Below are 57,671 nucleotides of genomic sequence, written 5' to 3'. Positions count from 1 at the left end.
GGGACGTTCGAACGATCCGGTCGATCGCCGCGGGCCCGCGCGCCGGGGTGCCCCGGCGCCCGGGCGGGCGCGCTGCGGCTGGAACGGCGCGGGCCGGCGGGCTGCGCCCGCCGCCGGAATGGAGTATCCCGCTCCACGGTGCCCGGCGGGGGCTGACTCGCCGAATTCGTACACGCCGTATGCGGGCCGGCGGAGCCCAGACGGCACGTCAGTCGGCCTCCGGTCCCGCGAGGTTCTTGCTGAGCCACTGCAGGGTGTCGGGGATCATCTTCTTGAAGTCGGAGGTGAGGTGCTTTCCGCCGGGCTGCTCGTAGTACTCGACGGTCAGTGGCGGCACCGCCTTCTTGACCCAGGCCTTGACCAGTCCGGTCTCGTACGCGTTGGAGCCGCCGGCGGTGGCGAGCATCCGCACGTCCGCCTTGCCCTGGGCGACCAGCTGGCCGGGGCTGTTGGCCAGGCGGTCCTGCTCGTGGCCCTGCCAGAGCGGCGAGTCGGGGTTGAAGTAGCCGTCGATCGGGACGGCGGCCTTGAACGTCTCGGGGTGCTGCAGGGCGAGCTTGGCGCTGCAGAACGCGCCGGTGGAGGCGCCCATCAGACCCCAGCCGTCGCGGCCCTTGACGGTGCGGAAGTTGGCGCGGACGAAGTCCGGGATGTCCTCGGCCATCCAGGTGCCGATCTTCGGCTGGCCCGGGATGTCGGAGCACTCCAGCGCCTTGGACTCGCTGGAGTTCAGGTTCTGCACCGGCATGATCAGGATGAACGGGTGGGCCTTGCCCGCCTTGGACAGCTCGGCGTCGATCTTCTGGATCGGCAGCTGGTTGTCCGTCCAGGTGTTGTAGCCGGCGCTCTGCCCGCCCGCGTAGAGGGTGAGGACCGGGAAGCCGTGGTGCGCGTACGCCGGGTCGTTGTACTGCGGCGGCAGCCAGACCCAGACCTTGCCGCTGACCCCGGACTTCGGGCCGTTCAGGGTGGTCATCATGATCGGCCCGGCCTCGGTGTCGCGGACCTTCTTCAGGTCGGCGGCCGGCCCGGTCGGCATCAGCACCTTCGTGGGCTTGGGCGGCGGCGTGGGGCTCGCGGGCGCACTGGACGCGGCCGGCTTCGCCCCGTCCTGCGAGTTCGACGGCCCGCCGGAGCTCCCGCAGCCGGTCAGGGCGGCGGCCAGAGCGGCCACGGCGGTGCCCGCGAGCAGGGTACGGGTACGGACGGCCCGGCTGCGGGCGCGGGAGGGCTGGGGCTGCACGTTCGATCTCTCCGACGGTGGGACGCCCCGGGGCGGCCGGACGGCCGCTGCCCCGGGCGGGGCCTGGCCGGGGCGCGGCCGGATGGCCCCGGACACCCCGGAACGGCACGGCCGCCCGAAGGGCGAACGTCCGTGCCGCTCGTGATCCTATGACGCCGGCCTGCGCGGACCTGGTTGCGACAGGGCGGGCAACCGGCCGTCCGGCGGGGGCGTGACCCCGCCGGACGGCGGGGTACGGGAGGTTGCGCCAGCCGGACCCCGCCCGGACGGTCGGCGTGTTGGCGGCTTCGACGAGTGACACCGGCCGGCCGTCGACGCGATCATCAACGGACGCGGGGAGTGCCGCGCGGCCCGATCCGCAGCACGCCCCGGACCGCCGCCGAACCGAGGGAGCACCCGTCGTGCCGCAGCAGATCGCCGTCGTGACCGGGGCGGGCAGCGGGATCGGCCGGGCCGTGGCCCTCGAACTGGCCGCCGCCGGCTGGCTGCCGGTGCTCGCCGGGCGGCGGGCCGAGCCGCTGCGCGAGACCGCGGAGCTGGCCGGCGGCGGCGCGGTGGCCGTGCCGACCGACGTCACCGACCCCGCCGCGGTGGACGCGCTGTTCGCCGAGGCCGCGGAGCGCTTCGGCCGGATCGACCTGCTGTTCAACAACGCCGGCACCTTCGGCGCGCCCACCCCGGTCGAGGACCTGGCGGTGGAGGACTGGCGGGCGGTGGTCGACCTCAACCTGACCGGCGCCTTCCTGTGCGCACAGGCCGCGTTCCGGCGGATGAGGGCACAGCGCCCGCAGGGCGGCCGGATCATCAACAACGGCTCGATCTCCGCCCACGTGCCACGGCCGCACTCGATCGCCTACACCGCCACCAAGCACGCCGTCACCGGCCTCACCAAGTCGCTCTCGCTCGACGGCCGCCCGTACCGGATCGCCTGCGGCCAGATCGACATCGGCAACGCCGCCACCGACATGACCGCCACGATGGCCGCCGGGGTGCGGCAGGCGGACGGGCGGATCGCACCCGAACCGGTCATGGACGCCGCCGACGTCGCCCGCACCGTGCGGCACATGGCGGAGCTGCCGCTGGAGGCGAACGTCCAGTTCGCCACCGTGATGGCCACCACGATGCCGTACATCGGGCGCGGCTAGGCGGTTCGACGGCTCGGGGCACCAGCGGTGGTGACGCCTACATGACATGAGAGCGCTCTCACGCAGAGAGTGGCGCCATGCGAGGGAACTGTCAACCCGTCACGTCGACCCGCGAACGACAAACCCGACTTCCCGGCTGATGTTTCTTCAGTTATTGACACCAATCGCCGGCCGCCGGTACCACTTTCGAGAGCGCTCTCATCAAGTCATCGCACGGTCCCCCTCCGTCCCCCACCCCACGAGAGGCACACCCATGCGGCTCAGACCACGCGTTCGGCACCTGTTCACCGCGGCCGGACTCCTCGGCCTGCTGGCCACCGGCCTGGCGGGCACCATGAACGCCGAGGCGAGCGTGCCACCGGCCCCCTCCGGCTGGACCCAGGTGTTCGCCGACGACTTCAACGGGCCGGCGGGCTCGGGCGTCAACACCACCAACTGGCGCTACACCACCGGCACCTCCTACCCCGGCGGGCCGGCCGGGTTCGGCACCGGCGAGATCGAGACGATGACGTCCAGCACCTCCAACGTCGCGCTCGACGGCAACGGCAACCTGCGGATCACCCCGGTCCGGGACGGCGCGGGCAACTGGACGTCCGGCCGGATCGAGACCAACAGGTCCGACTTCCAGCCGCCGGCCGGCGGCAAGCTGCGGATCGAGTCCCGGCTGCAGATGCCGAACGTCACCGGCGCCGCCGCGAAGGGCTACTGGCCGGCCTTCTGGGCGCTCGGCGAGCCGTTCCGCGGCAACTGGTGGAACTGGCCGGGCATCGGCGAGATCGACATCATGGAGAACGTCCAGGGCCTCAACAACGTGTGGGCCACCCTGCACTGCGGCACCAGCCCGGGCGGGCCGTGCAACGAGACCACCGGCATCGGCGGCCAGCGCGCCTGCACCCCCGCCTGCCAGAGCGGCTTCCACACCTACGCGGTCGAGTGGGACCGTTCGACCAGCCCGCAGCAGCTGCGCTGGTACCTGGACGGCGTGCAGTTCCACACCGTCAACTCCGACCAGGTGGACGCGACGACCTGGAACAACGCCACCAACCACGGCTTCTTCGTCATCCTCAACGTGGCCATGGGCGGCGGCTTCCCCGGGGCCTTCGGCGGCGGACCGGACGGCGGCACCGTCTCCGGCGTGCCGATGGTGGTCGACTACGTGAGCGTGTGGCAGTCCGGCGGCGGCAGCACGCCCACCCCGACCCCCACACCCACACCCACCACGCCGCCCGGCAACCGGGACGCCTACGGCCCGATCCAGGCCGAGTCCTTCGACGGCCAGTCCGGCACCGCCACCGAGACCTGCAGCGAGGGCGGCCAGGACATCGGCTGGCTGGCCAACGGTGACTGGGCCCAGTACAAGGGCGTCAACTTCGGCTCCACCCCGGCCACCCAGTTCCTCGCCCGGGTCGCCTCCGGCGCCGGCGGCGGGGTCAGCGGCCTGGTGGAGGTCCGCCTCGACAGCCGCAGCAACCCACCGATCGGCTCCTTCGCGATCGGCGACACCGGCGGCTGGCAGAACTGGCGCACCGTCCCCGCCAACATCTCCGCGGTGACGGGCACCCACGACGTCTACCTCACGTTCACCAGCGGCCAGCCGGCCGACTACGTCAACGTGAACTGGTTCGACTTCGGGCACTGACGCCATGGCCCCGCGGCCGCGCCGCCGCCCTGTCAGGGGCGCGGCGGCGCGGCCGTGCGGGCGCGCGGATCACTCGTCGTGCGAGTGCCGGTAGCACGGCACCGGGCCGTCGGGGTCGAGCCGGTAGACGCTGGTGGTGGGCCAGTACTGGCCGGCATCGGTGGCGGGGAGGTCGGCGCGCAGGACCATGCGGAGCGAGGGCGGGGGCGCGAAGGCGTGGACGCGCTTCAGATGGCCGTCCCAGCGGCCGCCGCAGAGTTCGAGGTCCAGGATCGCGAAGGTGGTGGGGGTTGTGGTCACCCCGGCGATGCTGGCAGTCGGGGGCGGAGCGGAGCGGCGGGACGGCCCGCACTCCACTCCTTCGGGGGGTTTCGCCGCGGCAACCGTGACGGCCGCCGCACCACGGGGGTGCGGCGGCCGTCCGGGTGGGGCCGGTGTCGGGTCAGGTGTCAGCTGCGGAAGGTGTCGTTCAGGGTGACCGGGCCGCTCGCCGGGACGGTGGCCGTCCGGTTCGCGCCGCTCTCCCAGGTGACGTTCCCGCTCGCGTCCTTGCGGATGTACTTGTACTCGAACGCGGTGCCGGCGGCCATCGCGACGTCCAGCTTCCAGACCGGGTAGCTCGCCGAGGAGAGCAGCAGGGCGGAGCCGGTGTTCCAGTTGCCGAGGGCCGCGTTGTTGCCGACCACGTAGATGTTCTGGCCGACCGTGGTGGTGGCGTTGACGGCGAACGAGGCCCCGGTGGTGCCGGAGGTCGGGGTGCCGGTCGGGGTCGCCGTCGGGGTGCTGGTGGCGCACGGGTCGCCGCTGCCGACGACGCCGTCCTTGACGGTCACGTTGCCGGTGCCGAGCGCGTAGTTGGCGCTGTTGTTGTTGTCCCAGGTGCCGGAGCCGTTGTTGAAGGTGGCGGCGAGGCCTGCCGCGCTGCCCAGGTCGGCGGTGTACTTGACCCAGCCGGTGCAGGCGGCGGTCATCGCGACGCCGGGCACGGTCGTCCAGGTGCCGCCGGTGGGCGCGTAGTGCAGGTAGTAGGCCGACCAGTTCCTGTCGGTGGAGTAGAAGACGGTCGCGCTGTTGCCGCCGGTGGGCGTGGCGGTCGGGGTCGGGGTGGAGGTGGGCTGGCCGCCCGCGCCGACGTAGATCGCGACGGCGTCGCCCGCGCCGATCGTGGCGGTGAACTTCCCGTCCGAGCCGACGGTGTAGCTGGTGCCGGTGCAGCCGCCGGAGACCGGGTCGCCGTGCTGGACGTCGCAGTAGGTGCCGGCGGGCAGCGAGGTCTGGAAGGTCTGGGTGATCGAGGAGGACTCGCGGTTGATCGCGACGAAGCCCTTGCTGCCGCGGCCGAAGGCGATCGCGTTGTTCCCGTTGGACCACCAGTTGGTCATCGCGGTGCCGGAGACGGCGTTGCGGAAGCCGACCATGTTGGCGACCTGGCGCCAGGCGTGGGTGCAGTTCCAGCCGTCGCTGTAGCAGGCGTTGACCGTGCCGCCGTTCGGCGGGCCGTCGTCGTTGGTGGTGAAGGCGTAACCGGAGTAGACGTTCGGCGAGCCGTACGGGTGGGCCAGCATGAAGACGTTGGCCAGCGTGTAGGCGGAGCCGTACTTGTAGTTGAGGGTGGAGCCGTTGCGCTCGGTGTCCCAGTTGTCGACGAAGGTGCGGGCCTGGTTGCTCGCGAGCAGGCCGTTGCCCCAGGAGGACAGGTCGGAGATCCTGCCGCCGTTGAAGGCGCTCTTCAGCCAGGTGCCGGAGCGGAACTCGTCGACGTCGCCGAGGCCGGTGTACTCGGACGGCTGGATCGGCTCGCCGGCGCCGTAGATGACCTCGGTGACCCAGTAGGCGTTCGGGTTGCTCATCCTCGCCTTGATGCCGGACAGGTCGGAGGCGGCCATGTGCTTGGCGGCGTCGATCCGGAAGCCGTCCACGCCGAGGGTGAGCAGGTCGCTCAGGTAGTTGGCGATGGTCTGCTGGACGTAGCCGGAGCCGGTGTCCAGGTCCGCGAGGTTGACCAGCTCGCAGTTCTGCACGTTGGAGCGGTCGCCGTAGTTGCTGATCGCCTGGCGGCAGGTGTGGAAGTCCTGGTCCTGGTAGTAGCCCGGGTAGTTGTACTTGGTGTAATTGGTGCCGCCGGTGCCCGTCCCGGAGCCGGCCGACATGTGGTTGATCACCGAGTCGGCGATCACCTTGACGCCCGCCGCGTGGCAGGTGTTCACCATGGACTGGAAAGCGGTGCGGTCGCCGAGGCGTCCGGCGATCTTGTAGCTGACCGGCTGGTACGAGGTCCACCACTGGGCGCCCTGGATGTGCTCCTGGGGCGGCGAGACCTCGACGAAGCCGTAGCCCTTGGGGCCGAGGGTGTCGGTGCAGGCCTTGGCGACGGAGTCGAACTTCCACTCGAAGAGGGTGGCGGTGACGTCCTTGGTGCTGGGCGGGGTGGCCTCGGCGGTGGGGGCGATCGACAGACCGGCACCGATCGAGAGGGCCAGGGCGGCGGACGCGGTGAGTGCGCCGATCGCGCGGCCTCTGCGGCCCGCGCTGACGGTGGTGACCACGGTGTCTCCTGGGGCTGGGTGGGGGTGAGCCTGGCCGCCCGCGGCGCAGGGGTGTGGCGGGCGGTGGCGCAGGAGTGGTGCGGAGGGTGGGGGCGCGACCGCGATACGCCGTCTGCGCGGAACCCGCCCTGTCGTTTTCTGCAAGACCGTTGAAACTTGCAGGAAACTTGCAACGCACCGAAGGTACGACCGGGGTGAACGGAGCGTCAAGAGAGTGGAAGGCAACGAATCGGACTCACCGGTAACATCCGCGAACTCCCGTGATACCTCACACCTGGCCCGCCGCATCTAAGAGGGGGAAGCCAACAACACCGACACTCGAACGCACCGGGGGACGACGGCATGGAGAGAGCACTCGACTTCGAGGAGTTCGCGAGCTCCCGCACGCGCAGACTCTTCCAGGTCGCGTACCTCATGTGCGGGGACTGGCACCAGGCCCAGGACCTCGTCCAGACGGCGCTGGCCAAGATGTTCGCCGTCTGGCCGCGACTGCGCCGACGGGAGGACGAACCCGGGCTCGACGCCTACGCCCGCACCGTCCTGCTGCGTACCTACCTCTCGCAACGCCGCCTCAAGCGCTCCACCGAGGTCGTGCTCGCCGAGATGCCCGACAACCCTCAGCCGGCCGGCCACGGCAGCGACCTGAAGCTCACCCTCGCCGCCGCACTCGGCCAACTCCCGCCCCGCAACCGGGCGGTGGTCGTCCTGCGGTACCTCGAGGACCACAGCATCGAGGCGGTCGCCGACATGATGGGCATCTCCGCCGGTGCGGTGAAGAGCCTCAACACCCGTTCCCTGGCCCGACTGCGGGAGATCCTCGGCGAGGACCGCGAACTCCTCTTCCGGCTCTGATTCCGGCTCTGATCCCTCCCCGCCCGTTCACAGCTCCCGGAGTGCGCACCATGGACATCGAAGACGACCTCAGCAGGCTGCTCGGCGCAGGCGCCGACCAGATCCACGTTCCCGTTCAGACCATCGTCGCCGAGGCCACGAGCCGCGGCCGCAAGCTGCGCCGCCGCCGGCGGATCACCCGGGCGGCCGGAGCGGTCGCCGCCGTGACCCTGCTCACCGGCGGGGTGGCCGCGTTCGGGCCCGACACCTTCAACCGCTCCCAGGCACCCGCGACGAACGCCCCCAGCGCCTCGGCCCTGTCCGTCCTCGGCCCGACCGACCCCCCGGTGAACGGCAAGGTCGCCATCACCGGGGCGGGCCTGCTCGGCGTCTTCGCCTCGCTGCTGCCCGACTCGACCCGGTTCAGCACCTACGGCGGGCACGCCACACCCAACGTGGCCATGCTGCAGGTCGACGTGGACTTCGGCGACCACCTGCCCAGCACCGTCTTCGTGGAGCTCAGCAAGGAGGGCCCGGTGGGCGACGTCTGCCACCAGCCCCACGCCACGCACAGGCTCGCATGCGTGGACCTTCCGGGCGGGGCGAAGCTGTACGCGGAGACCGCGGGGGGCGACGCACTGCCGGGCAGCTACCGTATGGTGGTCAAGCGACCGGACGGCTCCTCCGTGGAACTCTCCGTGTTCAGCGGCCAGATGCGTGCCGCCAACAGCGCGCAGCCGTTCGTCCACAACCGGCAGCAGCCGCCGAAGGGCCAGGCCTTCTGGGCCGAGGTCGCCAAGTCCCCGCTGTGGGACTTCCGGATCCCGGTCGAGATCGCCAAGGACGGTGCCAACCGGGCGTCAGCCCTCCAGTGAGTGCCGGGCCGGGCGGGGTCAGACCGCGTCCGGCCCGCGCTCGCCGGTGCGGACGCGGACGATCCCGTCCACCGGCACGCACCAGACCTTGCCGTCGCCGATCTTCCCGGTGCGGGCGGCGGCGACGATGGTGTCCATCACGTCCTCGGCGTCCTCGTCCTCGACGACGACCTCGATCCGCACCTTGGGCACCAGGTCGATCCGGTACTCGGCGCCGCGGTACACCTCGGTGTGGCCGTGCTGGCGCCCGTAGCCGCTCGCCTCGGTGACCGTGAGCCCGTGCACCCCGCGCTCCTGCAGCGCGGTCTTGACCTCGTCCAGCTTGAACGGCTTGACGACGGCGGTGATCAGCTTCATGCGGTGGCGGCCTTGTCGGACGGGTGCTGTGCCAGCACGGTGGCGTGGGCCGTCGTGCCGTGACCCAGGACGCCGTGATCGTACGCGCTCTCGGCGTGCACGGCGAGGTCCAGACCGGTCAGTTCGTGTTCGGCCGGGGCCCGGAAGCCCATCAGCCGGTCGATCGCCCTGCCGATGCCGTAGGTGGCGCCGAACGCGTACGCCCCGACCGCCGCCACCGCCAGCAGCTGCTTGCCGATCAGGGTGAAGCCGCCGTGCAGCAGGCCGACCGGGCCGCCGGTCATCACGGCGGAGGCGAAGACGCCGATCAGCACGGTGCCGATGACACCGGCGACCAGGTGGACGCCCACCACGTCCAGCGAGTCGTCGTAGCCGAAGCGGAACTTCCAGCTGACCGCGTAGGAGCAGACCACACCGGCGGCCAGGCCGACCGCCAGGGCGCCGAGCAGGTCGACGCTGCCGCAGGAGGGGGTGATCGCGACCAGGCCGGCCACCGCTCCGGAGGCCGCGCCGAGCGTGGTGGCGTGGCCGTCGCGGCGCTTCTCCACCAGCAGCCAGCCCAGCAGGCCGGTGCAGCCGGCCGCCTGGGTGTTGAGCAGGACGGCTGCGGCGGTGCCGTTGGCGCCGAGCGCGGAGCCGGCGTTGAAGCCGAACCAGCCGAACCAGAGCAGGCCGGCGCCGAGCACCACCAGCGGCAGGTTGTGCGGCCGCATGGCCTCCTTGCGGAAGCCGAGGCGCGGGCCGAGCAGCAGGGCGAGGGCGAGGCCGCTGGCGCCGGAGTTGACCTCGACCACGGTGCCGCCCGCGTAGTCCAGGGCGCCGAGCCTGGACAGCACCCAGCCGTCGGGCGAGAACACCCAGTGCGCGACCGGCACGTAGACCAGCAGGGTCCAGGCGGCGGTGAAGGCCACCCAGGAGCCGAACCGGGCGCGGTCGGCGATCGCTCCGCTGATCAGCGCGGCGGTGACGATGGCGAAGGTGAGCTGGAAGGTCGCGAAGAGCAGCGTCGGCACGTGGCCGGTCAGGCTCGCCGGGGTGATGCCGGCCATACCGAGGTGGTCGAGGGTGCCGATGACGCCCCAGCCGCCGGCGTCCGGGCCGAAGGCGAGCGAGTAGCCGGCGACCAGCCAGACCACGGTGACGACCGCGATCGACACGAAGCTCATCATGATCATGTTGAGCACGCTCTTGGTGCGGACCATGCCGCCGTAGAACAGCGCGAGCCCGGGGGTCATCAGCAGGACGAGCGCGGTGCTGGCGAGCAGCCAGGCGGTGTCGCCGGTGTCGAGGCCGGCCGTGGAGTCAGCGAGCAGCATGCGGAACCTTCCCGTGCGGCGCGCCTGCGGGTGGTGGGGGCGCGCCGGTCGGGAGAGTCTGTCCGGGCCGTATTTCCCGCTGCGGACACCCGTGTTTCCGCGGTGTTTCGTGTTGCGCGGGGGTTTCCGGAGTCTCACAGCGTGGACGACCGGCGGGAAACGCACGAGGGCCCGGCCGCAGGATGCGGCCGGGCCCTCGCGGACTACCGGATCAGAGTCAGCCGGTCTGGATCGAGGTGTCGTCGATCACGAAGCTGGTCTGCAGCGAGGAGTCCTCCACGCCGTTGAACTTCAGGGTGACCGACTGGCCCGCGTAGGCCGACAGGTCGATCGTCTTCTGGCTGTAGCCGGTCGCCTTGTTGAGGTTCGAGTACGAGGCGACGGTGGTGCCGTTGACCGTGACGGTCAGCTTGTCGTACGCGGTGGAGGTGGTGGTCTCCGCCGTGTCGATGTGCAGCCAGTAGCTCAGGGTCGCCTTGCAGCCGGCCGGGATGCTCACCGTCTGGGACAGGCTGTCCGTGTGGCTGGAGCCGTAGCCGTCCAGCCAGGCCTTCCAGGAGCCGCTGTGCGAGGCCTGGGAGGCGGAGTTGTCGATGACGCCGCTGGTGGAGGTCCAGGTGGTGGCGCCGGACTCGAAGCCGGCGTTGCCGAGCAGCTGCGCCGGGGTGCAGGTGCCGCCACCGCCGGAGTTGACCGTCCAGGTGAAGCTGGTGGTGCCGGTCTTGTTCGCGGCGTCCTTGGCGGTCACGGTCACGTTGTAGGTGCCCGCGGTGGTGGCGGTGCCGGTGATCAGGCCGCCGGAGCTGATCGACAGGCCGGTCGGCAGGCCGGTGGCGCTGAAGGTCAGCGGGGCGGTGCCGCCGCTGGCCTGGATCTGCAGGCTGGCGGTGCCGTTGAGGGCGGTGGTCTGGTTGCCCGGGTTGGTGACGGTGACCGTGCCGCTCGGCAGCGAGCCGACGTTGACCGCGGCCCAGGCGGTGGCGACCGCGTTGTACTCGGCGCTGCCGTTGCCGTAGAGGTCGGTGGCGGCGTTCAGCGTCGCGGTGCGGGCGGCCGCGTAGTTGGTGGTCGAGGTCATGTAGACGCTCAGCGCGCGGTACCAGATCTTCGCGGCCTTGTCCCGGGTGATGCCGGTGACGGCGATGTTGTTGACCGTCGGCGAGTTGTAGCTGACGCCGTTGATGACCTTGGCGCCGCTGCCCTCGGACAGCAGGTAGAAGAAGTGGTTGGCGACGCCGGACGAGTAGTGCACGTCCAGGTTGCCGACGCCCGAGTACCAGGAGTCGGCGGAGCTGCCGTCCTTGGAGGGCTTGTCCATGTAGCGCAGCGGCGTGCCGTCGCCGTTGATGTTGATGAGCTCGCCGATGAGGTAGTCGGGGTTGTCCGACGGGATGTTGGCGTAGAACTCGACCATGCTGCCGAAGATGTCGGAGGTGGCCTCGTTGAGGCCGCCGGACTCGCCGGAGTAGTTGAGGTTGGCGGTGTTGGCGGTGACGCCGTGGCTCATCTCGTGGCCGGCGACGTCGAGTTCGGTCAGCGGGGCGTTGTTGCCCGAGCCGTCGCCGTAGGTCATGCAGAAGCAGCCGTCGTCCCAGAACGCGTTCACGTAGTTGTTGCCGTAGTGGACGCGGCTGTAGGCGCCGACGCCGTCGCCCTTGATGCCGTTGCGGCCGTGGACGTTCTTGAAGTAGTCCCAGGTGGTGGCGACGCCGAAGTGGGCGTCGACCGCGGCGGACTCGCCGTTGGAGGCCTGGCCGTTGCCCCAGGTGTCGGTGGACTTGCTGTAGAGGGTGCCGGTGCCGGAGGTGCCGTGGTTCAGGTTGGTGGTGTAGCCGTTGCCGCGGGCGCCGTCCTTCATCTGGTACGTCGAACCGGACAGCGTGGTGCCGATGGTGACGTTGCCGACGAAGACGCCGGTGCCGGTGCCGGTCTTGATGCCCTCGAACTTCTGGATCACGTTGCCGGTGGAGGCGTCGGTGACGACGTGCATCCTGCTCGGGGTGCCGTCCGACTCGGTGCCGGAGACGACGGTCTCCCAGGCGAGGCGCGGGGAGCCGTCGGCGGCCCAGACGACCAGCCGCGGGGCGGTGTCGAGGGCGGAGCCCGACTCGGCGGCCAGCGCGGCGGCCTGGGCCTTCGGCGCGGCCAGCTTGGGCGTGGTGTTCACACCGGTCAGGGCGGCCTGGGTGGCCTTGTCCACGCTCTTGGTCGCACCGGCCGCGGTCTGGTGCACGACCAGGTCGCCGCCGAGCACGGGGAGTCCGGCGTAGGTGCGCTCGTACCGCAGGTGGCGGGTGCCGTCCGCGTCCACGATCGCGTCCTTGACGACGAGCTTCTCCTGGGCGCCGAGGCCGAGCGTCTGGGCGACGGCGGCGCTCGCCTGGCCGGCGTCGGACAGCAGCTGGGCGCGGTTCACGGCCGCCTGCGGGGCCACGGCGGAAGGCGCGGTGGGCGCGGCGTTGGCCACGACGGGGATGCCGGTCACCAGCAGAGCAGTGGTGGCCGCCAGCGCGGCCATACTCACCCGGGCAGGGGTGTAGCGGGACATGCGGACTCCTTTTCCGACCGGTCGCGGGGTCACGAGCGGTGGAGAGAACCTGGGCCGCGGGGTTGCGGCGCAGCGGGGGCCCGAACCGGTGGGTGCGCGGCGCGGGTGCGGTGCAAGTGGGGGCCGTGCAGGTGGTGCGGAGGCGCTTTACATGTCGTTGGTGCGGCCGCACCGGGGGTGGGGGACCAGTCCGTCTGCGGCCGGAGGAATCGTGGCAGCAAACGGCCGATGAATGACAGATGCATGCCACCAGATTGGCCAAGAAACGCCAACGGGCGTTAACGCCTGACGGGAAGTCGCCTCGGGCGGCTCGGCGGACCTCCGCCGCGCCGCGGCGCGGCCCGCCGGCGGCCGGATCGGCCCCCACCGGCCGCATGGCCCTGGCCGGTGGGTGTGCGAACCCGTTGCTGCGTACCTGACATGATGGGCCATCACGCCGCCGGGAGGTGGTTTTCAGCCAAAACGAAGGGGCTCCGCATGGCTGCGGAGCCCCTTCTCGCTACGGACGTTCCGTCAGTGCTGGACGAACACCGCCACCGTGCGGGCCGGCACCGTGAAGGTGCCGGTGGCCGGGTCGAAGGCGGACTGCTTCACCACCGCGTCGGCGCCGCCGGCCTGCACCGCGTGCAGCGCCTGGGCGGTGCCCTTGAGGGCGGCCAGGGTCTGCTGCTGGGCGGTCGGCGTGGGGTTGAAGACCACGGTGATGCCCTTCTCCGCACCGCGCAGGCCGGTGCCGTCCAGGTGCATGGTGATCACACCGGGCGCTTCCCCGGCCGTGCCGGAGAGCGGGAAGGACAGCCGCTTCTGCACCTCTGCGGCGGTGCTCAGCGAGAACAGCGGCGAGGACTGCCGGATCCGCAGGAACTGCTGGTACATCGAGGTCGAGGCCTTGGTCTCGTTGCAGCCGACGGCCAGCTTCGGGTCGGCCAGCAGCGACTTGGCGGTCGACCACATCGACTTGTTGTCGGCGGCCATCGGCAGGCCCCGGCCCCAGCCGTTGCCCTGGGTGCAGTCCCAGTGGATGGCGTTGAACCAGTCGCCGGAGTCGAAGGAGTTGGCGTCCAGCGACTTGGAGCGCAGCACGTCGCTGCCGGCCTGGGCGAAGCCCGGGCCCTGGCTCAGCGCGGTCAGCGAGAGGCCGAGCGCCTGCATCCGGGCCCGGTCGGCCGGCGAGGTGCCGGCCGGCAGCTTGTAGGCGAGGGCGTCGAACAGGTCGGCGTTGTCGTGCGCGTCGAGGTACTCGACGGCCTCGCCGGGCTGGGCGGCGTAGCCGGTGGGGGCGCCGTTGTAGTCGACGGCCTTGCCGGTGACGGTCTTCCCGTTGGTGTCGGTGAAGGAGTAGCCGGCCAGGTTGCCGGTGAGGCCGACCTTGACCTGGTCCATCTGGTGCAGCAGACGGGCCTTCTGCTCGGCCGCGGTGCCGTTGTCCGCCGAGCCGTTGGGGTCGGTGAACAGGCCGGAGGCGAAGCCCTGCTGGGGCGCCGAGGAGAGCATGTAGTTGCCGCCGCGGGCGGCGTCGCGGATCCGGTCGTTAAAGGTGGCGATGCCGGTGCCGGCCATGTTGGTCTGGGTGGCCTGGACGAAGCGGGCGTCGTTGGCGACGACGCCGAAGTTCCAGCCTTCGCCGTACAGGAAGATGTTCTTCCCGTCGACGCCGTCCTTCTGCGGGGTCAGGGCGCGCAGCGCGGACTGCACGTCCAGCATGGTCGACTTCGGGTCGAGGCCCATCAGGTCGAAGCGGAAGCCGTCGACGCGGTACTGCCGGGCCCAGGTGACGACCGAGTCGACGACCAGCTTGTTCATCATGGCGTGCTCGGGCGCGGTGTCGGCGCAGCAGCTGTCCGTGGTGACCTTGCCGGTGTCGCCGAGCCGCTGGTAGTAGCCGGGGACGATCTTGTCGAGCACGGAGTGCTCGGCCTGTCCGGCGGCGGCGGTGTGGTTGTAGACCACGTCGAGGACGACCCGCAGGCCGGCGTCGTGCATGGCCTGCACCATCTGCCGGAACTGCACGGTGCGGGCGGTGCCGTTGGGATCGGTGGCGTAGGAGCCCTCGGGCACGGTGTAGTGCAGCGGGTCGTAGCCCCAGTTGTACGCGTCCTCGGCCTGGACGGCGGCGACGCACTCCTGCTGCTTGTCGCTGTCGGCGGCGAGCGAGGCCAGGTCGCAGGCGGGCAGCTTCTGGTCGGCGCGGTTCTCGCGGATGGTGGCGATGTCGAAGGTCGGCAGCAGGTGGATCGTGGTGACGCCGGCCTTGGCGAGGTCGCGCAGGTGCTGCATGCCGGCCGAGGTGGACCGGGTGAACGCCAGGTAGGTGCCGCGCTCGTCGGCCGGCACGGTGGTGTCCGCGCTGGAGAAGTCCCGGACGTGCAGCTCCTGGATCTGCTGCTTCGCGGCCGGGATCGCCGCCGGGCTGCGGTGCTGGTCCCAGCCCTTGGGCTTGGTTCCCCGGTCCGAGAGGTCGGCGACCAGGCTGCGGGTGGAGTCGGTGGAGAGCGCCACGGCGTACGGGTCGGTCACGGTGTTGGTCACCACCTGCTGGACGCTGGGCGCCCAGACCTTGACCTTGTACGTGTAGTACTTGCCGTCCAGATCGTCGTGGTCGCGGGTGAACGACCAGATGCCGGTGGCGTCGTCCCGCTTGAGCGGCACGTTCTTCGGGGTGCCGCCGGTGGCCTTGTCGTAGAGGTCGACGGAGACTTCGGCGGCGGTCGGCGCCCAGAGCGAGAGGGTGACCTTGCGGGTGTCGTCGCCGAACCAGCCGCTCTCCTTGCGGCCGCCGTAGACCGGGCCGAGCTGGGCCTTGGCGGCCTTGGCGCCGTACAGGTCGTCGAGGACGCCGGGGATCTGCACGCCGGTGGCGGCCAGCGCGGCGCCGTTCGGCAGGTGCTCGGCGAAGACCAGCTGGCTGCGCAGGGCGTCGGTGATCCGGCCGGTGTCGCGGCTGTCGACGGTGAAGGCGCGGTAGCCGGCGAGGTGCGGGAACGCGGCCTTCTGGGCGTCGGTGAGGGTGCCGGGGTTGAGCCGGATCCAGCGGCCGGGCTTGCTGAGCACGCCCTTGTCGACGGTGATGCCGCCGGCCGGGTCGAAGATCAGCTGGGCGCTGGTGCCGCCCTTGAGCGCGGCGTCGCCGGCGCCGTAGTTGGCGGGCACCACGACGGTCTTCGCGTCGATCCACTGGGCGCGCGAGGAGGTGAGGTCGAGCTGCGAGGAGGTGCCGGCGGCCTGCGGCAGCAGGTACCCCTCCTGGCCGCCGACGATCCAGATCTCGCGGCCGCTGGTGGCGAAGTTCAGCGACTGGTCCTGCGGCAGGTCCTTGTCGTTGCCGTTGTGGACGATGTAACTGAGGCTGGTCGCGCCCTCGGCGAGCGGCACCTCGAAGACCGCGCCGAACGCGTCCCTGCGGGTCGGCATCAGCGGGCTGCCCCAGTCGGTGGGGTTGGCCGCGCCCGTCCAGTCGTGCAGGCCCCAGCCGTCGTACTTGCCGTCCGCGCGGTGGTAGTGGATGACCGCGGTGTTCTCCTTCACCGGCACGGCCGGGTCGGGGTCGGCGGTGCGGACGGCCGGGTCGCCCTCCTTGATCCACACCTCGCCGGTGGTGCCGAGGTCGATGTGGCGGTCGGCGTCGACGTCCTTGGTGCCGTTGTTCTCGACGACGAAGCCGACGTCGGAGGCGCCGGACTTCAGCTTGACGTAGGCGAAAGCACCGTAGGCGTCGCGGCCGACGAAGCCGTGCCCGTCGGGCCAGGTGGTGGACTCGCCGTCGGCGAGATCGCCCCAGGCGTAGAGGTTCCAGCCGTCGTAGTCGCCGTTCTTGCGCTGGTAGTGCACGACCGCGTAGGGGCGGGAGGTGGAGCTCGGGGCCTGCTGCGGTACCGGGGAGCCGGTGGTGAAGGAGCCGGTGGTGGAGGCGAGCCGGCCGGCCGAGTCCTGGACGACGGCCTTGTAGCGGACGACGGTGCCGGGGGCGGCCGCCGAGACGTCCTGGGTGACCTTGAAGGCGCCGTTGTCGGCGGTGCCGAGGACCTGCCACGGGCCGTTGCCCACCTGCGCGGCGAAGGTGACCCGGTCGAAGCCGGTGCCGGGCACCTGGGCACCGACGGTGACGGTGCCGGTGGAGCCGTCGGCGGGCGCCTGCAGGGTGATCTGCGGGCCGGCCGCGGGCTTGGCGAGCCTGCCGGACGCCTTGTAGACCACCGAGGACATCGGCGGCACGGTGACGGTGAGCTTGCGGTCGGCGCCGGTGGTGGCCTTGGCGCCGGCGGCCGGGTACACCGACCGGAAGTCCATGCCGGCGGAGTAGGTGTCCAGGGCGACGGTCTTCGGCTCGGCCGCGTTGTTCACCGCGACCAGGTACTCGACCTGCTGCTTGGCGTCGATCCGGGAGAAGGCGTACACGCCGGCGCCGTCGGCGGCGTACCGCTCGATCTGGGCGCCGTCGGCGAGCGCCGGGTGGGCCTCGCGCAGCGAGGCGAGGTCGGAGATGCCCTCGTAGAGCGCGCCGTGCCTGCCGTAGCGGTCGGTGGAGCCCTTGCTGCCGCCGATGACGTTGTCGGCGTTGTAGGAGGGGGTCCTGGAGGCGAACATGTCCTGCCGGGCGTCCTTGTCGCCGCCCGCGCCGGTGAAGCCCTGCTCGTCGCCGTAGTAGACGACCGGCTGGCCGCGGGTGAGGAACTGCAGCTCGTTGGCGAGCAGGTCCTTCTTCAGCAGCAGGTCCTGGCTCGCGCCCGGGTTGTCGCTCTGCAGGAAGCTGCCGAAGCGGCCCATGTCGTGGTTGCCGAGGAAGGTCGGCAGCTCGTACGCGTCGGTGGCGCCGGTGGTGTAGCGGTAGTCCTGCGCGTACAGCTCGGCGAGGGACTTGGCGGAGCCGTTCTGCGAGACGAACCGGCGGGCCGCGTCCTGGAAGGCGAAGTCCAGGGTGGCCTGCAGCTTGCCCTTGGTGACATACGGCGCGGTGACGGACGGGTCGGCGGAGTAGACCTCGCCGAACATGAAGAAGTCCTTGTTGCCGCGCTGGGCGGCGAACTGCTTGAGCGCGGGCGCCCAGTTCTGCCAGAACGCCATGTTGACGTGCTTGACGGTGTCGATCCGGAAGCCGTCGACGCCGGCCTCGGCGACCCAGGTCTGGTAGATCTTCTTCATGCCCTCGACGACCTTGGGGTTCTGGGTGTCGAGGTCGTCCAGGCCGGAGAAGTCGCCCTCGGTGGAGGACTCGCCGACGAAGGTCGAGTTGCCGCGGTTGTGGTAGAGCGAGGGGTCGTTCAGCCAGGACGGGGTCTTGGCGTTCGCGTCGGCCGGGGTGCGCAGCACCGGGCTGTAGGGGAACGAGTCCTTGGTGATCCTCGGCCAGGCGGTGCCGGCGTCGGCGACGGCCGTCTCGTCGACCGGGTTGCCGTCCGCGTCCAGGGTCGGGTAGGCGCCGGCCGAGCGGTAGTCGTAGGTGTGCTCGGCGAAGTCGACGACGTCGGCGGTGTGGTTGGTGATGACGTCGAAGAAGACCTTGATGCCCTTGGCGTGCGCCTTGCGGATCAGCTCCTTGAGCTGGTCGTTGGTGCCGAAGTGCGGGTCGACCTGGGTGAAGTCGGTGATCCAGTAGCCGTGGTAGCCGGCCGAGGCGTCGGCGCCGGTGCCCTGGACGGGCTTGTTCTTGAATATCGGCGCCATCCAGATGGCGGTGGTGCCGAGGTCCTCGATGTAGTCGAGCTTGTCGATCAGGCCCTGCAGGTCGCCGCCGTGGTAGAAGCCCTTGTCGGCGGGGTCGAAGCCGTTGTCGAGGCGGCCGCCGGTGATGCCCCCGGTGTCGTTCGCGGTGTTTCCGTTGGCGAAGCGGTCGGGAAGGACGAAGTAGAACTGCTCCCGCGTGAGGTCGTGCCGGCCTGCGGTGGCGGCGAGCGCGGCGTCGGAGGGCGGGGCGGGCGGGGCCGCGGCGGCGGCCAGCGGAGCCGAACCGAGGGTGGCGGAGATCAGGGACGCGGCCAGCAGGACGGCTGCTCGGCGGGGTCTGCGGTACGGGGTGGTGCTCCGAGAACGGCGGGGCTGAGCATCGGCCACAGCGGGCTCCCTTGGGGCGGCTCGTTCGTCATTGAGTTGAGGTGGCGTGGACGCTAGCGCGCTGCAAGATGTTTCAGCAAGATGCTGAAAATGTTGCAACCAACCTCTTGACCGAACCGTTGCGAAGGCCGCAGAGTCGTACGTGCGCCCGGGAAGTACCGCCGGATGCCGGGCGCGTTTCACGGGGATTGCCGCCCGTCGGGTCCGGACGACCCGGTCCGGTGCCTGACAGCACCCGACGGGCTCCCCCGTGAACCACACCGCCCCCGGACGCCCGGGTCACCCCGGTTCGACCCCTGTGATGCGCACACGCAACAATGGATTGCATGCGTCCCCCCAGGCTCACTCCCCCTCCATCCGCAGGGGGACAGCCGGTGAAGAATCCCCGACCAGAGGATGAGCGGACGGCCACGGGACGTCTGGCAGACTTCTCGTCCATGGGGGAACCGACCGAGATCCACGCAGCCGACGCCGACCGCGCCGGCGCGGCGTCCACCGGCGGTTCCGTCCCGGGCGAGGGCGTGCACCGCAGGACCTCGCTGCCGGACGGAGCCACCAGCGCCGCCCGTACGCGCTCCGCCGCGCTCCGCGCGCGGGTCCGCACCCAGCGCAGCTCCCCCGCCCGGCCCCGGCTCTGGTTCGAGCTCGCGCTGATCGGCATCAGCTACTGGCTGTACTCGCTGGTGCGCAACGCCGTCCCCGAGCAGGCCTCGATCGCCCAGAAGCACGCCGACTGGGTGTGGCGCTTCGAGCGCGCCCTCGGCGTCGGCATAGAGCGGGCGGTCAACCACACCGTCGACCGGGCCGAGTGGTTGATCGTCGGTATGAACTACTACTACGCGACCCTGCACTTCATCGTGACGATCGGGGTGCTGGTCTGGCTGTACCGCAGACATCCCGGCCGCTACGCGGCCACCCGCACGGTCCTCTTCGTGACCACCGGCATCGCCCTGGTCGGCTTCTACTGCTTCCCCCTGGCACCGCCCCGCCTGATGACCGGCGGCGGCTTCATCGACACCGTCGCCGTCCACCACACCTGGGGGTCGATGGCCTCCGGTCCCGCGGCGCACGTCTCCAACCAGTACGCGGCGATGCCCTCGATGCACATCGGCTGGTCGCTCTGGTGCGGTCTGACCATCTTCTTCCTGGCCCACCGCACCTGGGTGCGGGTGCTCGGCCTGCTCTATCCGGCGGTCACCCTGGTCGTGATCGTCTCGACCGCCAACCACTTCTGGATGGACGCCGTCGGCGGCGTGCTCTGCCTCGCGGTCGGCTTCCTGGCCGCCCGGCTGGTCTACCACGTCTGGGCGTACCAGCTGCCGAGGGTGCCGGGCGGGCCGCGCCCTCAGCCGGTCACCGTGCCGGTGCACTGGACGACGCCGGTCGGCGCCGGCCGCAACTGACCGCGGGCCTCACCCGGCCGTGGGCCGACGGCCGCGGCCGTCACGGACCGTAGAACAGCCGCTCCACCACCGCGCGGGCCCGCCGGGTCGTGCGCCGGTAGTCGTCCACCAGCTCACCGGAGTGCCCGGCGCCGTAGCCGAGGTAGCGGGCGACCCCGGCGAGCTCCCGGGCGTCGCCGGGGAAGCTGTCCCCGGGCCGGCCGCGCACCAGCATCACGGCGCTGCGCACCCGGGAGGCCAGCACCCAGGCGGTGTCCAGCACCAGGGCGTCCTCGTGCGCGACCAGCCCGGCCCGGGCGGCCTCCGCGAGCGCGGCCCTCGTCCGGGTGGTGCGCAGCCCCGGCAGCTCGTGGCCGTGCTGGAGCTGGAAGAGCTGCACCACCCACTCGACATCGGCCAGACCGCCCCGGCCGATCTTGGTGTGGGTGGTGGGGTCGGCGCCCCGCGGCAGCCGCTCGGACTCGATCCGGGCCTTGATCCGCCGGATCTCCACCAGGTCGCGGTCCGGCACGCCACCGCCCGGATAGCGCAGCGGGTCGATCAGCGCCCGGAACCGCTCCCCCAGCCCGGCGTCGCCGGCCACCGGCTCGGCCCGCAGCAGCGCCTGGCTCTCCCAGACGTGCGACCACCGCCGGTAGTAGGCGGCGTAGGAGGCGAGGGTGCGCACCAGCGGGCCGTTGCGGCCCTCGGGGCGCAGGTCGGCGTCGACCAGCAGCGGCGGTTCGGTGGAGGGGGCGGCGAGCAGGGTGCGCAGCTCGTGGCAGACGGCGTGGGCGGCCCGGGCGGCGTCCTCGTCGAGGGCCTCCAGCACCGGCTCGTGGACGAGCAGCACGTCCGCGTCGGAGCCGTAGCCGAGCTCGTGGCCGCCGAAGCGGCCCATCGCGATGACGGCGATCCTGGTCGGCAGCTCGCCGTTGCGGGCCTCCCAGCCGGCGATGCAGGCGCGCAGGGCGCCCTGCAGGGTGGCCGCGTTCAGGGCGGTGAGCGCCTCGGCCGCGGTGTCGAGGGCCTCGGCCGGGTCGTCGCCGAGCCGGCCGAGCACGTCGGCGGCGGAGGTGCGGAAGAGTTCGCGGCGGCGGACGGCCCGGGCCGCGGCGACGCCGGCGGCGGCGTCCCCGGCCCGGCCGACCGCGGCGAGTATCTCCTGCTCCAGCGCGGCCCGGCCGCGCGGCACCAGGCCCTGCGGGTCGCCGAGCATGGCGACCGCCTCGGGCGCGCGCAGCAACAGGTCCGGGGCGAGCCGGCCGGCCGACAGCACCCGGGCGAGCTGCTCGGCTGCGGCGCCCTCGTCGCGCAGCAGCCGCAGGTACCAGGGGGTGCGGCCGAGCGCGTCGGAGACCTGCCGGAAGTTGAGCAGTCCGGCGTCCGGGTCGGCGGAGTCGGCGAACCAGCCGAGCAGGACGGGCAGCAGGGTGCGCTGGATCGCGGCCTTGCGGCTGACGCCGGAGGCGAGGGCGGTCAGGTGGCGCAGCGCGGCGGCGGGGTCGGCGTAGCCGAGCGCCTCCAGCCGGGCCTTGGCGGCGTCGGCGCGCAGGCCCGCCGCGCCGGCGGGCAGCTCGGCGACGGCGTCCAGCAGCGGCCGGTAGAACAGCCGCTCGTGCAGCCGGCGGACCTCGACGGCGTGCCGCCGCCATTCGCGGTGCAGGGCGGCGACCGGGTCGGCCCGGGTGTCGTCGTTGATCAGGACGGCGAGCGAGCGGGCCAGGCGCCGCTGGTCGGCCTGGCCGGTCGGCATCAGGTGGGTGCGGCGCAGCCGGTGCAGCTGGATGCGGTGCTCCATCGCGCGCAGGAAGCGGTAGGCGGTGTCCAGGGAGGCGGCGTCGGCCCGGCCGACGTAGCCGCCGTCGCTGAGCGCCTGCAGGGCCTGCAGGGTGTTGCCGCTGCGCAGCGCGGGGTCGGTGCGGCCGTGCACCAGCTGGAGCAGCTGGACGGCGAACTCGACGTCGCGCAGACCGCCGGGGCCGAGCTTGAGCTGCCGGTCGAGCTCGGTGGCGGGGATGGCGTCGACGACGCGGCGGCGCATCTGCTGGACGTCGGCGACGAAGTTCTCCCGGGCGGCGGCCTGCCACACCAGCGGGGCGATGGCCTCGGTGTAGGCGGCGCCGAGCTCCATGTCGCCGGCGACCGGGCGGGCCTTGAGCAGGGCCTGGAACTCCCAGGTCTTGGCCCAGCGCTGGTAGTAGGCGAGGTGGCTGGCGAGGGTGCGCACCAGCGGCCCGTTGCGGCCCTCGGGTCGGAGGTTGGCGTCGACCGGCCAGATGACGCCCTCGCCGGTGGTGTCCGAGCAGATCCGCATCAGCCGGGCGGCGAGCCGGGTGGCGGCCTGCATCGCCCGGTGCTCCTCGGTGCCCTCGCCCGGCTCGGCGACGAAGATCACGTCCACGTCGGAGACGTAGTTGAGTTCGCCGCCGCCGCACTTGCCCATGCCGATCACGGCGAGCCGGCAGGCGGCCGCGGCGGCCGGGTCCTCGTCGGAGGCGATGTCCAGGGCGGTCTGCAGGGTCGCGCCGGCGAGGTCGGCGAGTTCGGCGGAGGTCTGCGACAGGTCGGTGGTGCCGGTGAGGTCGCGGGCGGCGATGGCGAGCAGGCAGCGGCGGTAGGCGGTGCGCAGCACGTCGGGGCGGCGGGGCGGGTCGGCGGCCCAGACCCGCTCGGCGAGGGCGCGGCGGAACTCGGCGGCGCCGGGGTGGATGTCGCGCTGCTCGAAGCTGACCAGGGCGTGCCAGTCCTCGGGGTGGCGGGCCAGGTGGTCGCCGAGGGCGGCGGAGGCGCCGAGAACGGCGAGCAGGCGGTCGCGCAGCGGTTTGGCGGTGGTGAGGGTGTCGCGCAGGGTGTGCCGTTCGGGCTCGTCGAGGGCCTCCAGCAGGCGGGCGAGGCCGGACAGGGCGAGGTCGGGGTCGGCGGTGGAGCCGAGCGAGTCCAGCAGCAGGGAGTCTCCGGCGAGGCCGGTGAGCGCCGGCTCGGCGAGGCGCGCGACGGCGGCGTCCGGGTCCTCGAATCCGCGCCTGACCAGCCGGACCTCCAGGCGGCTGGTCCGGCCGCCGGTCCGCTCCTCCACCGCCATGGCCCCTCCGGTACGGCGCTCCGAGCATCCGAACATGCAGTACCTACGAGCCTAAGGGCCGCACGACCCGATAGCCCGCACGGGCCCGGCCGAGGTGAGGAACTCCGGCGGCGGCCCCATGGTGGGAGCACGGCGACCCTGCCACGATCGGAAAGCCCGATGTTCCTGCGCGTACTGACCTCGGCCGCACTGCTGTGTTCGGCGGCCGCGGCCCCCGCCGCTGCCGCGGAGCACCCCTCGACCACCGTGCTGGACGATTCCTTCCGCACACTCGACCTCGGCCCCGGCCGCCCATGGGGCTGGCAGAGCGCCGCGTACGCGCAGTGCACGTCCAACCCCGGCCACTACAAGCTGGACCACCTCACCACGACGGCGCTCAGCACGGCCCGCGGACACCTGACGATCACTGCCACCCCGCGGGCCGACGGGCGGTGGAACACCGGGCTGCTGACCACCGGCGACTCCTGCGCATCTGGCGGCACCGGCGCGCAGATCCGCACCGGCGGCCTGCTGATGGCCCACGTCCGGCTGCCCGCCGCGGGCTCGGGCACCTGGCCCGGGCTGTGGACGTGGCGCGACGGCCACAACGAGCTGGACGTCTTCGAGTGGCACGCCGACTTCCCGGGCACCATCGAGTTCGCCAACCACGTCCTGCCGCCGGGCTCGGGTGCGCTGTACTCGGGGCCGGAGATCGGTGCGGGGCGCTGGCTCTGGGTCGGGGCACGCTTCGGCGCCGACAGCGTGGTCTGGTACGTCGGCACCGACCTGGACCACCTGGTCCGCGCGTACGAGGACGGGCTGGGCGTCGGCGGGGACTTCGCCGCGTACCCGATCCTCAACCTGGCGGTGGACGACGGGAACTTCCACACCCCGCCGCGGGGCTCCCGGCCGGCGACCATGGAGGCCGACCGGCTGGTCGTGATGCAGCCCGCCCCAAACTGGCTGCCGTAGGAGTCGTCCGGTCCCGTCCCCGGGACAGGCCCTGACCGTCCGCCGCGGCCGCCGGCCGGGAGGCCGACGACCACGGGCGGACGGGCGGGTGGGCCGCCCTCGGGCTCAGCGGCGCGGGAGCAGTCGCATCAGCGCGGCGCCCGCCATGGTCAGCGTGAACGCCGCCACGAGCAGGCCCATCGAGTTCACGCCGGTCGCGGCCAGCGTTCCGGCCGTACCGGCCGCACCCCAGGTTGGGAGCTGTCCGTACATGTTTTCCTCCTCTGGTCCGCCGGGCGGCGGCACGTGGTGAGCGGGTTCCTTGCGGACGACGGTGCGTTCGCTATGTCGCGCACCATCGCTGTTCTCTCTTCCATGCGAACCTCCAGAGCGCCTGGACGTAGATGCAGTGCTGAATGACGTCGTAGACGAGTTCCACGACCAACGTGAGGACCAGGAGGTGGGCGCGCCAGCCGGCCTTCCGCGCGGTGACGACCTTCTCCAGGACGAAGACGAGCCCCACGCACGCCCAGAGGGTCGACAGCTGGGGCCAGCCGAAGAGCAGCGTGGTGAGGAGCATGTAGCCGAGGTACATGAACATGAAGAGGACGGAGAGCGCCATCAGGAACTGGCGCAGGATGTACGGCGCCGTCACCCGCGTCCAGCCGTAGTCCCGCAGGTTCTCGAGTGCGCCGCGCTGCCAGCGCAGGCGCTGCTGCCACAGCCGGGGGACGGTCGGCATCACCTCGGTCACCACCTCGCAGCCGGGCGGCGAGACCGTGCGGTAGCCGAGCGTGCGGACGGCCTTGGTGATCTCGTCGTCCTCGGTCAGTGACGACACCGAGTAGTAGCCGGTGCCGCCTCCGAGCCGGCCGGAGCGCCGGGCCCGGTGGATCTCGCGCAGGACACCGGCCCGGAACAGGCTGGCGGTGCCGGTGAGGACCTCCGCCCGGTAGCGCTTGCGGGCGATCGAGATGGCGTACCGGTGGAACTCGATCCGCTGCAGGACACCGAGCAGGCCGCCGCCGGGCTCGCCGTAGAAGATCCCGCCGACGCCGCCGACGCCCTCGGTGGAGGCGTCCACCGCGGCCCGCAGGAAGCCCGGGTTGAGGGTGGTGTCGGCGTCCTGGACGAGCACGAGGTCGGTGTCGGCCAGCTCGGGTTCGAGCCGGGCGAGGGCCTGGTTGAGTGCGCCGGCCTTCTTGTCCCGGTTGTCCGCGGTGCTCATGACCTCGGCGCCGAGCACGGCGGCGACCAGGGCGGTGTCGTCGGTGCAGTTGTCGCAGACCACCACCGTCCGGTCGGGCGCCGGGGACTGCCGCCTCAGCGCGGCGAGGGCCGCTCCGATCCGCTGCGCCTCGTTGTGCGCGGGGATCAGGGCGACGATCAGCGGCTCCCGGCCGGACGGGGGCACGTCGGGCGTGGCCGGGCCGGTCAGGGCCAGGTCGGCTGGGACCTGCTCGGCAAGGATGTTCATCGGGTCCCGATCGCGTGGTTCGGACGGGTGGACGGGCGGCCGAGGTCGGCCGGATTTTGAGATTAGATGCCGAACGCCCGCCCGGAAACCTATGGAATGCCCGAGTCCTGACAGTTCACCCGCCCAGTCCAACCCCGTTGACCCGACCTGCGGACAGCACACGAACGCCGGTGTGGCGAGGCCCCGGGCGGAATCTGACGGCCGATTATCGTGACGGCACATCGAGGCCCGCCGAGGGTCGGCGGCCGGTACGAGAGCAGGCGGCGCACATGGCGATTCTGCGGTCCCGCGGTCCCCTGCTCGGGGTGCTGCTGATGCAGACGGTCCTGACGCTGGGTCTGGCGAACTCGGCCCCCGCGGACGAGGCCGCCCACCTCTACGGCGGCCACCGGCTGCTGGACCACTTCGCCGGCGGTCTGCCGCTCGACGACGACTACGACGCCCGCCTCGCCGGGCTGCCCTACCTCCACCCGCTGCTCGCCGCCTGGATCGACGGCGCCGGCGGGCTCGCCGCCGCCCGCGCGCTCGGACTGCTCTGCACCCTCGCGGCGACCTGGCTGGTCCACGCCACCGCGGCCCGGCTGTTCGAGGAGCGGGCGGCGTTCTTCGCCGCCGCCCTGCTCGGGCTCTCCGCCCCCGTCCTGTGCGCCGGCAACCTCGCCACCTCCACGGCGCCCGCGCTGGCCCTGCTCGCAGCCTCGCTCCACTGCGCCGTCCGCTCCGCCGACCGGGAGAGCGCCTCCGCCGCCGCCCCGGTCCTCGCCTTCCTCGCGATCGCGACCGCCTATCCGTCCTGGCTGTTCGTGCTGCCCGTGGCCGCAGCCGAGGCGGCGCTCGCGGCGCGGCAGCTCGGCCCGCGCAGGGCGGTGCGACGCGGCGCCCTGTTCCTGCTCCAGACCGCCGTACCGACCGCGTGCGTGCTCTTCCTGACCGCGCTGTACGACGGGAACAGCGTCCTGCGGGGCATCGCCGGGGCGCTCGCCCGGGACGGGGAGGAATCGGCCGCGCAGGTCGCCGCCCTGGCCGTGGACTGCACAGGCGCCGTCCTGCTGCTGGCCCTGGTCGGCGCGGTGCTGTACACCCGCGGGGCCGACCCCGAGCACGGCCGCCCCACCGGCGTCCGGGCCCTGCTGGGCGCCGCACTGACCGGGGGCGCACTCCTCACCCCGCTCACCGCCCTGTGGCGGCACAGCGCCGAATCCCTGGAGACGAGCAGCGTCTTCGGACTCCTGCTGGCCGCACCGGCCGCGGGCCTGCTGCTGGCCCGGATCTCGCACCACGGCACCAGGTCGGCCGCAGCCGCCGTGGCCCTGCTCGCTGCCACGGCCGGCACTGCCGGCTGGGTCTCCCAGCAACTGTTCACCCGCTGGCCCGACACCCGGCCCGTGATGGCCTACCTGCAGCCGCAGGCCGGCCCGGCCGAGACCATCCTCACCGGCAACGCCGCCGTGCCCCGCTACTACCTGTACCCGGCGCCCGCGCACACCGCGGTCGTCAGCACCTCCGCCGCGCCCCCGTACCGCACCCCTTCCGGACGGCCGCCCACCAGCGCCGACTCCTGGCGGCAGACCGTCGAGGACCACCGCTTCACCCGCATCGTCCTGGGCGGCGGCTTCCCCGACCAGGACCGCCGGCTGGCCGCCCTCCTCACCCCGAACGGCTACCGCCGCACCCGGACCTTCCCCTTCCACAGCACCGCCTGCAGCTCCGTCCCCTTCGCCTTCCCCGAGACCTCCGGCACCTTCACCGTCTGGGAACGGAGCTGATCCCGCCAGGCCGGCGGCCACCGGTCCCGTCCCCTCCGCTCCGCCCCTTCCGGTCTCGCGTCGGAGTCACTCGCGCGGACCGGTGTCGCGCGCCGCCTTCACCATCCCGAGCAGGGCGACGGCCAGCACGCCCGCCACGACCGGCAGCCGCCACCACCAGCCCGGCCCCACGGCCGGCACCGGCACCGTTCCGAACACGACCAGGGACGACAGCAGTGCCGTCGCCCACACCCAACGCCCCCGGCCCCGAGCGGACTTCAGACGCGTCCGGGCCACCGGCCACATGACCGCCGGCAGCGCCGACAGCCCGGCGTACAGCAGCCCCACGGGTTGCACCAGGGCCGGACCCACCAGGTCGTCCCGGTCGAGAGCGCCCGCCGGAGTGGTGTCCACGGCCGCCGCGGCCGCCGCGGCCCCCGCCGCCACGACCAGCCAGACCCCGGCCCGGCCCAACGCCCGTCGCCGTGCCGTCACTTCACCCCTCCGCGGCCCTACCGACGGTGCTCCCGGCGGTGTCACCCGCGGTCTCACCAGTCGGACTCGGCGATGACGGGGAGCCCGGCCTCGAGCATCCGCGCGACCACCAGGTCGGCCAACTCCTCGTTGCAGATCGGCCAGAGCATCGGACGGTCGCCGGTCCGTACGGGCAGGTAGCATCCCTCGCCGACCTCCCACAGGGCGTAACTGTCGCGCTGCGTCGTCCACATGGGCTCGTAGCTGCTGAGATCGAACTCGGACACCGGGTACACCTCCACCGCGAAACCACCCGCTGCGGCCCGCTCGCCGCCTTCCCCTTTCCACACCGGTGCCGGACAGCCCCCCGGCCGGCACGGAATCCGACCTCGGCCTGCCCGACGCCCCGCCGGCCGGGCTCGTGGCTACGCCACCTGCAGGCAGTCGCGCCCGGACGTCCCGGCGCTCGACAGGTACGTCCCGGCGGCCCCGCCCCCGGCGACGCTCAGCAACTCCATCCCGTGCCGGCCGCCGGGACCGTAGCCCAGCTCGGTGAGCCTGCGGCACAGCTCCGAGGCCTGCGCGTGGTCGGCGCCCGCCACCGCACTCACCATCAGCGAGCGCCGGGGCAGGCCGGACGGCGAGGGCTGCACCAGCACCGTGCCGTGGGCCACGCCCGGCAGGCAGCGGACCTCTTCCGGAACGTCCTCCCGCACCGCACCGGCCGCCGTCTCGGCAGCCGGCTCCTCCGAAGCACCCGGCGAGGCCGACGCCGCACACGAGGGCCGCGCCCCGGCAGGGGCCGGCGCCTGCGGGGCCCTCCGCCCGGCGTCCGCCGCCTCCCCGTCCGCCCGGCACCCCGTCACCGCCACCAGCCCGGCAGCCGCCACGGCCGCCCACGCCAGTCCCCGCACGCGCATTCCCCGCCCCCGAGCCCGCTCGAACCAGCGATGATCATATCGACGCCGGCGAGGTGCCCTCAGAACCGCACTCCGCACCCGGCGGCCCGAGCCACCGCGAACGCCGCCCACCCGGCCCGCTCCCCTTCACCGCTGTCTCGCCACCGCCGACCGCACCCGGGCCGCCCGCCGACGGATCAACACACGGCCGCACCAGCAGATCGCCACCACCAGCAGCACCGCGGCAGCCACCCGCCCCCGCACGCCCACCCACCCGAGCAGCAGCCGCACCGCGCCACCGATCACGCCCTTCACCAGCAGGGCCAACAGCTTCTCCATGCGCGCACCCTAGCCACCCATGCTGCCCGCCGACCCACCCCCCTGCCCCGGGGACGGGTGCCGCAGCGCCGAAAAAACGCCCCTCGGGCCGACGGATGCGATCCGTCGACCCGAGGGGCGTCGCGCTGTCCCGACCTGCGGTTACAGCACCTGGAGGTTCTTGCGGAGCTCGAACGGGGTGACCTCGGAGCGGTACTCCTCCCACTCCTGGCGCTTGTTGCGCAGGAACTGACGATGCCCCATGCCAACCTGCGACCCTGCCAGCCAACCAGCTCCGCCCTGCTTCGGAGCCGTCGACACCTATCGGCGGTGGTCGGCTTGGGCCAGCCTGCCACGGCCCACAGACGGCCCAGGATCGGGCCTCTGCTTTATAAGGCTTGACGTACGACCCCCGGGCTGAGCTGCGCGCTCCCCGGCCACCGCACCGCCGGCACCCACAACTCACCGCCACGTACCGCCCGATCTGGCACGCCTATGGCACGGCCATATCGTCCGACCTGTTCCTACTTGTACGGCCACATGGACTAACCAACTAGGCATATCTACACACCTTCAGGATGTCCTAGTTTGGCGACATCTGTGAGCCGTAGTGCGCAACAGCCAGCCCGAGAGGCATCCACATGAATGGACAGGCGGTGGCAAACGTCGCGGCATTTGCCGCCCTAGGGCTCAGCTTGACCACCTGGTTCGCTACGCAGCGCCGCCAACGGCGAGACCTCTTCTTGTCGCTCCATGAACGACTAACTTCTCGGGAATTACAGACTGGACGTCGAATCATCTGGGATAAGATCCGGAAGCCGGATGACGCAAATAATCTGGAAAGATCAAGTCCCGAAGAGTTTCGTCAGGCCGTGATTGCTCTGGGAATGTTCGACATCTTGGGTCTATATGTAGAGAAAGGCTACGTGGACAGGAAAATTGTCATGCAGGAATGGGGGTCAATGCTTGCCCGCACCTATTGGCATGGGAGGCATATGATTACAGATCGTGAACCAACCGCCGGGTGGCGACAGTGGCCGCACTTCGAGCGCCTGGGCCAGGAGGCCCTAAATTGGCACAACCAATCGGGTCGGAGCACAACCATCTGGGGCTGACTCCGCAATATTTAGATTCCCGATCGGGTGGAGCCGCCCGCATCCAGCCACGATGGGTTCTAATCTCGGCACCCTCCCGGCCGCACCTCGCGTGCGCGGTCGGCCGCCGAAGTCAGGCAGAGACGGGAGCGACGGCGAGCGGCCTGGGACGCGCGCTGGCGCGCCGCGAGTGCCCTTGATGAAGTAGCGGACTCGTAACGACTTCCTCGCTGCCAGCCAGGCAGTGCCCGCGTGCACGTGGGTGGGGGTCAGCGACTCGACAGCCAGGCCCCCGACCGGAGCCTCCAGCGCAGTGTTACCGATCCTGGCACGCCTGTTCTCCAGGACGGCAACCCTCTTGGCTGCCGGGCTCCCTGTCACTGCGGTGTCACACAGGCCCTGGAGGCAGCACGAAGTCGATCTATTCCTCGCCCCCAATATCCCCAATTGTATGCCCCCTCTGCGCAAAAGCTCCACGTTGATATTTAACCTTGCATGACTTATATCCATCATGAAACATGACCACTGCCCGAATATTGCCCCAGTTGGGAAAGTGGGCCACTCTGTAGATTTTCTTTGGGCGAACCCTCGCAGTTCTACCTCGCCTAACTTTCGGCCAGAATGTCTCGCGCGAAGCAAGAATTAAGCAGTTTTCCACAGGCCATGTGGTGGCGAACGTCTCGGAGCCTGGCCCCGGAATAGAGAGGGGCCTGTCCAGCGCCTGCCACAGCCCATTTGCCATTCCATCCGGGTACGAGGACAAGTGGTAAACATCTTTCGACCGACGCAGAATCTTCAAAAGCCTCGGCCGCCCACGCGTCGCCAGTCCTACGTGAGTGATCTCGGCAGGAATCCTACCCTTGTTGACAACTCTTATATGGATCGAGTTCTGATCGTCGAACTGGCAGCTCATTTTGACCCTTGGGCCACTACGGAAGAACACCCACCATGTCGCGACCACCAGCAGAAGCGTGGCCGCCCCGGTAGTCCCGGAGGATACGGCGACGACCAGATCCGTACCACTGCTGCCGCCTTCCGACCAGAGCATGCCTAGCCGTCACAGATTATGCAGGAACAGTCAATCCAATCATTCTCGCCCGTCCCACCACTCGATAAGCATGGATGTGCAGGCCTTGAATTAAAGCACTTCAACCTTCGGTCGGGGGTTAACACGGGATAGCAATGCCTATTATCCGAGTAGACTCCCCGAATCTCCTTCCAAGCCCCCTCGCCACCGCTATACAGATCTGCCCGAACCGCCCTAAGGGTCAAGTTATTTCGAGGGCGAGGCAATGGCGCATACATCATGACGCTACTGCCGGGGAGAGAATCATTAGGGTAGATTGCGACGCGGTAATCATTCGGTATTTGCATAGCCTCCATCCACTTTGAGGGCATTTTTGCAGGATGACTCGCGGCACCCTCCAGGGTAAAATTAAACGCCTTGCGGGGGACTAAGATCAATTTGGCCGCGTCAAGCAATTTCACATCCGCTTCCTCAAATCCAGCCGGCGGGGCGGGCCACGGCTCTTTAAGGTTGACTCGAATATCGAGCCTTCTGAGCATCTCACGCATCGTCAGCCTGCGAGAGCCCACCGGGTCATCAAATGCAACAATCGATATGCCAGTCCTGCGAAATATATTCGTGGATTCAGCCATGCCAGCCTCCCTCCTGTCCCAGGATCGCATCCAACGAGCCGGGTGCAACCTGGGCCACCGAGCACTGTCGGCCCCAATCCTGCGATGAGTGTGCGAGCCAGCAACTAGGAGGCGAAGCGGTTTTGGCCGGTGTCCTGTCTGGTCTGGGGTCGGGCATGATCGGGGGACCGCAAGCTCGCCGGCGATCTCGGGCAGGCTTTGGGCCTGCCCGCAATGTGGCCGACTGCCCCGGCCTTGCTCGACGCGGGTCGCGGTCCGGGAGACGTGGGTAAACCGCATAGCCGCCCGCCCCCTAAGAGGTCATCTCATTTGGGTGCGTGAGTAGACTCCGGGCGTGCTGATCGTGGAGCGTCTGGTGCCGGACGAGTTGTGGGAACTGTTCCAGTTGGTGGTGCCGGAGGCACCAACACGTCCGCAGGGTGGTGGTCGGCGTCGCCACGGGGACCGTGAGGTGCTGGCGGCGATCGTGTTCGTCGCGACCTCCGGCTGCACCTGGGCCCAACTGCCGCCGTGCTTCGGTCCGTCCGGGCCGACCGCTCATCGCCGCTTCACCGAGTGGAGCAAGGCTCGGGTATGGGCGAAGCTCCACCGGGTCGTCCTGGACGAGCTGGGCTCGCGGGGCGAGCTGGACTGGTCGAGGTGCGCAGTCGACTCGGTGAACATGCGAGCCCTGAAAAGGGGGAGCTGACGGGTCCGAATCCTGTGGATCGGGGCAAGTACGGGTCGAAGATCCACCTGCTCACCGAACGTACCGGTTTACCCCTGTCGCTCGCGATCTCCGGGGCCAACGTCCACGACAGCCAGGCCCTGATCCCGCTGACCGACGCCATCCCGCCGATCCGCTCGCGGCGCGGCCCGCGGCGACGCAGGCCCGGAAAGCTGCACGGCGACAAAGCCTACGACCACCGGTTCATCCGCTCCTACCTATGCAGACGGCAGATCCCGGCCCGCATCGCCCGCCGAGGCGTCGACTCCTCCACCCGGCTCGGCCGGCACAGATGGGTCATCGAGCGGACAGTGGCCTGGCTCGGCGGCTTCCGTCGGCTCCACCGCCGGTACGAACGCAAGGGCGAACACTTCGCCGCCTTCGCCAGCATCGCCGCAGCGCTCATCTGCCATCGCCGACTGTCCAAATGAGATGACTTCTAAGCCACCGTGCTGCCCCGTCCTGGCGGTCGCGCCGGGAGCGGGCGTCAGCCCGCAGATCCGGCGTCGGCCGCCTCGGGCGGAGCAGCACGGTGGCTGTCACTGCGTTGTCACTGGCATCCTCGCAGGTCAGCCTCCTTACAGTGACAGAGTGACAGGTGTGACACTCGGCCGGTACACACAGGTGTCACCGCCAGCGGTTAGAAGACTCAAACTGTGGTCAGCCAAGAGGCCCCGTCTGTCACCAGGCGGGGCCTCTGTCGTTTCAGCCCCCATTGTGGGGCGGCTATATCTACGGCTGCCTTACCCCACTCAGGGCGGTCAGGTGATCAAGGTAGGCCTGCGTGCCCGGCTCGCCTCCATATTCCTTGCTGACCACGCTCGCGAGTTCTCGGCTGACAGCCAAGAGAGACGGAAGCGACTGCCGTTCACCCCTCAGACCGCGTTTGAGATCTAGGTGTATGGCAGTCGTCAGGCCAGCAGTCGGATGCCCGGGGCCTGGGTATCGATGGCTAGGGTCTTCACGCAGTGGGCACAGGCCGTGTTCACCGGGCGAACCATGTTGCTCTGGAGGCTGAAGGAGCCTGTCTCTTGCGATTGGGGACAACGATATCCCACGTACAGACGGACCCACGGGGCGCTTGTGGGCGCAGTCGCCAGCCGGTTCCGCTTGGTGTCGCGGAACGGCGCCCACCAGTAGTCGACGACGGACCGGAGTATCAGCCGGTCTTGTCCCTGAGTGATGTCGAAGCTGGCGATGCGGGCCGCAGCTGGGTGTTCCGATTCCTGGTCCCCTGTGCAGACCGCCCTTTCCTCACCGAACTCGAAGTGGGTGGTACGTCCGGTGCGCTCGCAGATGAAGCAGTCCAGGCTCAGTTGGAGCTTCTTCTGCCAATGAAGGTTGTGGAACTGTTCGCTCCGGAGCGGGTCGAGCAGCTCAGCAGTGATCTCAACGGTTCGCAGCACCGTGTGATCATCCCAGACGGGTGGAACATGCCGACCGTCACGGGGTGAGGTAACGCAAGGGTGTTCGGCCGGAACGAACCACCGGACCTTTCCGGGTTAGACGGCGGACCATGATGCCGATCATCGCCCAGCGGATCATCGTTTCGGAGCGAGCCGGGCTGGCCTCGTAGTCCCGGGCGAGACGGCGGTGGGCGGTGAGCCAGGAGAAGGTGCGCTCGATGGCCCACCGCTTGGGCTGGACCTGGAAGCCACGCTGGTCGGGAGCCTTACGGACGATGTCCAGCTCGCGGCCGAGGATCCGAGCGGTCCAATCGACCAGGCGGCCGGCGAAGCCCTGGTCGGCCCAAAATTTCTGGATCCGTGGGTGGTCGAGGCGGGCCCACAGCAGTGGGCGGCGGGCACCGTCCCGGTCCTGGATGCTCGCCGCCACAACGTGGACCGCAACGAGCAGGCCGAGGGTGTCGGTGACCAGGAAGCGCTTGCGGCCCTTGATCTTCTTGCCAGCGTCGAAGCCCCTAGTAGCGGCAGGCACGGTGTCGGCGGTGCGGACGGATTGCGAGTCGATCAGCCCGGCGCTCGGCTCGGCGTTTCGCCCGTCGGCCTCGCGTACCTGTCCGCGCAGGGCGTCGTGGACGCGCTCGACGGTGCCGTCGTCGTGCCACCAGGTGAAGTACCAGTACACGGTCGGCCGGGGCGGGAAGTCCTTCGGCAGCTGCCGCCAGGCACAACCGGTCCGCACCACGTAGAAGATCGCGTTCACGATCCGCCGCCGCGGGTGCTTCTCCCGTCGACCGCCCTTCGGACCCACTCGCGCCGGCGGCAACAACGGCTCCACCAGCGCCCACTGCTCGTCCGTCAGGTCCGACGGATACCCACCCCCAGAACCACTCACACAAAGCTCAACGACCCCGCCAGCCCCACGGCACGGCAGATCTCAAACGCGGTCTCACAGATCCTCTCACCCCAACGGCGCACCCAAAGATGCATGCAAACTAAATAAAGAATATCCTCCCAGCAAGAATATTTAAAGCTCACAACAGGGGTCAATGGGGATGTCAAAATCAAAGACAGGGGATCTAGTTAAGGAGATTCTTCAATATATAGCCGCCGGCATCGCAATCGCCATAGCAGTCGCGGCAATTTCCCTCCTTTTCAACCATTCAGAAGCGCCAAATTACTCCCCGTCATACCCCACTGAGGCCCCCTCAATATCAAATCAAGTTACGCTGCAGTCGGCAATCGTCGAAGATCGAAATAGCCTATTTAATGGAATTCTCCTCTATGCGCCACTAGATCCAGTCAAGGTAGGGACCGACGAAGAGCTCAAAGTTACCCTAATCGCAACCGGCAACAACCCGGTAGCGAGGTTTCCGGACAGCCTGATCGTAGGCAGCCGGGAGCTAAAAGTTGGCGGGACAGAAGAGGCGATATTGTCAACGCGAGACAAGATTGACATCCCGCCAATCGGCCCCACCAAGGGCCTAATAGGACAGCCGGGCGATAGGGTCGAGTGGAGATGGACCATCACCCCTCGGGAGGCCGGGAATTCCATTCTCAACCTCACCATCGTCACCTACCAGGGATCTACCAGCAACCCCCTATTTGCGACAAATCCACCGATCGAAATTAAAATTACCGCAAAGAATACCTGGAAGAATCGGCTAGCCGAATTGAAGGGCTGGGTGATCGGTGCATCCACAGTGATAGCGGCAATCGCAACGATCCTAGCTTTCTTTCGCGAGCCAATTTTTGGAAGACTCGCGAGGCGCAGAAGAGGTGTGGACCCCGGAGAAGATTCAAACGGAAACCAATCTACGGAGAGGTAGATGAAACTCGCCATGGCGCCATATTCGATGAATCTCCGCCACCAAATAGGCCTCTTCCATTCCAGGCCTAAAGAGTCAATGACCGATGCCTCTAGGCGCATCCCTCAGCGACACGTGATGCCACTCGCTCGACTGGATCCTCCATAGAATGTCAGGGGTTGATCGAGTGCGAAATAGGGCTCCCCAGGAAGGGGCGACGTCAATACGTACATCTTGAGGCCCCAGACGCGACCCCTCTCCGAAAACGGTTCCGGGCGTCGCGTGAGGACGGCGTGCACGCGCTGCGGCACTTCAACGCCTCGGTGCTGCTCGACTCCGGCGAGAGCGTCAAGGCGCTCAGCGGGTACCTCGGGCACACCGACCCGGGTTCACGCTCCTGGTCTACCCGCACCCGATGCCGAGCAGCGACGGCCGCACCCGCCGGGCCGTCGACGCGCTCTACGACGCCCTCGGATGGTCCGCCGCTCCGCAACCCCACGGCCCAGAGACGGCCCAGGAGGGACAAAACCCCTGAAAACGCCCCTCGGGCCGGCGGATCGCATCCACCGGCCCGAGGGGCTTCTTGCGTTTTATACTCGCTCTGACCTGCGGTTACAGCACCTGCAGGTTCTTCCGCAGCTCGAACGGGGTGACCTCGGAGCGGTACTCCTCCCACTCCTGGCGCTTGTTGCGCAGGAAGAAGTCGAAGACGTGCTCGCCCAGGGTCTCGGCGACGAGTTCGCTGCGCTGCATCAGGTCGATGGCCTCGCCGAGGTTCTGCGGCATGGGCTGGATGCCCAGCGCACGGCGCTCCGCGTCGGAGAGGGCCCACACGTCGTCGTCGGCGCCGGCCGGGAGTTCGTAGCCCTCCTCGATGCCCTTGAGGCCGGCGGCGAGGGTGACGGCGTAGGCGAGGTAGGGGTTGCAGCCGGTGTCGAGGGAGCGGACCTCGACCCGGGTGGAGCCCTGCTTGCCGGGCTTGTACATCGGGACGCGGATCAGCGCGGAGCGGTTGTTGTGGCCCCAGCAGATGTACGAGGGGGCCTCGCCGCCGGCGCCGGCGGTGCGCTGCGAGCCGCCCCAGATGCGCTTGTAGGAGTTGACCCATTGGTTGGTGACGGCGGCGGTCTCGGCGGCGTGCTTGAGCAGGCCGGCGATGAAGGAGCGGCCGACCTTGGAGAGCTGGTACTCGGCGCCGGACTCGTGGAAGGCGTTGCGGTCGCCCTCGAAGAGGGAGACGTGGGTGTGCATGCCGGAGCCGGGGTGGTCGGAGAACGGCTTGGGCATGAAGCTGGCGTGCACGCCCTGCTCCAGCGCGACCTCCTTCATGACCAGGCGGAAGGTCATGATGTTGTCGGCGGTGGAGAGTGCGTCCGCGTACCGGAGGTCGATCTCCTGCTGGCCGGGGGCGCCCTCGTGGTGGGAGAACTCCACCGAGATGCCCATCGACTCCAGCATGGTGATGGCCTGTCGGCGGAAGTCGTGGCCGACGCCGCGCGGGGTGTGGTCGAAGTAGCCGGACTGGTCGGCGGGGATCGGCGCGGTGCCGTCGCCGGGGAGGTTCTTCAGCAGGAAGAACTCGATCTCCGGGTGGGTGTAGAAGGTGAAGCCCAGGCTGGAGGCCTTCTCCAGGGTGCGCTTGAGCACGTACCGCGGGTCGGCGAAGGACGGGGAGCCGTCCGGCATGAGGATGTCGCAGAACATGCGCGCGGTGCCCGGGGTCTCGGAGCGCCACGGCAGTATCTGGAAGGTGGTCGGGTCCGGCTTGGCGATCATGTCGGACTCGTAGACCCGGGCGAAGCCCTCGATCGCCGAGCCGTCGAAGCCGATGCCCTCCTCGAAGGCCTGCTCCAGCTCGGCGGGCGCGACTGCGACCGACTTCAGGAACCCGAGGACGTCGGTGAACCACAGCCGGACAAAACGGATGTCACGCTCCTCGAGCGTGCGAAGCACGAACTCCTGCTGCTTGCCCATGGGGACAGTCTCACCTCTGCTCTTTACGTCCGTGTTACGCCCGGCGGCGGCGGGCGGTGGCCGGAGCGGCGCTTGGTCCCGCGACCGATCCCATCATGGCGGATCATCGCCGGGCGTCCACCCCTGGGTGGCCGCTGACCACAGGGTGGACGGCGGACCCGAGGGGCACCCCCCGCGACATAACGTCAGTTAGACGATTACACTCGTGGCCATGCCGAATCTGCGTCTCGCCCTGTGCCAGAACGACCCCTGGGTCGGCGACATCGCCCGCAACAGCGACGAGGTGGTGCGCTGGACCCGGCAGGCCGCCGACGCGGGCGCCCAGCTGGTCGCCTTCCCCGAGATGGCCCTGACCGGGTACCCGGTCGAGGACCTCGCCCTGCGCGGCTCCTTCGTGGAGGCCTCGCGCTCCGCCCTGGTGGAGCTCGCCGCCCGTCTGCGGGACGAGGGCCTGGGCGAGGTGCCGGTGGTGGTCGGCTACCTGGGCCGCTCCGACCACGACTCGCCGCGCCTGCACCGCCCGGCCGGCTCCCCGCAGAACTGCGCCGCGGTGCTGCACCGCGGCGAGGTGGTCACCCGCTTCGCCAAGCACTACCTGCCCAACTACGGCGTCTTCGACGAGTACCGCTACTTCGTCCCCGGCGACCACCTGGTGGTGCTGACCCTGCACGGCGTCGACGTCGCGCTGGCGATCTGCGAGGACATCTGGCAGGACGGCGGCCGCGCCACCGCCGCGGGCGAGGTCGGGGCCGGCCTGCTGCTGGTGGTCAACGGCTCGCCGTACGAGCGGAACAAGGACGACGTCCGCCTGGACCTGGTGCAGCGGCGGGCCGCCGAGGCGGGCTGCACCCTCGCCTACCTGAACATGGTCGGCGGCCAGGACGAGCTGGTCTTCGACGGCGACTCGGTGGTGGTCTCGAAGGACGGCGAGGTACTCGCCCGGGCCCCGCAGTTCGAGGAGCGGCTGCTGCTCACCGACCTGGAGCTGCCGGCCGCCTCCGCCGAGCACACCGACGGGCTGATCCTCACCGACGGCCTGCACCTGGTGCGGGTGGACCTGGGCGGCGGGCCGCTGCCGGCCCCGGCCGAGCCGGTCGCCGCCGAGATCGCGCCGCGCCTGGACGACGAGGCGGAGATCTACGCCGCGCTGGTCGAGGGCACCCGGGCGTACGTGCGCAAGAACGGCTTCAAGTCGGTGCTGATCGGTCTCTCCGGCGGCATCGACTCGGCGCTGGTCGCCGCGATCGCGGTCGACGCGGTCGGCGCGGAGAACGTGCACTGCATCTCGATGCCGAGCCGGTACTCCTCGGAGCACTCCAAGGACGACGCGGCCGAGCTGGCCCGCCGCACCGGCCTCAACTTCCGCACCGTGCCGATCGCCCCGATGTTCGACGCCTACATGGGTTCGCTGGGCCTGACCGGCCTGGCCGAGGAGAACCTGCAGTCCCGGCTGCGCGGCACGCTGCTGATGGCGGTCTCCAACCAGGAGGGCCACATCGTCCTCGCGCCGGGCAACAAGAGCGAGCTGGCGGTCGGCTACTCGACCCTGTACGGCGACTCGGTGGGCGCGTACGGGCCCATCAAGGACGTCTACAAGTCGCTGATCTTCCGGCTGGCGAGGTGGCGCAACGAGGCCGCCGAGGCCCGCGGCGAGGTGCCTCCGATCCCGGAGAACACCATCAGCAAGCCGCCGTCCGCGGAGCTGCGGCCGGACCAGGTCGACACCGACTCGCTGCCCGACTACGACCTGCTGGACACCGTGCTCGACCTGTACGTCGAGGGCGACCTCGGCCGGGACGCGATCGTCGCCAAGGGCTTCGCGCCCGAGGTGGTGGACCGGGTCGTCCGGCTGGTCGACACCGCCGAGTACAAGCGCCGGCAGTACCCGCCGGGCCCGAAGATCTCGGCCAAGGGCTTCGGCCGGGACCGCCGCCTGCCGATCACCAACCGGTGGCGCCGCGGCTGACGACCGGGGCGCGCCGGGCGGGCGGCTCAGCCGAGCGAGGCCTGCCAGGTCCAGGAGGTGCGCCGCGGCCGGCCGCTCAGGGCGGCCCGCCCGGTGCACCAGAGCAGGACGGCGGCCGGTTCGCCGGGCGGCGCGTCCGGGAAGAGCCGGGCGAGCACCGCGGCGCAGAGCGCGGCCGGCGGGTGCCACTCGGCGCGCAGGCCCCGGGTGATGTCCCAGGTGTGCAGCAGGGTCTCGGCGACGCCCATGGCCGCGAATCCGGACGGGTCGCACGGGCCCCAGTGCCAGGCCCTGGCCTCCGGCCCGCTGACGGCGAGCGCGCCGACCAGCAGCCCGCCCGCGGCCCGGACGACCTGCAGCACCTCGTCCACCGGGGCCTCCCGGCGGACCACCAGGTCGAAGGGCAGGTAGCTCTCGCGGGGCCGGGCGGCGAGCTGGCCGGCGTAGGCGAGCAGGTCGTGCGCGACGTGCACGGCGGTCTCTCGGCACGTCCAGGTCAGCGGCCCGGCCTGGACGGACCAGTCGTCCTCCTCGTGGAGGACCAGCACGTCCAGCGCCGCGGTGAGGGCCCGGTCCACGTCGCGTCCGTCCATGCCAGCCATCGTCGCACGGCACGGCGGAACGCGGACCCCGCGCCGCCGCCGACGACGGCGGCGCGGGCGGCGTCAGTACCGGTAGGTGGCGGTGACCGCGCGGTGGTCGCTGCCGTCGGAGGGCAGCACCCGGGAGTCCGTCGGGGTCAGCTTGCCCTTGCTGAGGATCTGGTCGATCCGGGCCATCGGGAAGGCGGCCGGCCAGGAGAAGCCGAAGCCGTCGCCCGCGGCGCCCTGCGCGGAGCGCATCTGCGAGGTGATCGGTGCCAGGCTGCGGTCGTTCATGGTGCCGTTGAGGTCGCCGAGCAGGATGACCTTCTTCAGCTGCTCTGCCTCGATGGCGTCGCCCAGGGCCTGCGCGCTGTGGTCGCGCCGGCCGGCCGTGAAGCCGCTCTCCGACTTGACCCGAACCGACGGCAGGTGGGCGACGTACACGGCGAGCGGGCCCTGCGGCGTGGTGACCTCGGCTCGGAAGGCGCGGGTCCAACCGATCTTGATGTCGACCTCCCGGACGTCGTCGATCGGGTAGGTGGACCACAGGCCGACGGTGCCCTGCACGACGTGGTGCGGGTACCGGGCGGCCAGCCCTTCGGTGTACACGGCGGCCGCGCTCGGTGCGATCTCCTCCAGCGCGACGATCTCGGCGCCGGAGCCGTTGAGCAGCTTCAGGGTGCCGGCGGTGTCGCTGTTGGCGGCGGCCACGTTGTGGGTGAGCACGGTGAAGTCGCCGCGGCCGCCGCCCTTGTCGGTCAGCAGGCCGCCGAAGAGGTTCAGCCAGACGATCGCCGGCAGCAGCACCGCGGTCAGCGCGGTCGCCGAGCGGCGCCACAGGCCGACCGCGAGCAGCACCGGCACGGCCAGGCCCAGCCAGGGCAGGAAGGTCTCCAGCAGGCTGCCCAGGTTGCCCCAGCGGTTGGGGACGGCCGCGTGGAAGGCCAGCAGCAGTGCGGTGAGAACGGCGAGGCCCGCGGTGACCCAGCCGCGGCGCGGGTCCAGCCAGCGGCGGCCGCCGGCCGGTGGGGCCGGTGCGCCGTCCGCTGCTGCCACTGCCTCGTCCGCCTGCACCATGCGCCCCGCTCCTCCGCACCCGGCGTCTCGTTCCCGCCGGGATGGTCCGTGCCCGTTCCGGCCGCGCCGGGCGGGAGTGTGCGGCAGGTCGGTGGGACCCGCCGCACACTCCCGGTCGTATTCTCGGCTCAGCCTATGACGGCAGGGACGCGCGAGTGCCCCGGAAGGTTGCGGCACGCCCCGGATCAGCGGGAACGCCCTCCGGACGGCTGTGCGCCGACCCCGTTGAGGACGGCGTCGACCATCTGCTCGGCGAGGTCCGGGTCGTCCAGCGGGGCCTCGTCCCAGAGCACGGAGCGCAGCAGGATCGGGCCGATGACGATCTCGCAGACCAGCTCGACGTCGAGGTCCGAACGGAGGACCCCCTCGTCGACGCCGCGGCGGACGATCGCGCGGGCGAGCTCGCGGCGGGGCTTGACCACCTGCTCCTGGTAGGCCTCGCGCAGCTCCGGCCAGGCGTTCATCTGGCTGAGGGCGGACTTGAGCATCCAGCGGGAGCGCTTGGCGAGGCCTCGCTTGCGCATGTAGTCGACCATGCGGACGAGCTCCTCGCGGACGGTGCCGCCGCTCGGCTCGGGCAGCGGTGACTCCAGCCGGGCGACGACCTCGACCAGCAGGGCCTCCTTGTTGGGCCAGCGCCGGTAGATGGTGGCCTTGCCGACGCCCGCGGCGGCCGCGATCCGTTCGATCGACAGCTCCGACAGGCTCTTGCCGGACTCCATCAGGTCCTCGACGGCGGCGAAGATGGCCTGCTCGGCCGCCTCGCTGCGCGGGCGGCCCCGGCGCGGAGCGCAGAGCTCCGCGGCGGGGCCGTCCTCGCCTGCGCCGCATGCCGAGACGGTCGGTTCGGTGTGCATGGCGCCATTCTCTCCTGATGTGCTCGGACCCCGGTGACGTGCTCAGACCCTGGTCGGGCGCGGCTCGCTGTCGGCCGGGGTGCCGTCCGCGACGGGGCCGGCGGCCGGGGCGGCCGGGGCCCTGCCGGGCAGCAGCACCAGGGCGAGCACCACGCCGAGGGCGGTGATGCCGGCGGAGAGGCCGGCGACCACGTGCATGGCGTGCACGAAGGCGTCCTCGGCGGGGGCGACCAGGCCCGGCGTCCGGGTGCGCTCGGCGACGGCCAGGGTGGCCTCCAGGGACTCGCCGGCCTTGTCGCGGATACCGGCGGGGAGCTTGTCCAGGTGGTCGCTCATGCCGTCCCGGTACACGGTGGACAGCACCGCACCGAGCACGGCGACGCCGAGCGAGCCGCCGACCTGGCGGAAGGTGTTGTTGATGGCGGAGCCCGCGCCGGCCTTCTCGCGGGGCAGCGAGCCCATGATGGCGACGGTGACCGGAGGCATGACGTGGGCCATGCCGGCGCCCATCACGAAGCCGATGACGACCAGCACCCAGATCGGCGTGGTGGTGCCGAGCAGCAGGTAGCCGAGGAAGCCGACCACGATCAGGGCCATGCCGCCGGCGCAGGTGGCGCGGACGCCGAAGCGGTCGACGACCAGCCGGGCGCGGGGGGCGAAGGCCATCTGGGCGGCGGCCAGCGGCAGCATCAGCATGCCGGACTGCAGGGCGCTGTAGCCGCGGACGCTCTGGGTGTAGAAGACGCCGAAGAAGGAGACGCCCATCAGTGCGAAGAAGACCACGCCGATGACGACGACCGAGGCGGAGAACACCCGGTTGCGGAACCAGGTGACGTCCAGCGCGGGGTGGGCGGTGCGCCGCTCGAAGAGGACGAAGGCGGCGAGGGCGACCAGGCCGATCAGGATCGGCACCCAGGCGCCGGTGGCGGTGAAGTCGGCGAGTTCGCCGCCCTTGATGATGCCGTAGATCAGCGCGACCAGGCCGATCACGGAGAGCACCACGCCGACCGGGTCGAGCTTGCCGGGCTTGGGGTCGCGCGAGTTCGGCACCAGGATCGACATGGCGACCAGGGCGACGATCACGATCGGCACGTTGACCAGGAAGACCGAACCCCACCAGAAGTGCTCGATCAGCAGGCCGCCGGTGATCGGGCCGATGGCGATGGCGAGGCCGACCGCTCCGGCCCAGATGCCGATCGCCTTCGGCTGCTCCTTGCGGTCGAAGACGTTCATGATGATGGCGAGGGTGGCGGGCATCACGAAGGCGCCGCCGAGGCCCATGACCGCGCGGAAGGCGATGAGCTGGCCGGGGCTGTCGGCGACCGCGGAGAGCAGCGAGCCGAGGCCGAAGACGGCCATGCCGCCGAGCAGGGACCACTTGCGGCCGAGCCGGTCGCCGAGCAGGCCGGCGGTGAAGAGCAGGCCGGCGAAGACCAGGGTGTAGGAGTTGATGGCCCACTCGAGGTCGCTCTGGCTGGCGCCGAGGCCGGTGGGGGCGGGCTGGGCGATCGTCTTCATCGCCACGTTGAGGATCGAGTTGTCGAGGACGACGACGAGCAGGGCGAGGATCAGGGTGCCCAGGATCGCCCAGCGTTGGCGGTGGACTGCTTCGGGTGTGCCCGGTGTGCGCGGAGGCGCGGCGGTGGTCATGGCGTGGTTTCCCCGTCCGTACGAAAAGAGCCTGTGCGGACTTACGAGCCGATGGCGTCTCGTAACCCGTTCGGCTCAAGCGTAGCCCGTTTTTCGATACGAGACGGACCCGTATCGCAAAGTCTGGGTAAAGGGTTCCGGACCGGGCGGCGAGCAGAGGGGGACGGACGGCCCGTGCCCCGGGTCTTTGCGGCGGGCGGGCGGCGTGCAAGCATGGGAGCAGATCCGGGGACGCCGTACGGCGCCACGAGACGACAACCCTTCAGGAGCCTGTTCGATGAACGCTTCTCCGCTTCAGCCTGCCCCGTCGCAGGAAGGCACCGTGCTCTACGGCGGCATCACCAACCGGCGCGTGACCGTGCGCGACCTGGCCAGGGCCAAGCAGCAGGGCGAGCGCTGGGCGATGCTGACCGCCTACGACGCGCTGACCGCCGGTGTCTTCGACGAGGCGGGCATCCCGGTGCTGCTCGTCGGCGACTCGGCCGGCAACTGCCACCTCGGCTACGAGAACACCGTGCCGGTGACCATGGACCAGATGGTGATGCTCTCCGCGGCCGTCGTCCGCGGCACCAAGCGGGCCCTCGTCGTCGGCGACATGCCCTTCGGCTCGTACCAGGAGTCGCCGGCCCAGGCGATGCACAACGCCGCCCGCCTGATGAAGGAGGCCGGCGTCGGCGCGGTGAAGCTGGAGGGCGGGGAGCGCAGCGCCCGTTCGATCGAGCTGCTGGTCGAGGCCGGCATCCCGGTGATGGCCCACATCGGCCTCACCCCGCAGTCCGTGCACGCCTTCGGCGGCTACCCCGTCCAGGGCCGCGGCGACGAGGCCGCCCACCAGCTGCTGCGCGACGCCAAGGCCGTGCAGCAGGCCGGCGCCTTCTCCGTGGTGCTGGAGGCGGTGCCCGCCGAGCTCGCCGCCCAGGTCACCGAGCAGCTGGCGATCCCGACCGTCGGCATCGGCGCGGGCGTCGGCACCGACGCCCAGGTGCTGGTCTGGACGGACATGGCCGGCATGACGGCCGGCCGGGTGCCGAAGTTCGTCAAGCAGTACGCCAACCTGCGGGCCGTCCTCGGCGACGCCGCCCGCGAGTTCGCGGCCGAGGTCACCGCGGGTACCTTCCCGGCGCCCGAGCACAGCTTCAGCTGACCCCGGCACAGCCTGCCGGCCGGCCGACGGCACCGCACCGGCTGACGCAGCGCCACGGCGCACCCGCCCCCGCGGCGGGTGCGCCGTCGGCGTACCGGGGCGCCGACAGCGGATCGTCAGCGGGGTGACAGTGGGGTGACAGCGGACGGCGGCGGCCGGACCCGCGCTGGCAGTCGGACGACAGAGCGGCGACAGCGGGCCCGGGCAGTCTGTGGGACATGACACCGATCGCCACCGCCCCGAACGACCGGGGGCCCCGCAACCACGCCGTGGAGGTCCGCGGCATCGTCAAGACCTTCGGCGCCACCCGTGCGCTCGACGGCGTCGACCTGACCGTCCGCGAGGGCACCGTGCTCGGCCTGCTCGGCCCGAACGGCGCCGGCAAGACCACCCTGGTGCGGATCCTCTCCACCCTGATGAAGCCGGACGCGGGCACCGCCGTCGTCGGCGGCTACGACGTGCTGCGCCAGCCCAAGCAGCTGCGCCGCACCATCGGCCTCACCGGCCAGTACGCCTCGGTGGACGAGCTGCTCTCCGGCTACGAGAACCTCTACCTGATCGGCCGGCTGCTCGACCTCTCCGCCAAGGAGTCCAAGGCCCGCGCCGGCGAGCTGCTGGAGCGCTTCTCGCTCACCGAGGCCGCCAAACGGCCCGCCAAGACCTACTCCGGCGGCATGCGCCGTCGTCTCGACCTCGCCGCCTCGATGATCGGCCGCCCGAAGGTCCTCTACCTGGACGAGCCCACCACCGGCCTCGACCCGCGCACCCGCAACGAGGTCTGGGACGAGGTCCAGCGGATGGTCGCCGAGGGCTCCACCGTGCTGCTGACCACCCAGTACATGGAGGAGGCCGAGCAGCTCGCCCACGAGCTCACCGTGATCGACCGCGGCCGGGTCATCGCCGCCGGCGGCATCGAGGAGCTCAAGACCCAGGTCGGCGGCCAGACGCTGCAGGTCCGCCCGCTGCACCCGGCCGAACTGCCCGAGATGGCCCGCTGCCTGCACGAGGCCGGCGTCGCCGCCACCTTCTCCGCCGACACCGGCCTGCTCTCCGTGCAGCTCACCGGCGAGGACCAGCTCACCGCCGTCGTCGGCGTCCTCGGCACCCGCGGCTTCGGCATCGCGGGCATCGACACCAAGCTCCCCAGCCTCGACGAGGTCTTCCTCGCCATCACCGGCAAGCCGTCCGCCCCCGCCGCCCCGATCCTCGACAAGGAGCCCGTGGCATGACCGCCGCCACCCTCGCCCCCGCCACCGCCCACGCGGACGACCCGCGGATCGGCCTCGCCGGACACCTGCGCCACGTCGGCGCGCTGACCCGCCGCAACCTGATGCGGATCAAGGCCGACCCGGAGTCGATGCTCGACGCGCTGCTGATCCCGATCATCTTCACCGTGCTGTTCGTCTACGTCTTCGGCGGCGCGGTCTCCGGCAGCCAGCACGACTACATCCAGTACATGATCCCGGGCCTGCTCGGCACCACCGGCCTCAACCTGGCGATGGCCGTCGGCACCGGACTGAACAGCGACTTCCAGACCGGTGTGATGGACCGCTTCCGGACCCTGCCGATCGGCCGGGCCGCGGTGCTGCTGTCCAAGATCGTCGCCGAGACCTGCCGCGGCCTGGTCTCCTTCACCATCCTCATCGGCTTCTCGATGATCCTCGGGCTGGAGATCAAGACCGGCTTCCTGCAGCTGCTGGCTGCGGTCGGCCTGTCCCTGCTGTTCGGCATGTCGATCGTCTGGATCTCGATGCTGCTCGGCATGTCGCTGCGCAGCGCCCAGGCCGTGCAGGGCGTCAGCATGCTGGTCATGATGCCGCTGCAGTTCGGCAGCTCGATCTTCGCGCCGACCACCACCATGCCCGGCTGGCTGCAGGCCTTCACCGAGTACAACCCGCTGTCCGCGCTGGCCGACGCCTGCCGCAACCTGATCAACGGCGGCCCGCTCACCCACTCGGTGACGATCGTGCTCGCCTGGTCGGTGGCGATCACCGCCGTCACCGCGCCGCTGGCCGTGGCCCGCTTCCGCAAGCGGACCTGACGCCGCGCCGGACTTCCGCCCGGCACGGCGTCAGAAGGCGCCGGGGTCGTCCATCAGGGCGGCCGCCTCCGAGAGGGTGAGGCGGCCGCCCTCGGCGTACCCGGCCTCGTACGCCTCGGCGCCGAGCAGGCCGGTCAGCACCTGCGCCATGCGGTCGCGCTCCCGGCGCTCCATGTACGAGCCGCGGCTGCCGTGCAGGGCGTCGTGGGCGCCGAGCAGCACGGCCGCCCGGCCGGCCGCGGGCCGCGGGTCCTCCTGCTGCTCGGCGAGCGCCAGCACGATGCCGGTGGCCGGCAGCATCAGCATCACCGCCATGTGCTCGGCGAAGGCGGTCGCCCCGCCGGGCACGCCCTTCATCTCCCGGCGTCCCACGGCGAGCAGTTCCAGGCCGCGCGGCGCGTCGCCGGCCCGGGCGGTGACCCAGCCGCGGATACAGGCGACGATGCCCTCGAACACCCCCGGCACGATCGGCCCGAACGCCCGGTTGTTCATCTCCAGCCGGTCGAGCTCCGCCAGCGCCCGGGCGTACTCGCCGCGCTGCGTGAGGATGTTGCAGAGCACCAGCCGGCCGTAGAGCATCGTGCCGTCGGCCGCGTGGTTGGCGGCCCGGACGGACTCCAGCGCCTCGCGGATCCGCCGCTCGCCGTCGGCCTCGTCGAACTCGAACAGCGCCTCGCCGAGCCGGACCTCCAGCAGCGGCACCTCCTGCCAGGCGCCGAGCTCGGCGGCGATCTCGATGGCCTGCCGGTAGGCCTCTGCCGCCCGCAGTCCGTCGCCCTGCTTGGCGGCGTTCTCGGCCTGCGCGGAGAGCGCCTCGGACATGCCCCAGCGATTGCCGAGGCGGGTGAAGATGTCCAGCGCCTCGGCGCTGTCGGCGACCGCCTGGTCGAGGCCGCCGACCCAGTCGTTGAGCAGCCGGGCCCGCAGTTGCAGGGCGAAGGCGAGATCCAGCGGGCGGCCGTACCGGCGGCAGCCGTCGACGGCGTCGTCCATCGTCTCGCGCATCCGGTCCAGCTCGCCGGAGAGGAAGACCGCGAACACCCGCAGCAGCGCCGGGAACCGGTAGGACTGCGGCAGGTCCGGGGTGTAGGTGGCCAGCACCCGGTTCGCCAGCTCGATCGCGGCCGGGTCGCCGATCGCCGCCATGTTGCCGGTGAACAGGTCGACCAGGCGGTGCAGTTGGACCTGCCGACGGGCCTCGTCCAGCATCTCCTGCGGCAGCGGCGGCGGCGCGTCCAGCGGGTCGGCCTCCAGCGGCACCGGCTTCGGCGCGTCGTCGGCGTAGGCGTCGGGGCCGAGCGCGCAGACCGCGTCGTACCACTCGCGGGCCTCGCGCCGGTTGTCGCGCAGCGACCAGAACCAGCTCATGCCGAGCACCAGGACGAGCGCCTCCTCCTCGTCGCCGAGCTCGACGGCGGTGCGCAGCGCGGCGCGGATGTTCTCCTGCTCGCCGTCGAGCTCGGCGAGCCGGTCGATCTGCTCGTGCCCGTGGATGTGGTGGTCGGCGATCCGGACGAGCTCGCGGAAGGAGCGGACGTGGCGCTGCGCGGCGCCGTCGCCGCCGGCCTCGGCGAGCTTCTCGGCGGCGTACTCGTGAATGGTCTCCAGCATCCAGTAGCGCGGGCCGTTCTCCAGGTCGGCGACCACCAGGGACTTGTCGACCAGGGAGAGCAGCAGGTCGGCGACGTCCTCGCGGCGTACCTGCGTGCCGTCGGCGACGACCTGCTCGGCGGCCTCCAGGGTGCAGCCGCCGGCGAAGACGGAGAGCCGGCGCAGCACGGCGCGTTCGCGTTCACCGAGCAGGTCCCAGCTCCAGTCGACGACGGCGCGCAGGGTCTGCTGGCGGGGCAGCAGGGTGCGGGAGCCGGCGGTGAGCAGGGCGAACCGGCTGTCGAGGCGGTCGGCGAGCTGGCGCGGGGTCAGGCCGCGCAGCCGGGCGGCGGCGAGCTCGATGGCGAGCGGCAGGCCGTCCAGGCGGCGGCATATCTCGGCACAGGCCTCCGGGTCCTCGGCGGGGTCGAAGCCGGGCCGGGCGGCGGCGCCGCGTTCGGCGAGCAGGCGCAGCGCGGCCGGGTCGGGCAGCGGCTCGACCGGCAGCACGGCCTCGCCGGGGACGCCGAGCGGCTCCCGGCTGGTGGCGAGGACGGTGAGCCCGGGGCACTCGGCGAGCAGCCGGTCGGCGAGTTCGGCGGCGGTCTGCACGAGGTGCTCGCAGTTGTCGAGGACGAGCAGCATCCGGCGCGGGGCGCAGTGCTCGACCAGCCGGCGGACGGGGTCGCTGCGGCGGGCGTCCATCACCTCGGCGACGGCGCCGCCGGTGTGCAGCACCGTCTCGCGCAGGCCGAGCGCGGCGGCGACGGCGCCGGGGACGGCCAGGGAGTCCTCCAGCGGGGCGAGCTCGACCATCCACACGCCGTCCGGCCAGGAGCCGCCGCGCTGGGCGGCACGGCCGGCCTCCACGGAGAGCCTGGTCTTGCCGGAGCCGCCGGGGCCGGTGAGCGTGGTGAGCCGGCCCGCCGTCAGGGCGCGGCCGAGGGCGGTGAGATCGCCGTCGCGGCCGACGAAGCTGGTGAGCCGGGGCCGGAGGTTGCCGGCCGCGGCAGTCGGCACGGCCGGGACGGTCAGGACGGCGGCGGCCGGTGCGGGCGCCGGGGCCGGTGCGGGCGCCGCGGCGGGTGCCGGTACGGCGGCCGGTGCGGGCGCCAGCAGTTCGGCGTGCAGGGCCCGCAGCTCCGGGCCGGGGTCGGTGCCGAGCCGGTCGGCCAGGATGCGGCGGGTGTCCTCGTAGCGTTGCAGGGCCTCGGCGGTGCGGCCCTCGGCGCGCAGGGCGCGGATCGCCAGCGCGTGCAACTGCTCGTCGAGCGGGTGCAGTTCGCAGAGTTCGGCGAGTTCGGCGGTGAGGTCGGCGGTGTTGCCGAGGGCGAGGTCGGCGGTGATCCGGTGCCGCCGGGCCTCCTCGCGCCGGGCCTCCAGCCGGACGGCGGGGCCGGCCCGGTCGGGCAGGTCGGCGAGGGCCGGGCCACGCCACAGCGCGAGCGCGCTGTGCAGCCGGTCGGCGGCCTCCTGGTGGTCGCCGGCGGCGAGGGCCCGGCGGCCGTCGGCGGCGAGCCGCAGGAAGTCGTCGGCGTCGGTGCGGCGACCGGTCAGCCAGTAGCCGGCCGGCCCGGAGCCGATCTCCTCGCGGCCGATGGTGCGGCGCAGCCGGCCGACCAGGGTCTGCAGGGCGGCGGAGGAGTCCTGCGGCGGTTCGTCGCCCCACACCTCGTCGACCAGCAGGTCGGCCGGGACGGGCCGGCCCTGGCGCAGGGCGAGCGCGGCCAGCAGGGCGCGCAGCCGGGCTCCGCCGAGCGGTACCGGGGTGCCGTCGTCGTGGTGGGCCGTGGTGGTGCCGAGGATGCCGTAGTGCACGGGCCCATTCTGGTCGACGGGCAGCGCGGCGGGCGCACGGATATTCGCACCGGTGGAACCGTGGGCGGGTGCGGTGCGTTCTTCGGTGACGGCTTGTCGCGGTCGCGAGCCGCGCGGCATGATCGTCCCCTGCCCGCCCCCGGCCATCCACGGAGCTTTCGCACCATGACCTTCGCCACCACGCAGCGCCGCAGCGAGGAGAGCCGGATCAGCCCGGTCTTCTGGGTGCTGCTCGCGACCCTGGCCACCTCCGCGTGGGCGGTGGTGAGCGGTTTCGGCAATCCCCGCTTCGGGGTGTTCCTCTTCGTGGTGGCGGGCTGGATGGTCTCGCTCTGCCTGCATGAGTACGCGCACGCGCGGACGGCCCTGCACAGCGGGGACATCACCATCGGCGCCAAGGGCTACCTGACGCTGAACCCGTTCAAGTACGCGCACGCGCTGCTGAGCTTCGTGCTGCCGGTGATCTTCGTGATCATGGGCGGTATCGGCCTGCCGGGCGGTGCGGTGTACATCGAGCGGCACCGGATCCGCGGCCGGCTCAAGCACAGCCTGATCTCGGCGGCCGGCCCGCTGGTGAACGTGGTGATCGGCATCGGCCTGCTCGTCCTGGTCAGCTCCGGGGTGTTCGACGACCCGGCGCACCCCGCGGTGCTGGACGGCCGGGAGCTGATCGTCTCGGCCTTCCCCGCGGCCCTCGGATTCCTGGCGTTCCTGCAGGTCAGCGCGGCGCTGCTGAACCTGCTGCCGGTGCCCGGCCTGGACGGCTACGGCATCGTCGAGCCCTGGCTGTCGCTGAAGACCCGCCGCGCGATCGAGCCCTTCGCGCCGTACGGCATGCTCGCGGTGTTCGTGATCTTCTGGCAGACGGCGGCCAGCCGCTGGTTCTCCGAGCTGGTCTTCGCGATCACCGACCTGTTCGGCGTCTCCAAGGCCTACCCGGTGGTCGGGCAGTTCCTCTTCCGCTTCTGGGAGTGACGCGGAGGGCCCGGAGCTGCCGGCCCTGAGCCGCAGCTCCGGAGCTGCCGGTCTAGAGCTGCTGCTCGGCGCGGGCGGCGGCCGCGGCGCGCTCGTGGCGGTCCTTGCGGATGTAGTACCAGGCCATGTTCGAGGCGACGCCGGCCATCAGCACCCAGATCACGCCGAACCAGTTGCCCTCGACGAAGGAGACGACGGCGGCCGTCACGGCGAGCACGAGGACGATCGAGGCGAGCAGGGCGTTGCGGGGCATGGCGGGACTCCTGGGTGGGGGCACCGCCGGCCTGGGCCGGCGGCAGCGGACACCCCATTCTCACCGACCGGCGCCCGCGCGGCGGCCGAGGCCCCCTCCTGCGGGCCGTCCGGACCTGCGGGAGGGGACCTTCGGCGGCCGTTCGTCCGACCGTCGGTCCCCTCCCCCGAACGGCTCAGACGTCGGTGATCCTCAGCCCGGCGTGCGCCTTGTAGCGGCGGTTCACCGAGATCAGGTTGGCGACCAGCGACTCGACCTGGTGGGCGTTGCGCAGCCGTCCGGCGAAGATGCCGCGCATGCCGGGGATCCGCTCGGCCAGCGCCTGCACGGTGTCGGTGGCGGCGCGGTCCTCGCCGAGCACCATCACGTCGGTGTCGATCTCCTCGATCGAGGCGTCCTGCAGCAGGACCGCCGACAGGTGGTGGAAGGCGGCGGTCACCCGGGAGGCGGGCAGCAGGGCGGCGGCCTGCTGGGCGGCGCTGCCCTCCTCCGGCTTGAGCGCGTAGGCGCCCTGCTTGTCGAAGCCGAGCGGGTTGACGCAGTCCACCACGATCTTTCCGGCGAGTTCCTCGCGCAGGGCCGCGAGGGTGGCGGCGTGGCCGTCCCACGGCACGGCGACGATCACGACGTCGCTCTCCCGGGCGCACGCCGCGTTGTCCGCGCCGCGCACGCCGAGTCCGAGCTCCTCGGCGGCGGCCACGGCCCGTTCGGCCGTCCGGGAGCCGATGACCACCTGCTGGCCGGCCTTGGCCAGCCGGTAGGCGAGGCCGCGGCCCTGGTCGCCGGTGCCGCCGAGGACACCCACGACGAGCGAGGACACGTCGAGCGGAGCGGGGGCCGCCGCGGCGGCGGGATTCACCGATTCGGGTTGCGTCATGGACAAGATCCTGCCAAAGCCCCGGCCGCTCCTCCATGCTGTGCCGCATGGACGCGGTGAGACTTTCCGCACTGAGCGCGACCTTGGCCGGCAGCGGCCTGCTGGACGTCACCCGGGCCTTCGGCGGCGCCCTGCACCGATCGGTCACCCGGCGTACCGCGGCGGGCCTGCTGCTGGTCGGCACCGAACGCTACGAGCCGTGGCACCTGGCCGCGCACCTGGACGAGGAGGCGGCCTGTTCCGGCGTCGCCGGTCTGGCCCCGGTGCTGGTGCGGCACGAGGTCCCGGCGGCGGCCCCGGCGCACCTGGCGCACGGGCTGCGGCGGCTCGGCGAGGCGCCGCGCGGCAGCACCGTGCTGGTGGTGGCGCCGCACGAGCCGGGCGAGGGGCTGCTGGAGCGGGTCGAGGACGCGCGCCGCGGCGGCGCGACGGTTCTCGCCCTGGACACCGGCGACGCCGAACTGGGCGCACTCGCCCACGAGCGGCTGGCGGTGCCGGTGGCCGGCGAGGGCCCGTTCGACCTGGTGCAGCACCTGGTCGGCGCGGCCGCCTCGGCGCGGCCCGCCCGGGGGCTGCGCAGCCGGCTGGCCGGGCTCGCCGGGCGCCTGGTCGCGCCGCCGGTGCTGCGCTGGTGACCGCGCACCGCGGATCGGTGGTGTACGGCCGGTAATTCGGTTGCCTGCGGTGCCGGGCCGACCGAGGATGGCCGACCGTGACTTCCGAACCACCGCCACCGCCGTCGAAGCGGCTGCGCACCGCCCTGCGCGGACTGCTCCCCGACACCGCGCCCTGGCGCAGCTCGCGGGACTTCCGGCTGCTCTGGAGCTCGGGCTGCGTCAGCAGCCTGGGCAGCTTCCTCACCTACGTCGCGGTGCCGCTGCAGATCAAGGACCTCACCGGTTCCTCCTTCCAGGTGGGCCTGGTCGGCGCGGTCGAGCTGGTGCCGCTGGTGGTGTTCGGCCTGTGGGGCGGAGCACTCGCGGACGCGATGGACCGGCGCCGGCTGGTCCTGCTCGCGGAGGCCGGGCTCGGCCTGCTGAGCGCGCTGCTGCTGGTCAACGCACTGCTGCCGCAGCCGCTGCTGTGGCCGATCTACGTGGTCGCCGCGCTGGTCGCGGCGGTGGACGGGCTGCAGCGTCCGGCGCTGGACTCGCTCACCCCGCGGATCGTGCCGCACGAGCAGCTGACGGCCGCCTTCGCCCTCAACTCGCTCTACCGGAACGTCGGTTCGGTGGCCGGGCCGGCGCTGGCGGGTGTGGTCGTGGCGGTCGCCGGGGTGCAGACCGCCTTCGCGCTGGACGTCGCAAGCTTCGCGGTCTCGCTGCTGCTGCTCGCCCGGATCCGCGCGGTGCCGCCGCCGTCCGGCGCCGAGCGGCCCTCGCTGCGGGCGGTCGCGACCGGCGTGCGGTACGCGTGGAGCCGCAAGGACCTGCTCGGCACCTACGCGATCGACGTCTGCGCGATGCTGTTCGCCTTCCCGGTGGCGATCTTCCCTTTCCTGGCCGCCGAGTTGGACGCAGGCTGGGCGCTCGGCCTGCTGTACGGCGCCTCGGCGGCCGGTGCGCTGGCCGTCTCGGCGACCAGCGGCTGGACCTCCCGGATCCATCGGCACGGCCGGATGCTCGTCCTCGCCGCGCTCGGCTGGGGCGCCGCGATGACGCTCGCCGGCCTGACCGGCCACATCTGGCTGGTGCTGCTCTGCCTGGCCGCGGCCGGCGGCGCCGACCAGATCAGCGGCATCGCCCGCTCCACCCTCTGGAACCAGTCGATCCCGGACGAACTGCGCGGCCGGCTCGCCGGGGTGGAGCTGCTCAGCTACTCGGTCGGCCCGCAGCTGGGCCAGGTCCGGGCCGGCGGCGCGGCCGGACTGATCGGCGTGCGCGGCGCGATCTGGAGCGGCGGCGCGGTCTGCGTGGTCGGCGTCGCGCTGCTGGCCGTGGCGCTGCCGAGCCTGCTCGCCTACGACGACCGGACGGACCCCAACGCGGCGGCCGTGCGGGCCGCGGCCCAGACCCGCGACGCCGACGGCCGGGAGCCGGTGCCGGCGGCCTGACGGCGGATCGGCCGCGCCCGGCCCGGCCCGTCAGTCCTCGTCGGCGTCCTTGGACGGGCCGTCGTGCCAGCGCGGGTCGTTCTGCCACTCCCGGTTGCGTTCGGCGGCGATCTCCAGCGCCGCGGCGGCCTCGCCGGGGGTGGCGTACGGGCCGAGCCGGTCCTTGGCCGGGCACTCCGGGCCCTCCTCGACCTTGCCGTGCTTGATGCAGTAGAACCACTCGCCGGGCTTGCCGGTGGCCTTGCGGCCGAATCCCATGGGCATGAGAGCTGCTCCTGTTCGCTTCGTCGTCCCGGGATGATCCTTTCCCGGCGCCGCGCCCGTACACACGGGGCACCCCCGCCCGACGCCCGTACGGCGACCGGGTCGGCAGGGGCCCGGCGGATAGACTCGCGGCATGGCTCTCGTACCCGGCACCGTGTCCCCCACCCGCAAGGTTCCCGCGCACATCGCGCGCCCGGAGTACGTGGGCAGGCCCGCGCCCACGCCGTACACCGGCCCGGAGGTGCAGAGCGCCGAGACGGTCGAGAAGATGCGGATCGCCGGCGGGATCGCCGCCCGGGCGATGGAGGAGGCGGCCAAGCTCATCGCGCCGGGCGTCACCACCGACGAACTGGACGCGGTCGCGCACGCCTACATGTGCGACCACGGCGCCTACCCGTCCGACCTCGGCTACCGCGGCTTCCCGAAGTCGATCTGCACCTCGATCAACGAGGTGATCTGCCACGGCATCCCGGACTCGACGGTCCTTCAGGACGGCGACATCGTCAACATCGACGCCACCGCCTACATCCACGGCGTGCACGGCGACCTCAACGCCACCTACCTGTGCGGCAACGTCGACGAGGAGTCCAAGCTGCTCGTCGAGCGCACCCGGGAGGCGCTCAACCGGGCGATCAAGGCGGTCAGGCCGGGCCGGCAGATCAACGTCATCGGACGGGTCATCGAGTCCTACGCCAAGCGCTTCGACTACGGCGTCGTCCGCGACTTCACCGGCCACGGCATCAACACCTCGTTCCACTCCGGCCTGATCGTCCCGCACTACGACAGCGAGCGGGCCACCGAGGTGATCAAGCCGGGCATGACCTTCACCATCGAGCCGATGCTGACCCTGGGCACGTACGACTACGACATCTGGGAGGACGGCTGGACGGTCGTCACCAAGGACCGCAAGCGGACCGCCCAGTTCGAGCACACCCTGGTGGTCACCGCCGACGGCGCGGAGATCCTCACCCTGCCGTAGGACTTCACCGGGACGGACGGGGCCGCGGATTTCCGTTATCCGCGGCCCCGGGTGCGATCTCCCAGGGCAAGGAGCACCACCCACCCTCGCGCCGTCCGTCCTGCCCTCCCCCGGGCCGCCGGGCGGCACTGCCCCCGGGAGCACCGTCCATGACCCTCGACCGCAGATCCCTCGGAGCCGTCCTCGCCGCGCTGACCGCCGCCGCCTCACTGGCCGCCTGCGGGCCGGCCGACTCCTCCGACGGCGCGACCGCCGCCGCACCGGCGAGCACCACCGCGGTGGCCCAGGACCTGCCGGCGCCGCTGCCGAGCCCGACCTCCGCCACGCCGACCACCGCGAGCCCCTCGGCGAGCGCGGCGCCCAGCCGCTCGGCCACCGCGGCCGCGTCCACCCCGGCCGCCGCCGCCAAGCGCGTCTCGCTGGCCGGCTACAACGCGTCCGCGAACGCCCAGAAGGAGATCGACGGGGCCCTCGCCCTGGCGAAGTCCGACGGCCGACGCGTGCTGCTCGACTTCGGCACCAACGAGTGCGGGGTCTGCCGGGCCGTCGACGGGCTCTTCGCCAAGAGCCGGATCCGCAGCACCCTGGACGCCTCGTACCACGTGGTGAAGATCGACCTGGAGAACAACCGGACCAACATGGCGATCCTCGGCCGCTACGACAGCTCGCACGGCTTCAGCACCCCCGTGATCATCGTCGTCGACGCCAAGAACTCGGTCGTCACCAACACCAACCGGACGGGCCTGCCGAAGCTGACCGAGACCGGCTTCGACGGCTTCCTCCGCCAGTGGGCGAAGTGACGGCGCCCCGGCCGGGCCGGACGTGGACGGCCGTGCTCGCGGCCGGGCTGGTGCTCGGCCCGACCGCCGGCTGCGCCTCCACCGCCCGCCCGGCGGCGGCCCCGTCCTCGGCGCGGTTCACCGAGAACGGCGTCACGGTCGACCTCTCCGTCGACCGGTGGGACGGCTCGGCCGGCACCCTGAGCGCCGTGTTCACCCCCACCGCGGCGGGCTACCACCTCTACAGCCTCGACCTGCCGCCCGGCGGCGTCGACGGCATCGGACGGCCGATCGCGCTACGGCTGCGCGGCGGCCTGGAACAGACCGGCCGGCCGGCCACCGGCTCCCCCGTGCACGACCTCCAACTGCCCGGCGGGCTGCCGCCGGTACCGGTCTACCCGGACGGCCCGGTCACCGTCACCCTGCCCGTGCACCGCGCCCACGAGGGGCCGGCCACCGTGCTGGTCGGCTACGCCGCGTGCAGCGAGACCAAGGGCTGTCTGTTCCCCGTCGACTCCCACCCGGTCGAACTGACCGTCGACGACGGCTCGGTGCGGTTCGCCGCCCCCGGCCGGGCCACGCCGAGCAGCTGACCGCGCCCCCATCCCCGCGGCCGTACCGGGCCCCACCCGGTACGGCCGCCGGCCCGAACCCGGCACCCGGACGACCCGGCACCCCGACAGCCCGGACGACCCAGTAACCGGACGACCCAGTAACCGGACGAACACACCCATGGACAGACCGATGCAGGACTCCGCGCCGCCGCCCGCGGAGGGCGCACCCGCCCGCCGTTCCCACGGGCCCGCCGACCGCCACCGGGCCGCGGTCCTCGGCTACGCACGCCTGTGCTGCCCGGACGAGGCCACCGCCCGCCGCCTGGTCGACGAGGCCTCCCGCAACCTCCCCACGGCCGGCGCGCGGCGGCCGCACCTGGTGGCCGCGGTCCGGTGCACGGCCGCGCTGTGGGCGGACACCGGACGGGCGGCCGACCTCTCGGACGGCTTCCGCGCCTGGCTGCACGCCGCGGCCGCCCACCACCCCGGGCCGGACCTCGCCGGCGCCCTGGCCGCCGTCGAACAGGACGCGCCACTGCTGCAGGCCTTCCGCCGACTGCCCGAGCACCGGCAGGAGGAGCTGTGGCACGGCCTCGGCCCGGACGGGGACCTGCGCCCGCCCGCACCGCCCACCCGCACCGCCCTCTTCGACACCTACCTGCAGGTGTACGCGGCACGGGTGCCCGCCCGGGCCTGCCGCCAGCTGGT

The 57,671-nt window shown here is 71.5% G+C and carries 44 protein-coding genes and 3 pseudogenes; 21 read left to right on the top strand and 26 right to left on the bottom strand.

What is annotated here, in order from left to right:
- Positions 1-208: 208 nt before the first annotated feature.
- Positions 209-1,243, bottom strand: coding sequence for an alpha/beta hydrolase (locus KSNIM_RS26885; RefSeq protein WP_263105702.1), 1,035 nt, complete (start codon positions 1,241-1,243; stop codon positions 209-211).
- Positions 1,244-1,644: 401 nt separating this feature from the next.
- Between KSNIM_RS26885 and KSNIM_RS26880 the strand changes: the two genes are divergently transcribed.
- Together KSNIM_RS26880 and KSNIM_RS26875 are read left to right on the top strand one after the other, a co-directional pair.
- A complete protein-coding gene (locus KSNIM_RS26880) occupies positions 1,645-2,388 on the top strand; it encodes an SDR family oxidoreductase (RefSeq protein ID WP_263105701.1) in 744 nt (247 codons plus the stop codon).
- 253 nt (positions 2,389-2,641) lie between these two features.
- Complete coding sequence (locus KSNIM_RS26875; protein ID WP_263105700.1) at positions 2,642-4,027, top strand: glycoside hydrolase family 16 protein; 1,386 nt, start codon at positions 2,642-2,644, stop codon at positions 4,025-4,027.
- 69 nt (positions 4,028-4,096) lie between these two features.
- Here the strand turns inward: KSNIM_RS26875 and KSNIM_RS26870 are convergent, their stop codons facing one another.
- Complete coding sequence (locus tag KSNIM_RS26870; protein ID WP_263105699.1) at positions 4,097-4,327, bottom strand: hypothetical protein; 231 nt, start codon at positions 4,325-4,327, stop codon at positions 4,097-4,099.
- A gap of 149 nt (positions 4,328-4,476) precedes the next feature.
- Positions 4,477-6,534, bottom strand: coding sequence for a carbohydrate binding domain-containing protein (locus tag KSNIM_RS26865; RefSeq protein ID WP_411543890.1), 2,058 nt, complete (start codon positions 6,532-6,534; stop codon positions 4,477-4,479).
- Between the two features lie 381 nt (positions 6,535-6,915).
- Between KSNIM_RS26865 and KSNIM_RS26860 the strand changes: the two genes are divergently transcribed.
- Together KSNIM_RS26860 and KSNIM_RS26855 are read left to right on the top strand one after the other, a co-directional pair.
- The gene (locus KSNIM_RS26860) at positions 6,916-7,425 is read left to right on the top strand and encodes a SigE family RNA polymerase sigma factor (RefSeq protein ID WP_263105698.1); all 510 of its coding nucleotides are present in this window, start codon (positions 6,916-6,918) and stop codon (positions 7,423-7,425) included.
- A gap of 50 nt (positions 7,426-7,475) precedes the next feature.
- Positions 7,476-8,279, top strand: coding sequence for a hypothetical protein (locus tag KSNIM_RS26855; RefSeq protein WP_263105697.1), 804 nt, complete (start codon positions 7,476-7,478; stop codon positions 8,277-8,279).
- Positions 8,280-8,297: 18 nt separating this feature from the next.
- Here KSNIM_RS26855 and KSNIM_RS26850 read toward each other — a convergent pair whose 3' ends face one another.
- The 4 genes from KSNIM_RS26850 to pulA all read right to left on the bottom strand — a co-directional run bounded on the left by KSNIM_RS26850 (position 8,298) and on the right by pulA (position 18,548).
- Positions 8,298-8,636 carry a P-II family nitrogen regulator gene (locus KSNIM_RS26850; RefSeq protein WP_030269157.1) on the bottom strand — a complete coding sequence of 113 codons (339 nt, stop codon included), beginning with the start codon at positions 8,634-8,636 and terminating at the stop codon, positions 8,298-8,300.
- Positions 8,633-9,952 carry an ammonium transporter gene (locus KSNIM_RS26845; RefSeq protein ID WP_263105696.1) on the bottom strand — a complete coding sequence of 440 codons (1,320 nt, stop codon included), beginning with the start codon at positions 9,950-9,952 and terminating at the stop codon, positions 8,633-8,635. The genes KSNIM_RS26850 and KSNIM_RS26845 overlap by 4 nt, the downstream gene beginning before the upstream one ends.
- Positions 9,953-10,169: 217 nt before the next feature.
- Positions 10,170-12,500: a M4 family metallopeptidase gene (locus tag KSNIM_RS26840; protein WP_263105695.1), complete on the bottom strand. Its 2,331-nt coding sequence runs from the start codon at positions 12,498-12,500 to the stop codon at positions 10,170-10,172.
- Between the two features lie 513 nt (positions 12,501-13,013).
- A complete protein-coding gene (pulA, locus tag KSNIM_RS26835) occupies positions 13,014-18,548 on the bottom strand; it encodes a pullulanase-type alpha-1,6-glucosidase (RefSeq protein ID WP_263105694.1) in 5,535 nt (1,844 codons plus the stop codon).
- A 437-nt stretch (positions 18,549-18,985) separates the two neighbouring features.
- On the opposite strand from pulA, the gene KSNIM_RS26830 reads away from it, so the two are divergent.
- The gene (locus tag KSNIM_RS26830) at positions 18,986-19,951 is read left to right on the top strand and encodes a phosphatase PAP2 family protein (RefSeq protein WP_263105693.1); all 966 of its coding nucleotides are present in this window, start codon (positions 18,986-18,988) and stop codon (positions 19,949-19,951) included.
- A 40-nt stretch (positions 19,952-19,991) separates the two neighbouring features.
- Here KSNIM_RS26830 and KSNIM_RS26825 read toward each other — a convergent pair whose 3' ends face one another.
- The gene (locus tag KSNIM_RS26825) at positions 19,992-23,015 is read right to left on the bottom strand and encodes a bifunctional [glutamine synthetase] adenylyltransferase/[glutamine synthetase]-adenylyl-L-tyrosine phosphorylase (protein WP_263105692.1); all 3,024 of its coding nucleotides are present in this window, start codon (positions 23,013-23,015) and stop codon (positions 19,992-19,994) included.
- 159 nt (positions 23,016-23,174) lie between these two features.
- Here KSNIM_RS26825 and KSNIM_RS26820 point away from each other — a divergent pair, with 159 nt between their 5' ends.
- Positions 23,175-23,966: a beta-glucanase gene (locus KSNIM_RS26820; protein ID WP_263105691.1), complete on the top strand. Its 792-nt coding sequence runs from the start codon at positions 23,175-23,177 to the stop codon at positions 23,964-23,966.
- Between the two features lie 105 nt (positions 23,967-24,071).
- Here the strand turns inward: KSNIM_RS26820 and KSNIM_RS26815 are convergent, their stop codons facing one another.
- Complete coding sequence (locus KSNIM_RS26815) at positions 24,072-24,218, bottom strand: hypothetical protein (protein ID WP_263105690.1); 147 nt, start codon at positions 24,216-24,218, stop codon at positions 24,072-24,074.
- A 70-nt stretch (positions 24,219-24,288) separates the two neighbouring features.
- Positions 24,289-25,422 carry a glycosyltransferase gene (locus KSNIM_RS26810; RefSeq protein ID WP_263105689.1) on the bottom strand — a complete coding sequence of 378 codons (1,134 nt, stop codon included), beginning with the start codon at positions 25,420-25,422 and terminating at the stop codon, positions 24,289-24,291.
- Between the two features lie 269 nt (positions 25,423-25,691).
- Here KSNIM_RS26810 and KSNIM_RS26805 point away from each other — a divergent pair, with 269 nt between their 5' ends.
- Complete coding sequence (locus KSNIM_RS26805; protein WP_263105688.1) at positions 25,692-27,188, top strand: glycosyltransferase family 39 protein; 1,497 nt, start codon at positions 25,692-25,694, stop codon at positions 27,186-27,188.
- 66 nt (positions 27,189-27,254) lie between these two features.
- Here KSNIM_RS26805 and KSNIM_RS26800 read toward each other — a convergent pair whose 3' ends face one another.
- The 5 genes and pseudogenes from KSNIM_RS26800 to KSNIM_RS26780 form a co-directional block, all read right to left on the bottom strand.
- Positions 27,255-27,662 (bottom strand): hypothetical protein, encoded by a 408-nt coding sequence (locus KSNIM_RS26800; protein WP_263105687.1) that lies wholly within the window; start codon positions 27,660-27,662, stop codon positions 27,255-27,257.
- A gap of 53 nt (positions 27,663-27,715) precedes the next feature.
- On the bottom strand, positions 27,716-27,928 hold the full coding sequence (locus KSNIM_RS26795; RefSeq protein ID WP_263105686.1) for a hypothetical protein: 213 nt from the start codon (positions 27,926-27,928) through the stop codon (positions 27,716-27,718).
- A 138-nt stretch (positions 27,929-28,066) separates the two neighbouring features.
- The gene (locus KSNIM_RS26790; RefSeq protein ID WP_263105685.1) at positions 28,067-28,357 is read right to left on the bottom strand and encodes a hypothetical protein; all 291 of its coding nucleotides are present in this window, start codon (positions 28,355-28,357) and stop codon (positions 28,067-28,069) included.
- A 330-nt stretch (positions 28,358-28,687) separates the two neighbouring features.
- Positions 28,688-28,879 (bottom strand): hypothetical protein, encoded by a 192-nt coding sequence (locus tag KSNIM_RS26785; protein ID WP_263105684.1) that lies wholly within the window; start codon positions 28,877-28,879, stop codon positions 28,688-28,690.
- A 141-nt stretch (positions 28,880-29,020) separates the two neighbouring features.
- Positions 29,021-29,107, bottom strand: a pseudogene (locus KSNIM_RS26780) (glutamine synthetase); the annotation flags it as partial.
- A gap of 2,844 nt (positions 29,108-31,951) precedes the next feature.
- On the opposite strand from KSNIM_RS26780, the gene KSNIM_RS26775 reads away from it, so the two are divergent.
- Positions 31,952-32,748 (top strand): IS5 family transposase gene (locus KSNIM_RS26775; protein ID WP_411543889.1). Its coding sequence is split into 2 segments (ribosomal slippage): positions 31,952-32,297 and positions 32,297-32,748, totalling 798 coding nucleotides; the frame shifts between segments, so codons are not numbered across the junction.
- A gap of 480 nt (positions 32,749-33,228) precedes the next feature.
- On the opposite strand, the gene KSNIM_RS26770 is transcribed toward KSNIM_RS26775, so the two are convergent.
- A complete protein-coding gene (locus KSNIM_RS26770; protein ID WP_263105682.1) occupies positions 33,229-33,723 on the bottom strand; it encodes a hypothetical protein in 495 nt (164 codons plus the stop codon).
- A gap of 37 nt (positions 33,724-33,760) precedes the next feature.
- Positions 33,761-34,654 carry an IS5 family transposase gene (locus KSNIM_RS26765; protein WP_263108122.1) on the bottom strand — a complete coding sequence of 298 codons (894 nt, stop codon included), beginning with the start codon at positions 34,652-34,654 and terminating at the stop codon, positions 33,761-33,763.
- A 121-nt stretch (positions 34,655-34,775) separates the two neighbouring features.
- Between KSNIM_RS26765 and KSNIM_RS26760 the strand changes: the two genes are divergently transcribed.
- Together KSNIM_RS26760 and KSNIM_RS26755 are read left to right on the top strand one after the other, a co-directional pair.
- Positions 34,776-35,549, top strand: a complete 774-nt coding sequence (locus KSNIM_RS26760) for a hypothetical protein (RefSeq protein ID WP_263105681.1) — start codon at positions 34,776-34,778, stop codon at positions 35,547-35,549.
- A 245-nt stretch (positions 35,550-35,794) separates the two neighbouring features.
- Positions 35,795-36,063: pseudogene (locus KSNIM_RS26755) on the top strand (integrase); the annotation flags it as partial.
- A gap of 77 nt (positions 36,064-36,140) precedes the next feature.
- On the opposite strand, the gene glnA reads toward KSNIM_RS26755, so the two are convergent.
- A complete protein-coding gene (glnA, locus tag KSNIM_RS26750; RefSeq protein WP_263105680.1) occupies positions 36,141-37,502 on the bottom strand; it encodes a type I glutamate--ammonia ligase in 1,362 nt (453 codons plus the stop codon).
- Positions 37,503-37,713: 211 nt separating this feature from the next.
- On the opposite strand from glnA, the gene KSNIM_RS26745 reads away from it, so the two are divergent.
- On the top strand, positions 37,714-39,468 hold the full coding sequence (locus tag KSNIM_RS26745; protein ID WP_263105679.1) for an NAD+ synthase: 1,755 nt from the start codon (positions 37,714-37,716) through the stop codon (positions 39,466-39,468).
- 26 nt (positions 39,469-39,494) lie between these two features.
- Here KSNIM_RS26745 and KSNIM_RS26740 read toward each other — a convergent pair whose 3' ends face one another.
- From KSNIM_RS26740 to KSNIM_RS26725, 4 genes are all read right to left on the bottom strand, one after another.
- Positions 39,495-40,061 (bottom strand): maleylpyruvate isomerase N-terminal domain-containing protein, encoded by a 567-nt coding sequence (locus KSNIM_RS26740; RefSeq protein ID WP_263105678.1) that lies wholly within the window; start codon positions 40,059-40,061, stop codon positions 39,495-39,497.
- Between the two features lie 72 nt (positions 40,062-40,133).
- Positions 40,134-41,129, bottom strand: a complete 996-nt coding sequence (locus KSNIM_RS26735) for an endonuclease/exonuclease/phosphatase family protein (protein WP_263105677.1) — start codon at positions 41,127-41,129, stop codon at positions 40,134-40,136.
- Positions 41,130-41,314: 185 nt separating this feature from the next.
- Positions 41,315-41,986 carry a TetR/AcrR family transcriptional regulator gene (locus KSNIM_RS26730; protein ID WP_263105676.1) on the bottom strand — a complete coding sequence of 224 codons (672 nt, stop codon included), beginning with the start codon at positions 41,984-41,986 and terminating at the stop codon, positions 41,315-41,317.
- Between the two features lie 42 nt (positions 41,987-42,028).
- On the bottom strand, positions 42,029-43,636 hold the full coding sequence (locus KSNIM_RS26725) for an MFS transporter (RefSeq protein ID WP_263105675.1): 1,608 nt from the start codon (positions 43,634-43,636) through the stop codon (positions 42,029-42,031).
- 277 nt (positions 43,637-43,913) lie between these two features.
- Here KSNIM_RS26725 and panB point away from each other — a divergent pair, with 277 nt between their 5' ends.
- From panB to KSNIM_RS26710, 3 genes are all read left to right on the top strand, one after another.
- Positions 43,914-44,780 (top strand): 3-methyl-2-oxobutanoate hydroxymethyltransferase, encoded by an 867-nt coding sequence (gene panB, locus KSNIM_RS26720; protein WP_263105674.1) that lies wholly within the window; start codon positions 43,914-43,916, stop codon positions 44,778-44,780.
- Between the two features lie 218 nt (positions 44,781-44,998).
- Positions 44,999-46,009, top strand: a complete 1,011-nt coding sequence (locus KSNIM_RS26715; protein ID WP_263105673.1) for an ATP-binding cassette domain-containing protein — start codon at positions 44,999-45,001, stop codon at positions 46,007-46,009.
- On the top strand, positions 46,006-46,821 hold the full coding sequence (locus tag KSNIM_RS26710) for an ABC transporter permease (protein WP_263105672.1): 816 nt from the start codon (positions 46,006-46,008) through the stop codon (positions 46,819-46,821). The genes KSNIM_RS26715 and KSNIM_RS26710 overlap by 4 nt, the downstream gene beginning before the upstream one ends.
- 30 nt (positions 46,822-46,851) lie before the next feature.
- Here KSNIM_RS26710 and KSNIM_RS26705 read toward each other — a convergent pair whose 3' ends face one another.
- Positions 46,852-50,229 (bottom strand): AfsR/SARP family transcriptional regulator, encoded by a 3,378-nt coding sequence (locus KSNIM_RS26705; protein WP_263105671.1) that lies wholly within the window; start codon positions 50,227-50,229, stop codon positions 46,852-46,854.
- A 165-nt stretch (positions 50,230-50,394) separates the two neighbouring features.
- On the opposite strand from KSNIM_RS26705, the gene KSNIM_RS26700 reads away from it, so the two are divergent.
- Positions 50,395-51,204, top strand: a complete 810-nt coding sequence (locus KSNIM_RS26700) for a site-2 protease family protein (RefSeq protein ID WP_263105670.1) — start codon at positions 50,395-50,397, stop codon at positions 51,202-51,204.
- A gap of 52 nt (positions 51,205-51,256) precedes the next feature.
- On the opposite strand, the gene KSNIM_RS26695 is transcribed toward KSNIM_RS26700, so the two are convergent.
- Positions 51,257-51,457 carry a hypothetical protein gene (locus KSNIM_RS26695; RefSeq protein WP_263105669.1) on the bottom strand — a complete coding sequence of 67 codons (201 nt, stop codon included), beginning with the start codon at positions 51,455-51,457 and terminating at the stop codon, positions 51,257-51,259.
- 175 nt (positions 51,458-51,632) lie between these two features.
- Entirely contained in the window at positions 51,633-52,334 is a 702-nt protein-coding gene (gene npdG, locus KSNIM_RS26690; protein WP_263105668.1) for an NADPH-dependent F420 reductase, read from the bottom strand.
- Between the two features lie 47 nt (positions 52,335-52,381).
- Between npdG and KSNIM_RS26685 the strand changes: the two genes are divergently transcribed.
- Positions 52,382-52,969 (top strand): hypothetical protein, encoded by a 588-nt coding sequence (locus tag KSNIM_RS26685; RefSeq protein WP_263105667.1) that lies wholly within the window; start codon positions 52,382-52,384, stop codon positions 52,967-52,969.
- Between the two features lie 77 nt (positions 52,970-53,046).
- On the top strand, positions 53,047-54,387 hold the full coding sequence (locus tag KSNIM_RS26680) for an MFS transporter (RefSeq protein WP_263105666.1): 1,341 nt from the start codon (positions 53,047-53,049) through the stop codon (positions 54,385-54,387).
- 30 nt (positions 54,388-54,417) lie between these two features.
- On the opposite strand, the gene KSNIM_RS26675 is transcribed toward KSNIM_RS26680, so the two are convergent.
- Entirely contained in the window at positions 54,418-54,651 is a 234-nt protein-coding gene (locus KSNIM_RS26675; protein ID WP_263105665.1) for a hypothetical protein, read from the bottom strand.
- Positions 54,652-54,784: 133 nt separating this feature from the next.
- On the opposite strand from KSNIM_RS26675, the gene map reads away from it, so the two are divergent.
- The 4 genes and pseudogenes from map to KSNIM_RS26655 all read left to right on the top strand — a co-directional run.
- Positions 54,785-55,630 (top strand): type I methionyl aminopeptidase, encoded by an 846-nt coding sequence (gene map, locus KSNIM_RS26670; protein ID WP_263105664.1) that lies wholly within the window; start codon positions 54,785-54,787, stop codon positions 55,628-55,630.
- Positions 55,631-55,779: 149 nt separating this feature from the next.
- A complete protein-coding gene (locus tag KSNIM_RS26665) occupies positions 55,780-56,430 on the top strand; it encodes a thioredoxin family protein (RefSeq protein WP_263105663.1) in 651 nt (216 codons plus the stop codon).
- Positions 56,427-57,002 (top strand): hypothetical protein, encoded by a 576-nt coding sequence (locus KSNIM_RS26660; protein WP_263105662.1) that lies wholly within the window; start codon positions 56,427-56,429, stop codon positions 57,000-57,002. Before KSNIM_RS26665 ends, KSNIM_RS26660 begins: the two co-directional genes overlap by 4 nt.
- Positions 57,003-57,141: 139 nt before the next feature.
- A pseudogene (locus tag KSNIM_RS26655) lies at positions 57,142-57,671 on the top strand (hypothetical protein); the annotation flags it as partial.

It is taken from the genome of Kitasatospora sp. DSM 101779, from assembly GCF_025655475.1.
Classification (GTDB): domain Bacteria; phylum Actinomycetota; class Actinomycetes; order Streptomycetales; family Streptomycetaceae; genus Kitasatospora.
Note: the sequence above shows the minus strand (reverse complement) of the source record. Positions and strands in the feature narration are given on the sequence as shown.

Bases quoted from the DNA above. Each gene is read 5' to 3' on its own strand.
- KSNIM_RS26730 (WP_263105676.1), bottom strand. From the start codon at position 41,986: ATGCACACCGAACCGACCGTCTCGGCATGCGGCGCAGGCGAGGACGGC.
- KSNIM_RS26710 (WP_263105672.1), top strand. From the start codon at position 46,006: ATGACCGCCGCCACCCTCGCCCCCGCCACCGCCCACGCGGACGACCCG.
- glnA (WP_263105680.1), bottom strand. From the start codon at position 37,502: ATGGGCAAGCAGCAGGAGTTCGTGCTTCGCACGCTCGAGGAGCGTGAC.
- KSNIM_RS26685 (WP_263105667.1), top strand. From the start codon at position 52,382: ATGGACGCGGTGAGACTTTCCGCACTGAGCGCGACCTTGGCCGGCAGC.
- map (WP_263105664.1), top strand. From the start codon at position 54,785: ATGGCTCTCGTACCCGGCACCGTGTCCCCCACCCGCAAGGTTCCCGCG.
- KSNIM_RS26830 (WP_263105693.1), top strand. From the start codon at position 18,986: ATGGGGGAACCGACCGAGATCCACGCAGCCGACGCCGACCGCGCCGGC.
- panB (WP_263105674.1), top strand. From the start codon at position 43,914: ATGAACGCTTCTCCGCTTCAGCCTGCCCCGTCGCAGGAAGGCACCGTG.
- KSNIM_RS26845 (WP_263105696.1), bottom strand. From the start codon at position 9,952: ATGCTGCTCGCTGACTCCACGGCCGGCCTCGACACCGGCGACACCGCC.
- KSNIM_RS26875 (WP_263105700.1), top strand. From the start codon at position 2,642: ATGCGGCTCAGACCACGCGTTCGGCACCTGTTCACCGCGGCCGGACTC.
- KSNIM_RS26700 (WP_263105670.1), top strand. From the start codon at position 50,395: ATGACCTTCGCCACCACGCAGCGCCGCAGCGAGGAGAGCCGGATCAGC.
- KSNIM_RS26675 (WP_263105665.1), bottom strand. From the start codon at position 54,651: ATGCCCATGGGATTCGGCCGCAAGGCCACCGGCAAGCCCGGCGAGTGG.
- KSNIM_RS26850 (WP_030269157.1), bottom strand. From the start codon at position 8,636: ATGAAGCTGATCACCGCCGTCGTCAAGCCGTTCAAGCTGGACGAGGTC.
- KSNIM_RS26825 (WP_263105692.1), bottom strand. From the start codon at position 23,015: ATGGCGGTGGAGGAGCGGACCGGCGGCCGGACCAGCCGCCTGGAGGTC.
- KSNIM_RS26715 (WP_263105673.1), top strand. From the start codon at position 44,999: ATGACACCGATCGCCACCGCCCCGAACGACCGGGGGCCCCGCAACCAC.
- KSNIM_RS26665 (WP_263105663.1), top strand. From the start codon at position 55,780: ATGACCCTCGACCGCAGATCCCTCGGAGCCGTCCTCGCCGCGCTGACC.
- KSNIM_RS26810 (WP_263105689.1), bottom strand. From the start codon at position 25,422: ATGAACATCCTTGCCGAGCAGGTCCCAGCCGACCTGGCCCTGACCGGC.
- KSNIM_RS26815 (WP_263105690.1), bottom strand. From the start codon at position 24,218: ATGTACGGACAGCTCCCAACCTGGGGTGCGGCCGGTACGGCCGGAACG.
- KSNIM_RS26805 (WP_263105688.1), top strand. From the start codon at position 25,692: ATGGCGATTCTGCGGTCCCGCGGTCCCCTGCTCGGGGTGCTGCTGATG.
- KSNIM_RS26840 (WP_263105695.1), bottom strand. From the start codon at position 12,500: ATGTCCCGCTACACCCCTGCCCGGGTGAGTATGGCCGCGCTGGCGGCC.
- KSNIM_RS26725 (WP_263105675.1), bottom strand. From the start codon at position 43,636: ATGACCACCGCCGCGCCTCCGCGCACACCGGGCACACCCGAAGCAGTC.
- KSNIM_RS26745 (WP_263105679.1), top strand. From the start codon at position 37,714: ATGCCGAATCTGCGTCTCGCCCTGTGCCAGAACGACCCCTGGGTCGGC.
- KSNIM_RS26820 (WP_263105691.1), top strand. From the start codon at position 23,175: ATGTTCCTGCGCGTACTGACCTCGGCCGCACTGCTGTGTTCGGCGGCC.
- KSNIM_RS26860 (WP_263105698.1), top strand. From the start codon at position 6,916: ATGGAGAGAGCACTCGACTTCGAGGAGTTCGCGAGCTCCCGCACGCGC.
- KSNIM_RS26855 (WP_263105697.1), top strand. From the start codon at position 7,476: ATGGACATCGAAGACGACCTCAGCAGGCTGCTCGGCGCAGGCGCCGAC.
- KSNIM_RS26735 (WP_263105677.1), bottom strand. From the start codon at position 41,129: ATGGTGCAGGCGGACGAGGCAGTGGCAGCAGCGGACGGCGCACCGGCC.
- npdG (WP_263105668.1), bottom strand. From the start codon at position 52,334: ATGACGCAACCCGAATCGGTGAATCCCGCCGCCGCGGCGGCCCCCGCT.
- KSNIM_RS26695 (WP_263105669.1), bottom strand. From the start codon at position 51,457: ATGCCCCGCAACGCCCTGCTCGCCTCGATCGTCCTCGTGCTCGCCGTG.
- KSNIM_RS26760 (WP_263105681.1), top strand. From the start codon at position 34,776: ATGTCAAAATCAAAGACAGGGGATCTAGTTAAGGAGATTCTTCAATAT.
- KSNIM_RS26740 (WP_263105678.1), bottom strand. From the start codon at position 40,061: ATGGACGGACGCGACGTGGACCGGGCCCTCACCGCGGCGCTGGACGTG.
- KSNIM_RS26785 (WP_263105684.1), bottom strand. From the start codon at position 28,879: ATGGAGAAGCTGTTGGCCCTGCTGGTGAAGGGCGTGATCGGTGGCGCG.